The organism is Ferrimonas senticii DSM 18821, from assembly GCF_000422665.1.
GTDB classification, from domain to species: domain Bacteria; phylum Pseudomonadota; class Gammaproteobacteria; order Enterobacterales; family Shewanellaceae; genus Ferrimonas; species Ferrimonas senticii.
This window is the reverse complement of sequence record NZ_AUGM01000007.1, coordinates 114,588-172,258: the sequence shown is the minus strand read 5'-3', so window position 1 is coordinate 172,258 and position 57,671 is coordinate 114,588. Positions and strand designations below refer to the sequence as shown.

Genomic DNA, 57,671 nt, shown 5'->3' with positions numbered 1-57,671 from the left:
TCACCGCCAGCGCTTAGAACTGCTGCGCCAGTTTGTCGATCTGACTCAGCCGCTGCTTAAGGATCTTGGCAAACAGGTGTTTGCGCGGCTGCAGCGGTTGCAACTGGGATTGATGATCACCGGCCTGACCCTAAAAGAGGCCGAGTCGCTGGCGGAAAAACTGCAACGTTTGGCTAATCGACTGCACTTGCCAGATAAAGCCGATCCGGAACACTTACTGGATATTGGCGTGAACTACTTCCGCCGTGGTGAAAACATTGATCAGGTGATTGAAGAGGCGGAATTGGCGCTGCGGGCGGCGCAACTGCAAGGGCATAGCAACTGGTTTATCTATGAAAAAGCGGCCATCGATCAGCAGTTGGAACAAGGTATGGTGCGCTGGCGAAGCATCATCGAATCGGCACTGAGGCAGCAACGGATCCAAGCCACTTACCAAGGGATCTACAACGATCAGCAGCAACTGGTGAAGCGCGAGCAGTTCAACGAGCTGTTGGATGCTCAAGGCAACATTCTGCCGGCGTCGCTGTATCTACCGATGGCGCAGCGCTGCGGTTTGCGGCCGCGGATCGAACGGGATCTATTGGCATTGGCACTAAAGCAGATGCAGCAACAAGGCTGGGATCAGCAGGTGGTGGTTAATGTCTCGGCGGAATCGGTGCTGCATCCTCGGTTTGGGAAATCCGTCGGTATGTTGTTGGCTAACTACCAAGTGCGGCGGGCGCAGTTAGTGGTTGAGGTTAACGAACGGGAACTGGTGCGTGAAGGGGCGGCGATGGCCAAAGTGTTGTCAGAGCTGAAGCGGATCGGGGTGCAGTTGGCGGTCGATGGCGTTGGCTATACCGTTGAGCATACTCAGTACATTGATGAGTTCTCGGTCGATTGGCTGAAGCTGCACCCAAGCTTGGTACGCGATATCCACTTACGGCCGGAAAACCAACTGGTAATCACCAGTTTGCTACAATCAACCAACCATCGGCCGCTGCAACTGATCGCAGAAGGGGTGGAGCAACAGCAAGAGTGGCAAACGCTGCTGGAACTGGGGGTGACGCTGGGCCAAGGCAGTTTTTTCAACCAGCTTAAGGATGATTCTTAAGCGACTTGATCTAGCTCTAGTTAAAATTCCGATGTTGCCGTCATAATATCGACGCTAATCCTAAAAACATTGTCAAATCATTGCTTTGTTATCAGATGGTTGCAATTTAAAGTCAGTTAGGAATCCGTTGTGTTTGGATTATTTCGCAAAAAACTTCCGGCACGGATCTGCGGTGGCTGCTTACATGCCGACAACAAGTTGTGGTTGCTGGATGACAATGGCGGCTTCGAGATCGATGCCCGTGATGACAAACAGTGGCAGCAGGCCGCCGCTAAGCTGGGGCCGGCGCAACTGCAACTGGCCTTAAGCGCCAGCCATTATCAGTTGGTGGCGATCGACCGTCCTGCCGTTGCTGACCACGAACTGCCGCAAGCGCTGCCATTTCTGGTGCGTGACTTGGTCAATGTGCCGGTGCCTCGGATGCAACTCGATTACTTCCAATTAGCCGCCAACCCCGCCGACAAAGATCCATTGCAAGTGGTGGTCAGTGACCGGCAGCCGCTGGCCAAACTGGCCAATAAAGCCAAACAACATGGTTTTGAATTGTCGTTGATAAGCATCGAAGAGCTGCTGTTGCTGGAGTTGCTGGGCAGTGGTGATCGACCGCAGATGCTGTTGTGGTTGTTACCAGAACAGCCGCTGAAAGTGCTGTTGGCTGTGGATGGTAAATTGCTGTTCTCGCGAAATATTCGTGGATTTAATCAACTGGATACACTAACCGCGCTGGAACTGGAGGCGGGCCTGTTCGATGCCTTACAGCTGGAATTGCAACGGTCGATGGATTATCTCGAACGGCAATTGCGACAGCCGCCGGTGGAACAGATCTGGCTGCTGGTACCGTCGCAACATCGACAGCTGTTAGCGGATAAACTGCAGCACGGGCTCGGAGTACCGGCCAAACCCCTGGGGGAAGCCCAGCACAGCGCGGTGCAGATGTTGGCGCACGGCGCGGCCTTAGCGCGGGGGCACCATGAAAACACGAATTAACCTATTCAACGCGCAGTTGCTGCCACCGCAGCCACGGCTGACGTTGCCGCGGCTGTTGGCGGTGGCGGCGCTGCTGCTGATCCTGCTGATTGCGGTGACCGCAGTCAGCCAATGGCGCTTGGATCAGCAGCAACAGCGCCTACAGGCTGAGCAACAGCGGCAACAGCAACTGAGCCAGCAGTTGGCCTTACGCGCCAGCGAACTGGCGGCGCTGCAACCGTCGCTGGCACTGCAAAACCAGATTAAGCAACAGCAACAGCAACTGCAGGGGCTAGAGCAGATCGCGCAGCTGCTGCAGCAGGATAAATTTTTGATTGAGCCTGGGTACGCCAAGCTGATGCAAGACCTATCGGCCAGCGCCGATAAACAGGTGTGGCTGCAACAGTTTGAGTTTGCCAATAACTATTTGCTGATCAGCGGGTTGGCACAGAATGCCGCGGCGGTGCCGACGTGGATCGATCGCTTGGGCTCGCGGCCATCGCTGCAAGGGCGGCCGATCCGCAATCTGCTGATTGAAGGCGATGAACAGGGGCCGGTGCGGTTCACCGCCAGTCATCAGGTGACCGCAGCAGTGTCGGAGGCCAGCCAATGAAGCAGCAATGGCAGCAACTGTGCGCCCGTTTTCAAGCCTTAAGCCAGCGGGAACGGGGGCTGATCGCCAGCTCCGTGCTGGTAGCTCTGCTACTCCTTGGTTTTACCTACGTGGTTGAGCCAAGCCTAAACGCCAGTGCCGACACTGAGCGGCAACGGCAGGCGGTAGCGCAAGATATCACCCAGATGCAGCAACAGCTGCAACTGCTTGATGGTCAGCTGCAACAAGACCCCAACGCCCCATTGCAGCAACAATCGCAGCAACTGGCGCAACAGCTGGCGCAGCTGCAGCAGGGGCTGGATAACCAACTGGTTGATCTGGTGTTGCCAGAGCAGATGGCGGCGTCGCTGGCGCAGTTGCTAGGGCAAGCTCAAGGGGTACGGCTTATTAAGCTGCAGATCAACGACAGTGAATCATTGTCGCCACAGGGCGGCTTGTACCGTCATGGGGTCGAACTCGAGTTAGAGGGGCGTTTCTTTGATCTGCAACGGGCGCTGGTGCGCATGGAGCAGATGCAACGGCAGTTTTACTGGCGTCAATTTAGTTATCGGGTGACCGAATTTCCGCTGGCGCGTTTGCGCTTGCAACTGGATACCCTTGGAACCGAACAGGAGCCGATCCGTGTTGGCTATGACTCGCAACGCGCTGCTACTGCTACTGATTAGTTGCGGCAGCTACGCCAATGGCATTGATCCGACCGAACCGCCTGCATGGGCAGAGCCGGCAGCGGCACCTGCGGCGACGGCGGCCACAGGCCAATTACAATCGATTTTGATCAGCGGTAACAACAAACTGGCAGTGATTGGCGGCAAGCAATACCGTCAAGGGGATCGTTGGGGTGACCAACGGATCCGCCAGATCCGCTCCGATCGAGTGATCTTGAGCAGCGGCCGCGAACTGCGGTTGTTCCCTCAGATCAGTGTCTTGACTCAGGAGTAACCATGGCACGCACTCGCACACAGATTTCAATGGTGGTACTGACGCTGGGATTGGCAGGATGTCAAAACCTGCCGTCGCAACATTTGCAGCCCAACAACAGCTTGGGGGCACTGCAACAAGCTCAGCAGCAAGTGCAGCAACCAAGCGCGCCGCCACCGTTGCCGCTGCCGGTTCAACAGCAACTCAAGCACAGCAACCCGGCGCTTAAGCCAGCGTCGCAACCGCTGATCGATGTCGCCGCCAATGGCATTGATGCACAGCTATTTTTTGCCAGTTTGGCGGAAAATAGCCGCTACAACCTAGCGGTGCATCCAGGAGTTAGCGGCAGCATCTCGCTTAACTTAAAACGCGTCACCCTAACCCAAGTGATGGAAACCGTGCAGGACTTGTACGGCTACGACGTGCGCATCAACGGCAACGTGATTCAGGTCTATCCGATTGGTTTGCGTAGCGAAACCATTCCGGTTAACTACCTGATGATGCAGCGTAATGGCTTAAGTCTGACCTCGGTTAATTCTGGCCGCATCAGCGACGATGAGGACAGCAACTCGAATAACTCTGATAGCGACGATAACGGCAGTGGGGGCGGTTACAGTAACGGCTCTGACAGCAGTAACGGCACCTTTATTGAAACGCGCACTGAAACCGACTTCTGGACCCAGTTACAACTGGTGTTAAGCCAGATGGTTGGCACAGGCCCGGGTCGGCAAGTGATCGTGTTGCCACAGGCGGGTCTGGTCACCGTTAAAGGGGCACCAGCGGAGATCCGTGAAGTTAAGGATTTCCTTGCCCAAGCGGAAACCAACCTAACCCGACAAGTGGTGCTGGAAGCGCGGATCTTGGAGGTACGCCTGTCCGACGGCTATCAGCAAGGGATCAATTGGACCGACGTCAGCGCCAGCGCCGGCAACAGCGGCAACATCGATATTAACGGCAGCTTCTCTGGTAACGCTGGCCTCGGGGATGTGATCACCGGCGCCATTGGCGGTATCACCGGTCTTACTTTCAAAGGCGAAGATTTTGAAGCGGTTATTAATCTGCTGGACACACAAGGGGATGTCGACACTCTGTCGAGCCCACGGGTAACCGCAGTCAACAACCAAAAAGCGGTGATTAAAGTGGGTACCGATGAGTACTTTGTCACTGGCTTTAGCACCACCACTGTCGCATCCGATAACCCAGTAACCACACCGGATGTGGAACTGACGCCGTTCTTCTCTGGCATCGCCTTGGATGTCACCCCACAGATCAGCGCCAACGGTGACGTCCTGCTGCATGTGCATCCATCGGTCAGTGAGATCACCGAACAAGAGAAAGCGGTGTTTGGCGATGATTTTTCATTGCCACTGGCGCAAAGCGAAATTCGTGAATCGGATACCTTGGTTCGTGCCCGCAGCGGTGATGTGGTGGTGATTGGCGGTTTGATGAAGACCAGCACCTCACAGGTGGAATCAAAAGTCCCGCTGCTGGGGGATATCCCGGTGGTCGGCGAACTGTTTACCAATCGTGCCCAAGAAGAGGTTAAGACTGAGCTGGTGATTTTGCTGCGACCAACGGTGGTTGAGCAGGGCACCTGGCAGCAGCAGTTGCAGCAAAGCCAGCAGCTGATTAAGGGCTGGTACTGATACCGGTAATTGTTGATGTATCTGTACCACTATGGCCTGACGCGGTTGCCATTTACCCTCACGCCTAATACCCAGTTCTACTGTCAGTTGCCGCCGCATCAGGAGGCGCTGCAGGTGCTGCATACTGCGCTGGCTGCGGGGGAAGGCTTTATCAAAGTCAGCGGCGAGGTGGGTACCGGCAAGACCATGATCTGCCGCAAGCTGATAAACGATCTGAGCGATCATTATCAGTTTGCTTGGCTGCCAAACCCCTACCTTAATGGCCAAGAGCTGCGACGGGCGTTTGCTGCCGAACTGGGTTTGGGAGGCGATCTGGACCCGCTGCAGTTGACCCAAGCGATCAGCGACAAACTGATGGCCTGCGCCATGGCCAACAAACCGGTGGTGGTGGTGGTCGATGAAGCGCAGGCGCTGCCGGACGACAGCCTTGAAGCGCTGCGGTTGTTCACCAATCTGGAAACCGAGAGTTTTAAGTTGCTGCAGGTGGTGTTGTTGGGACAACCGGAGTTGGATCAGCGCTTGGCTGAGCCGCAACTGCGGCAGTTGCGGCAGCGGATCACCTTTGCCTACAAATTACGGGGATTATCTCAGCAAGAGTGCTTTGATTATCTGCAACATCGATTGCAGGTAGCGGGCTATCGCGGCACGCCGCTGTTTAGCCCAGCGCTGGCAACGCTTATCTGGCGTCGCAGCGGCGGCATTCCACGATTGGTCAACGTGATCGCCCATAAGTGTTTGATGCTTGGCTTCGGCGGCAATGTTGCGCGGCTGAATCGGCAGTTGGTCGAGCGCGCGATTGCCGATACCGAAGCGGTGGAGCCGCAGCGCTGGTGGCGCTATCTGCCAACCAGTGGCATTACCTGGTTGTGCATTTGGGCACTGTTATTAACTGGCTTTTGGCTGCGATTTTTTCCCGAGGTCGGGCTATGAGCGTTATCAACGATGCCCTAAAACAGCTGGAGCGTAGCGGGCGCCACGGCAATATCCCTTACCGTGCTCGGCAACCTTCTTCGACGGTTGTGGCCGCTGCGCGCTTCGATAAGCGTTGGTTGCTGCTGCCGCTATTGCCGCTGCTGTTGTGGTTGTGGTGGCCAACGCTACAGACGCTGTTGCAGACACAGACACAGACACAGACACAGACACAGACACAGACACAGACACAGACACAGACACAGACACAGCCATTGCCGGTTTCGACGCCGTCGCCAGTAGCGCCACAGCCGACTGTGGCTGCAGACGCGCCAGCAACCGTTGAGGCGGCCAAGACGAGCACCGCACCAGTGGTCGCTAAGGTCGTCGTTAGCGAACCGCCAAACGACCAAGCGGTGCCGCAACCGCAACCGAGTTCGGCAACCGCGGCCGTAACCGCGCCATCAGCGCCGCTGGCGCAGGCGAGCAGCGCTGCTGTCGAGGCTGAGGCGCCAAGCCGCCAAGCGTCACCGCAACCAGCCAAGCCAGAACCGACTGTACTAGCACCAACTGCACTAGCACCAACGGCGACGCCGCATAAGACGCCATTGGTTGCTAGCAAAGTGGCCAGTGCTGACGCCGTTAACGCTGACGCCGTTACGGCAACACCAGCCAGTACGGCGCCCCAAAGCGTGGCTGTGGCACCGCAACCCGCACTGCAGGTGGCGCCATCGCCGCTATCGATTGGTGAACAAGCTGCGGCCTTGTGGCAGCAGGCGCAGCAACCGGGCCGCAGCCAAGCTCAGCAGCAGAATCTACTGGAGCAAGCGTTGGCGCTGCAGCCCAGCTTGCACCAGGCGCGGCTGCAGTTGCTGCAACTGCTGCCTGCCGCGCAGGCCGAAACTCTGTTACAGCAGGCGCTGCAGCAGTACCCGCAGCAGATCGACTACGTCCTGATCAGCGCCGAACAAGCGCTTGCCGTTGGCGATAACACGCTGGCGCTGCAGTGGCTTAATCGTAGTCAGCATCTGCTTAGCGAACCTCAGCAGCAACTGCAACGAGCGTTACTCGCGCAGCAACTGAACCAGCATCAACTGGCGGTGGCGGATTGGCGGGCGCTGCTGAATCAACAACCGCAGCAGGCTCATTGGTGGCTCAGTCTCGGTTACAGCTTGGAATTTACCGGTGCGGTTGATCAGGCTAGACAGGCCTACCAACAAGCACTGGCACTGCCGGGACTGGATCCCAGCGGTACTGCCTACAGCCAACAGCGGCTGCAGTTCTTAGGAGTCGGGCAATGAAGCAACAATTAAAACAACGCCTGGGAGATCTGTTGGTCGAACAAGGGGCGATCAGCGAGCAACAACTGCAAGCGGCCTTGGCGGCGCAGCGCAGCAGTGGTCGAAAGCTGGGGCGCACCTTAATCGACATGGGCGCTGTTACCGAAGAGGTGCTGCTGACTATCTTGTCGCAGCAGATGGCGATCCCATTTTTGGATATTAGCCGTCGCCGCATTGCGCCGGCGTTGGTGCAGTTACTGCCAGAGGTTCATGCCCGCCGTTATCGGGCGCTGGTGATTGAAGCCGATGAAGCCACGGTGCTGATCGCCATGAGCGATCCGGCCGATCTGGCGGCGTTGGATACCCTCGAAATGCTGCTGGCGCCACGGCAGATCCAGTTGGCGGTCGCCACCGAAGGGCAGATCTTGGATGCCTTCGATAACCTTTATCGGCACACCGAAAAGATCGCGTCGATCGCCGGTGAACTGTCGGAAGAGTATGGCGAGCAGCAAGACTTTAACCTCAGCGGTTTGCTCAGCGACGAAGAGGATGGCGCTGATGCCACGGTAGTGCGGTTGCTGCAGTCGATCTTCGAGGACGCGCTGCAGGTACGGGCGTCGGACATTCACATTGAGCCGGACGAACAGATACTGCGCATTCGCTATCGGGTTGATGGCCAACTGATGGAACACACCCTGGATGAGTTTCGCATCGCCAGCGCGCTGGTGCTGCGGATCAAGTTGATGTGTGGCATGGATATCTCGGAAAAACGGCTACCGCAGGATGGCCGCTTCCACTTTAAAGTGGGTAGCCATGACATCGATGTGCGGGTATCGACCATGCCGCTGCAGCATGGCGAGGCAGTGGTGATGCGCTTGCTGGATCAATCCGCCGGTTTGCTGGATGTCAGCAAGACTGGGATGCCAGACGAGTTGTTGCGACGGTTGCGGGCGCAAGCCAATCGCCCGCACGGGATGATTTTGGTTACCGGGCCAACCGGTTCGGGTAAAACCACCACTTTGTATGGCTTGCTCAATGAATTAAACCTGCCGAGTCGCAAGATCATCACCGTTGAAGATCCGGTGGAATATCGGCTTGAGCGGATCAACCAAGTGCAGATCAATCCTAAGATCGGCCTGACCTTCTCGCAGGTATTGCGCACCACCTTACGTCAGGATCCTGATGTGATCATGGTTGGTGAGATGCGCGACCAAGAAACCGTCGAGATCGGTCTGCGCGCCTCATTGACCGGTCACCTAGTGCTTTCGACCTTGCACACCAACGATTCGATCAGTTCCGCGCTGCGGTTGATCGACATGGGGGCGGCCCCCTATCTGGTGTCATCGGCACTGCGGGCGATTTTGGCGCAGCGGTTGGTGCGCCGCATCTGTCCCCACTGTCGCAATGAAACCCCGTTGGAGCCACAGGAAAAAGCCTGGTTACAACACATCAACGATCCGCAGCTGTTGGCGCAAAGCTACCATCGTGGCAGCGGTTGCCAACGCTGCAATCAGACCGGCTTCCGTGGCCGCATCGGGGTGTTTGAACTGCTGGAGTTGGATGAACCGATGATCGATGCGCTGCGCGGCAGCGATCCGTTGGCGTTTGCTAAGGCCGCTAAAGCCAATCCGCTGTTCCGACCGCTGGCACTGGCGGCGCTGGATTACGCCGCGCAAGGCCAAACCACCCTGTCAGAAGCGATGCGACTGGCGGAAGACATCAGTGAGCTGAACCAGAGTCTGGCGCAGCGGCTAAGCGAGTAAGCGCATGAGTCAATATCGCTATCAAGGGCGCGATCCCAGTGGCGCGCTGGTGAAAGGCACATTGGAGGCCAACAGCGAAGGGGCGGCGATGGAGCAACTGATGCGCAAAGGGGTGATCCCGCTGCAGCTCGAGCCCTACAACGAACGCCAGCGCCTAAAGTGGCAAGCCTTGCTGCAACCCAAGGTGCCGACGGCGGTGCTGTTATTGGTTACCCGGCAGCTGCAATCGCTAACCAAATCTGGGGTACCGCTGTTGCAGGCGTTGGCGGGGCTGGCCGAGGGTCAAGACAACCAACTGATGAAAGCGACCTTGGTGGATCTGCGCGAACAACTGGTGCAGGGCTTCAGTCTGTCGGCGGCGATGAATAAACACCCGCGGGTGTTTAATCCGCTGTATGTCGCGATGGTTCACGTTGGCGAGAACACCGGTAACCTGGATGAGGCTTTTGGCCGGTTGTATCAACATATCGAGCAGGAGACCGCCACCAAGCGCCAGATCCAAGCGGCGATGCGCTACCCAACCATCGTGGTGACAGTGATCGCCATCGCCATGGTGGTGTTGAATATTTTGGTGATCCCCAAGTTTGCCTCGATGTTTGCCAAATTCGGCGCCGAGTTGCCGCTGCCGACGCGAATTCTGATCGGCACCTCCGATCTGTTCGTCAATTACTGGTGGGCGATGTTGCTGCTGTTGTTTGCCAGTGTGGTCTCGGTGCGCGCTTACCTGACTACCGACACGGGCCGCTATAGATGGGATCGCTACAAACTGCGCCAGCCGATCCTTGGCAGTTTGATCAGCCGCGCCACCTTAAGTCGCTACTGTCGTAGCTTGGCGATGATGTTGCGGGGCGGGGTGCCGATTAACCGAGCTCTGCAACTGGTGTCGGCAGCGGTCGATAATCATTTTTTTGAACAGCGGATCGTGGCCATGCGCCGGGGCATCGAAGGTGGTGAAAGTTTGCTGCGGGTGTCGGGGCAAAGCCAGATGTTTACCTCATTGGTGATGCAGATGATCAGCGTCGGCGAGGCCACCGGGCGGCTGGATGAGCTGCTGGATGACGCCGCCGAATTTTATGACCGCGAAGTGGATCATGAACTGAAAGGGCTGACCGCCAAAATTGAGCCGATCATGTTGGCGGTGGTTGCAGTGATGCTGATGGTGTTGGCGCTTGGGATCTACCTGCCGATGTGGGATATGTTCAGCGCGGTACAAGGCCGTTAATGATGGTGCTGTTGGGGCGTCGCCGCGGCTACCGACCACTGCTGCCGTTGGCGCTGCTGCTGTTGCTATTGATGGTGTTTTACAGCACCACACCGACCATCGATCTGCATGCGCCAGCCAACGGCTTGCTGCAACAACGGCTGCTGATGTCGGTCAATGGCGTGCGCAGTGAATGGCTGTTGCAGGGGCAACCGCTGCAGGTGCGCTGGCGTAACCCAGAGCAGATCACCATGTTGTTGCCGACTACCAACGGCTGGCCGCAGCCGCAGCAAGGTTGCCGCTTGTTGTGGCAACAATTGATGGGGGCGCCGGCGCTGGCGCTGCTAAGCCACAGCCAGTGGCAGCAGGATCACTGCCATTTTCAACTGCAAGTCGAGCGGCAGCTACGTTACTTCCCTGCCACCGGCAGTGTGGTCAGCCAATAAACCTCATGATCAGAGGCTGGCGTGACCTAGCGCAGGGTATCGGGGCTGGATAGATGTAACAATTGTGTCGCCAAATTAAAGATATTTGGCGGCCGGATTGTAAGCGCAAGTGAGGTTAACTTGGACTCAGTAGCAAAACGCAACCAAGGTTTCACTTTTGTTGAACTGGTCGTGGTGGTGGTCGTGCTGGGATTGTTGGCGGCGGTGGCGTTGCCGCGCTTTATTGATGTCGTTGATGAAGCGGAAATTGCCGCCGTCGAAGGCGTCGCTGGCGGCTTTGCCAGTGCCGTGATGCTTTATAAAGGGCAGTGGCTGACAGAGGGAAAACCCAGTGAAATCAATCTTGATGGCGTTACCATCGGGATCAATCGCTACGGCTACCCGAGCGCTGGCCGTAATCAGGACGGCACCAACATCAACAATCGCAGTTGCCAACAAATGCTGAACGAGGTGTTACCCAGTGCACCAAAAGCGGCGATAGCTAATGCCGATGTCCGCGACTTCGACTATTATGCACGCCGTCAAAATGTCGACATCGACGGAAACTCGTCGCGCTCGCAATGCAATTACTTTTGGGTGCCCTCATTAGATGTGCGCCAAGACAATGGCCGAGTGCGCGGGCGCAACCGCTTAACCGACAGCAGCGCTGGGGTGCTCGGCTTCAGTTTCAATGTCGTTACCGGAGAGGTAGCGGTATTTAATCAGCTCAATCAGAGCAACTAAATGGACTTGGACTTTGTGAGAAAAGGGGTATCAACCATGAAAACCAAGCAACAGGGCTTTACCTTTGTAGAGCTGGTCATCGTCGTCGTGGTACTTGGCTTGTTGGCCGCAGTGGCGCTGCCACGATTTATCAATCTGACTGATGAGGCCGAAGTGGCCTCCGCCGAAGGCGTCGCTGGTGGCTTTGCCTCCGCCGTTGGCTTAGTGCGCGGCCAATGGGAAGTGGATGGTCGTCCGGCTGGCGAAGTTGCCATTGATGGCATTACCGTAGATGTGAATGGCAACGGATACCCAGATGGCAACAGTGGTGTAGATGAGCGTCAGCAATGTGCACTTGCTATGACGCAATCGTTGAGTAGCAGCCCCAAGCTGACTACTGCTGATACCTTTGCTGACGGCGATCGCTTCGTAGTCTGGGGTGAGGGTGCTGGCGCAGATCGCTTGTGTACCTACGTGCAGCTGTACTCGTTGGGACTGGAGCAAGGTGATGAGGTTCCTGCAACTGCTGATGCTGTTGAAGCTGGTCGCAGTTATGTCGGTTTTGAATACCGTCCTGAAACCGGTCAAGTGACCACCTTTAGTCGCACTAATTAATCCCTTTTAAGTCGTTTTAAAAAGTAGTTGGAAGTAGTTATGAACAAGCAAAAAGGTTTTACCTTAATCGAACTGGTAGTGGTAATCGTGATCCTCGGCATCCTCGCCGCAGTGGCAGCACCGAAGTTTATCGATATCTCCTCTGATGCGCGGGTGGCGACCCTGAATGGCCTGAAAGGTGCCATCGACAGCGGTAACTCCATCGTTAAGGCCAAGGCAATTATTGATGGCAAAGAGAAAAGTGAGGTTGCCGCTGGCGTAGATGTGGGTGGTGTCTTAACGATTTACGGTGAAGCGCTGGCTAAGGATACTGCGCTGACTGCACTGCTTGATGGTGAAGTTGCTGATTGGGAATTTGTCACAGAGGATGTTGATGCTGGTTCAATTAAGATTAAGCAAAAAGGTGTGGATGCAGAGAAGTGTTACCTGCAATACAATCAAGCCACTTCTGGCGCATCTGCGAGCTTTAATGAACTGACCAACAGCGAAGGTACTGGCACCGCTGACGGTTGCTAATTTGCCCTAAGCGAACAGCGCATGTCGCACCCTAAAACGCGCGGTTTTACCCTGATAGAGCTGGTGGTCACCACGGTGTTGATCGCCATCCTCGCTGTCACGGTAGCACCGCGCTTTTTTGCATCCAGTGAATTTCAGACGCAGCTGAATGCAGATGCGCTGGTGGCGCAGTTGCGGGCGCTGCAACAGTCCCGCTTGGCTGGGCAGCAATGCCAACTGCAAGTCACTGACCAACAATTCAAATTGGCAGGGCAATGCCAGCAGTTGGGTACTCAGCCATGCCTTGACGGCAGTGACCAACATTGTCGCTTCGCTGCTCAACCGCTCGGTGATGCGCCGCTCAAACACGGCAATCGCAGTCAGTTTACCGTTAGCCTTGATGATCTGGGGCGTCCCGCCTTTGATAACTGCCTGCAAGGATGCCGGTTGGTGATCGCTGGAATACCGCCGATTAGCGTGCAGATCGAAGCCGAGGGTTATATCCATGCATTGCCCTAAGCGCGGTGCCGGTTTTACTTTAGTTGAGTTAGTTGTCGGGATCACCGTGTTGGCGATTGCACTGACGCTGTTGGCGACGTTACTGCTGCCGCTGGCCGAACGCAGTGCCGACAGTTTGCACCGAGCCAAAGCGGCGCAACTTGCACAGGCGGTGCTGGGTGAATTGGCCGGTCGGCCATTCGATGAACAAACACCGGTGGGCGGTGGCACCATCCCTTTTAGTGGCGCTCTTTGCTGTGCCGGGGCGCAGTGTGGTGATCCTGCGCAGGTGGGTCATTTTCATGAACTTGATCAGTTCCACGGCTTTGATGGTAATGGCGAGCAACTGCTAGGGGAGCCGCAATACGCTCGCTATTTGGTTACGATAGCTGTCAGTTGCGAGTCGTCATTGACGAACCCAACATGGCGTGGAGGGGCGAAGTTGTTGACGGTTGCGATTACCACTCCCAGCCAAGAGATACTGCAATTTCAGCAATTGCGAGGCAATTTTTGATGTCTCGATTAACGACTCGGCGTCGCTTGAAGTTACTGGCGGGGTTCACGTTAGTCGAACTGGTGCTGGTGATTATGGTGCTGGGGATCCTTGCTGTTGGGATCACCAGTTTTATCGGTTTTGGGGCGCAGATCTACGCCGACAGTACCTCGTGGCAACAGCAGCAGGGAGATGTCCGTTATGCTTCCCAGCGACTGACGTTAGATGTGCAAAATGCCGTGCCTGGCAGCATCAACGTAACTCGTAGTGAAGGTGGCGTTGAAGCGGAGATCTGCTTGTCACTGACCACCTTAGCGGGATCAGAACGTTACCTTGCGGCGCCACTGGCGAGCAATCCCAAGGCGTTGTTGGCTTACCCCCCCAGCTGTTGTGGCAGCACCAATAACTGCCGAGGCTGTGAAGGAAAAACTCTGATATTGATCGAACGTTTTGCTAGCAACGGTCAAGACCAGATTTTCAGTGCGGCGATTGAAAGTGCGCGGTGCTTGCCTACCCAAGCGGATTGTCAGACGGTGCAATTGCAACTTCAACAGGCATTAACTGCAGTCAGTTATGCGGTTGGAGAGCGTTATTTCATCGTTGACGAGAAGATTCGTTGGTGTGCCAATGAGCGCGGCCAATTGAGTCGTAATGGTGTGCTGATGGGACAGGGGCTTGGTAACGATTTAAACGGTTGCGATCTGAATCAAAGCATTGATCGTGAGTGTCCCTTTGTATCGCTACCGCCTACTCTGACGCAAAACAATCTGGTGCGTTGGCAATGGTTGCTGACCGCTGGCGACGACCAGCAGTGGTATCAACAACAGGCGCAGGTGTTCAATGTCCCGTAACGCGCAACAGGGGGCGGCCCTGCTGCTGGCGGTGTTTGTTATCTCAGTGATGGCGCTGCTGGCATTGGTATTGGCGGAGTCGCTTCAGTTGGAAGACAATAATCAAACCTTAGATATTTTGGGCAGTCGCAGCCTAGCGGCGGCCAATAGCGGCGTTGATTGGGGCTTGGCTGAAGTCTTAAATCGCGGTGCCAATAGTGCCGTTGAGAGTTGCCGTGGCGCTAACCGCACTCTTGCTGTTGGCCAAGGCCTTGCCGATGTGATTGGATTTAATAACTGTAATGTGACGGTCAGTTGCCGCCATCAAAGCGTTACCGAAACTCCGATTCAGCAGCGCTTTGTCATAATGGCGAAAGCGACTTGCGGCCCAGATAACCTGGCGGTCAGCCGCACCATAGAGGCACTGGCCTATGATTAAGCGCACGTTGTTTGGCTGGTTGGTTATGTTCTACTGCTGTTATGCCGCGGCTGCAGCGCAATGTGATGCGGTATTTCCAAGCCTATTTCAAAGTCATGCCGCTGGAACTCTAACGGTAGATACTACCGGAGGTTTATTTAATGATCCCGACAAAACCTATGAGTTTGTTGCCTCTGCCTGTAACAAGCCTAGCTGTCAGATTAACAATATCGTCACCGCTAAAATTGCGTTGCCGCCATTGGAAGTTATTGATGATTTTCCAGAATATTCAGGTAATAAAATAGTAACCTGTACTACCAGTGATGAAATTGAACTAGGGGAAGATGATTACACAGGTAATAGTTTTGCCGAAGTAAGCATATCCCATCATTGTGAGCTTGAGTTGTCCGATGACTACCGAACCTATTATTTTGACAAGCTGACACTAAGTAATGGCGCAAAGCTATATTTAGAGGGGCATACCATTTATGTCAAAGAGCTTATAATTGCTACTGATTGGGGCGGTGGCATCTTTGCTAAAGAGGGGAGCAATACCCTCCATGCCAAAAATGTCAATGGTCAATATGATGGCAAAATAATCCAGTCTGGTGGTGAACTAAAATTGGTAGCGTACCAAGATTGGCTGTTTTCTGGCAATTTTGAAGTAGATGCTAAGTTATCTGCTCATCCATTTAATAAGTTACAGATTAAGACTTATCGCAAGTTTAAAGTCGCCGCATATGAATCAGTAATTAATGTAGTTGATTTTAGTGTTGGCCACACAACGGAATTTTTAGCAGAAGGATTAACAACCCTTAATGTTAATAAGTTAGATGTCGATTTAGGAAATTCATCATCGGCATTTATTCAAGAAGCGGGTAGTAATGAGCATGTGGAGATTTATGCCAGGGGCGCAATAAATATTGCAATGCAAAATAAACTTAAAGCAGCAATATATGCGGAAGGCGATCTTACGCTAACCGCCAAAGTCGCCTTTTCCGGGGTTGCCAGTGCTGCCAATGTGTCATTAACCACGTGGAGTTCTGCAACCTATGACAGTTCGGTGATCCCCGCTGGCATGGGGGGCAGTTGTGATGCCCCAGTGTCGCAATTTCAATGCCCAGTGGGGACTGCATTAGATAACGGTTTGCAGTGGTCGGTATATAAAACCAATGGTTTCAAGCCGGACTCTCCGCAAAATGCGGCGGATTTTCAACGGATGGTGGATCGGTATGCCGTACCGAAACGCTTGTTGGGGTCTTCGATACTGGCGCAGATTAATGAGCCACTGAATTTCGAACACCCCCATGGTAAACATCAAGATAACTATCTTGGGCTGATCAACGGCGCTATTTATATCCCCAATGATGGCGTTTATGAGATTGCGATTAATGGTGATGATGCGACCGAACTGTGGTTTGCTGGCAGTTACGCCACGGGTTATTACGGTACCCACTCCCCAGCGTCTGAGCATGAGGTGAATCAGGGCAAGACCAATCCGATCACCCGCACTTTGACCAAAGGCTGGTATCAACTGCAGTTTCGACATCATGAGTTTCGGGGGTGGGCTGCTCAACGGCTTTATTGGCGCTTGAAAGGTGAACCCGAATTTAAGGTGGTGCCGGCGGCCAACCTGAATCACTGCGCCCCTGCTACCAATCATTATCGCATTGAGCATGATGGCGAAGGCATTAGTTGCTTGGCCGAAGCGGTTACTATCAAAGCCTGCGCCAACCAAGATTGTAGTGAGCTACGCAATGATCGAAGCGTGGTTCAATTGAGCCCCGCTGGCGATTGGCAGCAGGGTGATGTCATCAGCTTCACAGGCGCTACCACGGTAAACTTGTGGGGACAGCCAGACAGCCTGACGCAAGTCGCGATTCGGCCAAGTGATGATGCTGAGGTTCGTTGCTACGTCGCGGGAAAATTGGATCCAAACTGTGGAGTGTATTTTGCGCGCAGCGGCCTGCAACTTAGTTCCGCCTCTGCCGTAGGCCTTGGCTGTCAAACTCAGCAAATTGATATTGCAGCGGTTGCCAGCAATAGTGGCGATCCGCGCCGCTGCGATCCACTGTTGGTTGGGGCGCAAACACTGCAATTGACTAGCCGCGCTTTGCGACCGGCCAAGCCGTTGGCCGATGTTGATATTGTGGTGACCGGCGCTGGCGATAGCACGCTCAACTTAGACCCGATAAGTGGTCAAGGTGAACTGACGGTTGAATTTGATCAGTCCGGACGAACCCAGTTGCAATACCTTTACAATGACGTTGGTCAATTTGCATTAGCGGCAAGATTGCAGATTGGAACTCCACAGCGGCCGGTTGAACTCAGTGGTGAGACTGAGATCAGTCTAATTCCGGATCGTATCTTGGTTACTTCCGATCTCGTCTGCCCAGCGGCAGACAGCAGCTGTGAGGCCACTGGTGTGGCTCAAAAAACCTTTGATCTTAGCGTGATTGCGGCGTGTTATCAGCCGCAACACGATAAAGATGGCGATGGTTCGATTGATTACGATGTCGCTACGCCAGACATTCTTGTGACGCGTAATTTTAGCCATGACTCGGTAGTGCTTAAGCCACAGTTGCTTGCTCCTATCGGCGGAGCTATCAGTCCTACCAGTAGCAAGGTGCGCCTGAATCCTGAAAATTTAGGACGTCGCACCGTTGATGCCCGAACCACGGAAGTTGGAGTGTTTCAGTGGTTACCAGACAGTAATCAAGGCTGGACTTTCTTGGGTTACCCGATTGCCGTGGAAAGTCGGCCTATGGGGCGGTTCACGCCGGCCTATCTCAAGGTCGATTGGCAACTCAGCGACCAGGGGAAATTGGCCAGTTACTGCGGGCCAATGAGCTATCGAGGACAGACGATTCCGTTTGCCGTGGCACCGAAATTAGCGTTGCAAGGCTACGGGGCTAGCGATGATCTTACTGAAAATTACATTGATGAATTTTGGCGCATTGGATCAAGCACTGGCGCCACTGAAACCACACCAATGGGCGATTACCTCAGCGGTAGCGATGGCGCTGAACTGGTTCAGCTTAGTGGGTTACGGCTCGACGCCAATCCAGCAGCCCGAACCTTAACTTTGGCGGATCTACTTGTCCGTTATGACCGTGCCGTTACCCCCAAAACGCCATATTCGGCACAGTTGGATTTGACTGTCGAAAGTGCCCCGCTGACCGATCAGGATGGTATCTGTGTGCGTCGCCGTTCCACTGCACCGGAGTGCGAATCGGTGTCGTTGAACGACATTGCCGGGACCCAATGGCGTGATGGTCGATTGGCGCTGCAAGCGGTTTATGGCCACCCAGAGCAATCGTTGTCGGTGCCGGTTCAGGCGCAGTATTACAATGGCAGTTATTACCAACTGAATGGCGACGACAGTTGCAGCGTGATAGATCCTTCGGCGGCAGTTCTATGGCAAGCCAGCAGTGTCGATGAGCCATTGATAGAAGATGCAGTGAGTGGCGGTGGTCAGTTGCAGGGTGGTCAGGGCAGCGTAACCGTGGCAAATGATGGCAAGCGGCAGATGCTAACTCTTGAACCGTGGTTGCAGCGCTCGAACTTATCGCATCTGCAATGGTGGTGGCCACGTGATGATTCTGATCATAGCGAAGTGCTCTGTAATAACGGCAGTCATCTATGTAATCCACAAGCCACCATCACTTTTGGCCGCTACCGTGGCAATGATCGGGTGATCTACCGCCGCGAGCTGCGTTAGTGCCGATTCTGAATGGATCCCGAATTGGGTTAAGGCATTGTTAGAGCTTTTCCGCAAAACCGCCATTTATCGGGGCTTTGTGAGTGATATCTACCTTGTGCCACTTCTGGGGGGTTGGTAAAGTTACCCATCTTTCATCTCTCCCCCAGTTTTCGACTCACGGGTACGGTACATGTTTAAAAAAATTCGTGGTCTGTTTTCCAATGACCTTTCTATCGATTTGGGTACAGCCAACACCCTGATCTATGTAAAAGATCAAGGCATTGTGTTGAATGAACCCTCAGTAGTAGCGATCCGTCAGGAACGCTCCGCAGGCCCGAAAAGCGTGGCCGCGGTAGGTCACGATGCGAAGCAGATGCTCGGCCGTACCCCTGGCAACATCAGCGCCATCCGACCAATGAAAGATGGCGTAATCGCCGATTTCTACGTCACCGAGAAGATGCTGCAGCACTTCATTAAGCAAGTACACGACAACAGCGTTTTCCGCCCAAGCCCACGAGTGCTGGTGTGTATCCCTTGTGGTTCGACCCAAGTAGAGCGTCGTGCTATCAAAGAGTCAGCGATGGGTGCTGGCGCCCGTGAGGTGTACCTGATTGATGAGCCAATGGCAGCGGCCATCGGCGCGGGTTTGCCGGTTTCCGAAGCGACCGGCTCCATGGTGGTTGATATCGGTGGTGGTACCACTGAAGTGGCGATCATCTCCCTGAACGGCATCGTTTACTCCTCTTCGGTACGGATTGGCGGTGATAAGTTTGATGACGCGATCATCAACTACGTTCGCCGTAACTACGGCAGCCTGATTGGCGAAGCGACCGCCGAGCGCATCAAGCACGAAATCGGTTCCGCTTACCCGGGCGACGAAGTGCGTGAAATTGAGGTCCGTGGCCGTAACTTGGCCGAGGGCGTGCCACGCAGCTTTACCCTGAACTCCAACGAGATCCTAGAAGCGCTGCAAGAGCCGCTGTCTGGCATCGTATCGGCGGTAATGACCGCGCTAGAGCAGTCACCACCAGAGTTGGCGTCGGATATCTCCGAGCGCGGCATGGTGCTGACCGGTGGCGGCGCGCTGCTGAAAGATCTCGACCGTCTGCTGCAAGAAGAGACCGGCATTCCAGTAGTGGTAGCCGACGATCCACTGACTTGTGTGGCCCGTGGTGGCGGCAAGGCATTGGAGATGATCGACATGCACGGTGGTGACGTCTTCGCTGACGATTAAGGGAACCACCGGCTATGAAGCCATTCTTCCTTCGTGGCATCGCCCTACAGTACCGCCTCGCTATGGCGGTGCTGTTGTGTCTGGGACTGATGATTTTTAATCAGCAGTTGCAACCGCTGCGCGCGGCGCTGGGCACTCTGTTCAGCCCGCTGCAGTTTGTGGCGGCGATGCCAGCGGCATTGTATGAAGCGGCCAGCGCCAATTTGGCCAGTCGCGACTCGTTATTAAATCAAAACCACGATCTGCAACGACAGCACTTGCTAAACGCCGAGCGCTTGCAGCGGTTGTCGCACCTAGAACAGGAAAACCGACGGCTGCGCGCGCTGTTAGACTCGCCAGTTAGCCTTGATTCCCGCCGAGTGGTCGCCGAGGTGATATCGGTTGACCAAGATCCTCACAAACACCAAGTTCTGATCAACAAAGGCACCCAGAATAACGTCTACGTTGGCCAACCGGTGCTCGACAGTCTCGGTGTTGCTGGGCAGGTGATCGCGGTGACTGAACTGACCGCGACGGTATTGTTGATCAGCGATCTAACCCACGCCATTCCAGTTCGTAACGCCCGTAATGATATTCGCGCCATTGCTCATGGCAGTGGTCGCAGCAATCAGTTGGAACTGCCCAATGTGGCGATGAATACCGACATTCGGGTGGGTGACTTACTGACCTCTTCGGGGCTGGGCGGTCGCTTTCCCGAAGGTTATCCAGTGGCGCAGGTGACCTCGGTGGAACGGGCAGAAGGCGCGACCTTTGCCGAGATCAAGGCCGAACCGACGGCGCAGTTGGCCCGCATCCGTTATCTGCTGCTGTTGTGGCAAACCGAAGGAGCATTGCCATGAACGAACGTGCCCATGGCCGTGGCGTGCTTTGGCTAACGCTGCTGTTGGCGTTGCTGCTGCAGATTATGCCGATGCCAGAGCTGCTGGCCCCGTGGCGGCCAGATTGGCTGCTGCTAACGGTGGTGTATTGGGTGCTGGCATTGCCACACCGCTTTAATATTCTGTCGGCTTGCCTTGCTGGTATCGTCCTTGATGTCCTGCTCGGTGCCACCCTTGGGGTGCGCGGTTTTGCGCTGGCGATCGTCGCCTTTATGGTGGCGGTGCAATATCAAAAATTGCGCCACTTTACCGTCTGGCATCAGCTCTGTTTGGTCGGAATTTTTGCCCTGATATCGCAAGCGGTGATCATTGTTCATGACTACCTCGGTAATGATCTGCAGCAGCTTAATTGGGCTTTGCTAAAGCCGGCCTTACTTACCGCCGCTCTGTGGCCGTGGGCTCACTGGCTGCTGGGACAAGTTCGGCGTCGTTTTAAGATCCGTTAATTAAGGATGAGCATGCGTCACTCTCTCTATCTGGCATCGACCTCGCCGCGTCGGCAGCAACTGTTAGGCCAATTGGGTTATCAGTTCCAGTGCCTAAGTCCGGAACTGGATGAAACGCCGCTGGCGGGCGAATCCGCCGCAGCGCTAGTGCAGCGCTTAGCGCAAGCCAAAGCAGCGGCAGGACTGGCGCAACTTGACCAAGCACCAGCAGCAACGGCGCTGGTGCTTGGTTCGGACACCATCGTTGTGTTGGATGGCGAGATCCTCGGTAAACCTTTGGATAAAGCCGATGCTGTGCGAACTCTGCGTCGGCTTAGTGGTCGCAGTCACCAAGTGATGACCGCGATTGCGGTAGCAAGCCAGCAAGGTTGCCAAGTGCAACTGGTGGTCACCGAGGTGCAGTTCTGCCACTTGACCGACAGTGAAATCGACGCCTATTGGGACACTGGCGAACCGGCGGATAAAGCCGGCAGCTACGGCATTCAGGGGCTGGGTGGCAACTTTGTGGTGGCCATCAACGGCAGCTACTCCGCGGTGGTGGGCTTGCCACTGGTGGAAACCAAACAATTGATCGACGCCAGTGTGGCGGCGATAAGCGGATAAATTTTGATGAACAATCGTAACCACAACGGCATCAGCACGGAGCTGCTGGTTAACGCCTCGCCGACCGAAACTCGGGTCGCGCTGGTGGAACATGGAATGTTGCAAGAGGTGCATATTGAGCGCCGTTCCCGTCGTGGTTTGGTTGGCAATATCTACCGCGGCAAAGTGACCCGGGTGTTACCGGGGATGCAGGCGGCGTTTGTCGATATCGGCCAAGAGCGGGCGGCGTTTTTGCATGCCTCTGACATTGTGCCGCACACCGAGTGCGTCGACGACGCGGATGCCAAGCAGTTTCGCAGCCAAGATATCTCGGCCTTGGTGCGCCAAGGGCAAGAGATTGTGGTGCAGGTGGTCAAAGATCCACTGGGCACCAAAGGCGCGCGGCTGACCACCGATATCACTCTGCCTTCGCGTTATCTGGTGTTTATGCCTGGGGCAGCCCATGTTGGCGTCTCACAGCGGGTGGAAGCGCACGGTGAGCGCGATCGCTTAAAGACGATTGTCGGCCAGTTTGTTGATAGCGATGGCGGTTTCATTATTCGTACCGCCGCCGATGGCGCCAGCGAATTGGAGCTGGCCCATGACGCGGCGTATCTGCGCCGAGTGTGGAAAAAGGTGCAAGAGCGTCGCCAGCGCGCGCCGACCTCAAAAAAGCAGTCAGTGACCTTGCTGTACGAAGAGCCATCGCTGCCGCTGCGGGTGGTGCGGGATCTGGTGGTGTGCTCGCTTGACCGAGTGCAAGTGGACTCGCCAGAAGCCTATGAGCAGCTGAAAGAGTTTGTCTCTGAATTTATGCCAGAGGTCAGCGCTGGGGTAGAACTGTACCGTGGCAAAGCGCCGATCTTCGATCTCTATGACGTTGAAAATGAGATCCAGCGAGCGCTGCAGCGTAAGGTCGAACTGAAATCCGGTGGTTACCTGATCATCGATCAAACCGAAGCGATGACGACCATCGACATCAACACCGGCGCGTTTGTCGGCCATCGCAACTTAGAAGAGACCATCTTCAACACCAACCAAGAAGCGACCCAAGCGATCGCCCGCCAACTGCGACTGCGCAACCTTGGCGGGATCATCATTATCGATTTTATCGACATGATCTCCGAAGAGCATAAGCAACGGGTGCTGCACGGGTTGGAGTTGGCGCTGGCGCAGGATCGGGTCAAAACCAGCATCAGTGGCTTGTCGCAACTTGGTTTGGTGGAGATGACCCGCAAGCGCACCCGCGAAAGCTTGGAGCATGTGCTCTGTGGCGAGTGCCCATCCTGTCGTGGCACTGGTCAGTTGAAAACCCCAGAAACCGTCTGCAACGAGATCTTCCGCGAGATCCTGCGGGTTAACCGCTCCTACGACGTGGATGAGTTCGTGGTGTATCTGGCGCCGCAAGTGGAAAACCTGCTTAGCGGTGACGAAGCTGCCAGTCTGGCGGAACTGGAAGTGTTTCTGGGCAAGCGGGTGCGGTTAAAGCCGGAACCGCTGTACCACCAAGATAAGTTCGATGTGGTGATGATGTGATTCACCTGACGTTCACCTTGCGATTGGCGGTGGGCGCCGTTCAAGGTGAACTGGCGCTGCCGTTATGGCGGTAAAATCGCCGCTGCGGCTAAGCCGCCGCCGTCTGGCGGCGCACTTTAGCCTGCGAGCCAGTCGCTGGTGCTGGAATCTGTTGGCGGCCAGCATCGTCACCTTGGCGTTGCTGGTCACCTTAGTGCGTTTTTTGTTGCCGCAACTCGAGCAGGTGCGCGAGCACCTAAGCCGCGAATTGCTAACCCGCTATGGTATCGAGATGGAGATCGGTCAACTCGGTGCCCAGTGGCAACGCAGTGGCCCACACCTGCTGATCCATCAGCTCAAACTGCCAGAGCAGCAGCAACTGCCATTAGCACTAACCATCGAACAGGTTGATTTAACTATCGATTTTTGGCGTTCGCTGTGGCAGCAAACGGTGGTGTTTGGCGAACTGACCGTCAGCGGAGTCGCCATCGATTTAAGTTTGGATGGCAACGCCGACAGCGATGGCTTTGAACTTGGGCAGCTGCGTCCGTTGCGACCACTGCTGTTAGATCAGCTGGAACAGGTCACCCTGCGGGACATTCGTCTCAACTTACGGCGCGATCAAACGCTGCTGGATACCCTGCATCTCGCCCGCTGGGATTGGCGCAATCAAGGGGCGCGCCACCTCGGCCAAGGGCAACTGTATCTCGATGGCAGCCGTCATCAACATGAATATCTGTCGTTATCGCTGGAGTTACAGCAGTTAGCGGATGAGCGCTTGCACGGTCGTCTCTATCTGGCGGCGGACGCATTGCAGCTGGGGCCGTTATTGGCTCGTCATTGGCCACAGCTAACGCTGGATAGCACCCTTAATCTGCAAGGCTGGCTGAACTTCACCGACAGCGCACTGTTGCAGGCGCAACTGCAGCTCGATGGCAGTGCAATCGTCAATCAGCAGGGCGATAGCTTTGCCATTGACCGTGCCAATCTGCTGTGGTTGCCGACCCAGCAAGGGTGGCAGCTGCGCAGTGACGCTTGGCAGCTTCGCAGCAACGACTATCAGTGGCAGCCACTGGCATTACAGCTTGAGCAGCAAGCAGATAAGCTGACTTTGGCAATCGATCCGCTGCCGTTGGCGGGGCTGTTACCGCTGGCCACGCTGGTGGCGCCACAGTCGTCGCTGGCAGAGGCGCTTGCCAACACCCAAGCGCAGGGGCAGATCGGCCCGTTAGCCGTCACTTATCAAGCGCAGCAACTGCAGGCACAGTTGCCGCTGCAAGGGGTGGGCTGGCGCCAGCACGGGGAACTGCCAGGCCTGAGCCCACTGGATCTGCAGTTGCAGTGGCAAGACAGCGGGCTGCATTTTAGCTTGCCGGAACAACCGCTGACCCTAGATTGGCCGCAACAGTTTGCCGCCTTGGTACAGCTGCAGCAGGTGGCGGCGCAGGGGCGCTGGTATCCACGTCAAAATAGCTTGAATGAGTCGCTCGGCAGCGCCTTACAGTTTGACCAAGTAACGCTGGTTAATGCCGATCTGGAAGCGGCGCTGCAAGGGGTGGTGCAACTGTTACCCTACCGCGCTCCGTGGCTGCAGCTCAGTGGTAACTTTGCCATTAATGACGCCGCGCAAGTGCGCTACTACCTGCCGCAGGTAATGGGCAGTGAATTGGCCAGCTACTTGGGTAATGCGCTGCAAGCGGGCGCCACTGACGACGGTAAGCTGTTGTGGCACGCGCCGCTGGATGGCAGTAACTTCACCGACAGCCGTGGTCGCTTCTTAGCCGACTTCACCATGCAGGCGCTACGGTTTGAATTTCTTGATGATTGGCCGGCGGCGACCGATGCCACCGTGCTGGCGCGCTTTGATAACGCCTTGATGGACTTGGATGCCAAGCGCGGGATGTTGGCGGATCTGCCGCTGCACGATGTCGATATTGTGATCCCCGAGCTTGGCGAAGCAACGGTGCTGGAGATCGACGGTGCAGTCGTGGTGAAGCCATCGATGGCCGACACCATCTTAAAAGAGACCTTTTTAGCCAGCAGCATTACGCCACTGCTGCAGCAGGTACAGCCACAACAACCGTTGCCATTGGTGCTGGATATGCGCTTCCCGCTCGGTGACGCCGTTAGCGCGCAGTTGCCGCAGGTCAATGGCACCATCGCCTTTGACAACGCCGAAGTGTGGTTGGCACCGCTGGCGCTGCCGCTGCGTCAAGTAACCGGCCAGTTGCAGTTTAGTAACGAGCAGGTGATCGTCACCGATCTGCAGGCGCAAGTGCTGCATCAGCCGACCACCATCCAGTTACAAGGTGGCCTGCGCGGTGACGATTACGGCGTTGATATCGATTTTGTCAGTGACTGGCAGTTGGCACGATTGCCGGTTGAGCTGCAAAATCCGATCACCGATCGGTTCAGCGGCGCCAGCAGCGTCATTGGCGAAGTGGATCTGTTGGTGAATGACAGTGGCTTACGCTTTAACGCCGATCTGCACTCGAAACTGAATGGTGTCAGCATCGATCTGCCGCCGCCATTTAATAAAACCGCCGCCAGCGATCGTGCCTTGCAGTTGTGGATCAGCGGCGACGATCGCCAAGCGCAACTGTCGTTCCAATTGGGCCAGCAGTTGGCCTTTAATGCACCGATCGATTACGCCGATGACACTCTGTTTGCTCGCTATCTGATCCAAGTTGAGCCGACTCAACTGCAAAAGCCGACTGAGGCTAATGGCCTGTTGCTGTGGCAGGGCGATACCATCGCGTTGCAGCAGTGGCAGCCACTGGTGGAGGAGCTAGCGCGCTTTAATCGCAGTGACGCCAGCAGCACCAGCAGCGCAGCCGCGCCGCAAAAAACCTTGTTTGCACCGCTGACCGAACTGCAGCTAAGCGGCAACTCGCTGCAACTTTTTGATCTCGATTTTGGTGTTGGCAGTCTGGTTGCGCAGCCAAGCCGTGACGGTTGGCAACTGTCTTTGGATAGCCAACACGCCAAGGCCGAGGTGCAAATTGGCGAGGGTGCCGAACAACTTGGGGTTGCGGTCGAAGCGGAGTTTTTACATCTGCCAAACCTCAGTGCTGAAGCCGCGTTGCCTGCCACTGCCGATGAATTTGTCGCCGCAGCGGCCACTGCCATCGAGCAATTTCCGGCGTTACAGGTAAATATCGCTGATCTTCGCTTTGGTCAGATGCAGCTGGGGCCGTTGTCGTTACTGGCTGTGGGTGATCCGCAGCAGCACAGCTATCGCATCGAACAACTGCAATTGGGATACGCCGATCATCAACTGAATGCGCAAGGACTTTGGTATGCCGACGGCAGTGCCAGCGCCAGCAAGTTTACCGGGGGGATCCGCACTAAGCAGATCGATGCGTTGATGAGCCAATGGGGGCTGGAACCCTCTATCCAGCAAGCCAGTGGCGAGTTGGATTTCAATCTGCAATGGGCGGGGGCGCCGTGGCAATTTACCCTAGATAATCTCAATGGTGACATGAGCTTTGAGCTTAACAGTGGCCATTTGAAACAGGTGGGCGATAAAGGCGCTCGTTTGCTGTCGCTGTTTAGTCTGGAATCGTTGATGCGTAAGTTGGCGCTGGACTTCTCGGATGTGTTTGGCGAGGGAATGCATTTTGATGAGTTCTCCGCTGACGTTAAGTTCAACCAAGGGATCGCCAGCACCAACAATGGCCTACTTGATGGTGGCGCCGGCAAACTGCGAGTCGACGGTTGGACCAACCTGCCAGAGCGTACCTTGGATTACCACCTGCGTTTCTCACCGGCGCTGACCTCCAGTTTGCCGGCGGTGATGTACCTAAGTACGGGGGCACTAACCATGGGCCTAGGGGCGTTGGCGGTAACCACCTTGTTGGAGCCGGTCATTGAGGTGATCACCCAGTTGAATTACCGCCTCAGCGGCAGCTTGGATGATCCTCAGTTGGAAGAAACCGAGCGTCTGAAACGCGAGGTCGAGGTGCGCCAAGGGCAAGACCCAAATAATTAAAGGAATGATTACAGGGAGTAACCATGAGCGACAGCATCAATGTCCACCTACTGCAGATGACCAGCGGCGGCGGTGCCGAGCACAACCTTAGCCGTATTCGCCAGTTTTTGGCGGAACTGGCGGTGGAGCAAGGCGCGGCGTTGGCCAACGCCTTAGTGGTGCTGCCAGAGGCCTGTTTGCACTTTGGCGAGGGCCAGCGTTGGCATCTGAGCGCCGAGCCGTCGCGGACCGGCCACTATCAACAGCAGCTGGCGGCATTGGCCAAGCAGTATCAGTGTTATCTGGTGGCGGGCACGCTGCCGGTGGCTGCCGCTGATGGCCGGGCGTTTGCCAGCAGTTGGCTGTTTGGCCCTGATGGCAACGGCCTTGGCCGCTACGACAAAGTGCATCTGTTTGATGCCGAAGTTGGCGATGGCCACAGTTACCATGAAAGCCGCGATACCCACCCAGGTTCGCGACTGTTGGTGATCGATAGCGCCATTGGTCGGATTGGCATGGCGGTGTGCTACGATGTGCGCTTCCCCTCGATGTGGTCGCAACTGGCCGCAGAGGTGGACCTGATGGTGCTGCCGGCGGCCTTTACCGAGCGCACCGGCGCCGCTCATTGGCAACCGTTGCTGCAGGCGCGCGCCATTGAAAACCAAATTTTTGTACTGGCGGCCAATCAATGGGGGCAACACCCCGATGGTCGCCGTACTTGGGGACAATCGATCGTGGTCGACCCATGGGGAACCATCATCGCTGAGCGTCCCAACGGCGAAGGCTGGGTCAGTGCCCGCCTGAATCGACAGCAGCTTAAGCAGTGTCGGCAGGATATGCCGGTATTGCAGCACCGCCGCGCTGTGGCGGTCGAACGTATACAAGAGGAATCATGAGCTTTTCCACCGTTTCTGCGTCGTTGTTGACGCCAGCCGATCTGAACTGCGACAGCCTAGAACTGGCGCTTAAGCAACTGCATCAACATCAACTGGATTACGCGGATATCTACCTGCAATCCAGCAAGCATGAAACTTGGGTATTGGAAGACGGCATCGTTAAAGAGGGCAGCTTCAATATCGAGCAAGGCTTGGGCGTGCGTGCCATTACCGGTGACAAAACCGGTTTTGCTTACGCCGACGAGATCAGCCCACTGGCGCTGAAGCAATCGGCCATGGCGGCTCGTGGTATTGCTGCTGCCGGTGCCCAGGGCAAGGTTAATGCGCTGAAAGCCGCCGAGCTCAAGGCTCGCTACCAGCCAAGCAACCCGATTGATGCGATGGCCGCCGAAGCCAAGCTCAACCTGCTAAAAGAGATGGACGCCTACGTACGTGGTCTCGATCCTCGCATCACCCAAGTGGTGGTTAGCCTCAGTGGCGTTTACGAAGAGATGCTGGTGGCGGCGTCCGATGGCACTCTGGCAACCGACATTCGCCCGCTGATCCGTTTGAACTGCTCGGTGATCATGACCGAAGGTGAACTGCGTGAGCGCGGCGCCGCTGGCATGGGTGGTCGTTACGGTTACGACCGTCTGCTGCAACTGGACAGCAACGGCAAGATGGCGGCATTCCAACTGTGTCATGAAGCGGTGCGTCAGGCCAGCGTAAACCTCGAAGCGGTTGATGCGCCCGCCGGTGAAATGCCAGTGGTACTGGGCCCAGGCTGGCCAGGGGTACTGCTGCACGAAGCGGTTGGTCACGGCCTGGAAGGCGACTTTAACCGCAAAGGCTCATCGTTGTTCTCTGGCCGCATTGGCGAGCAGGTTTGTTCCGAGCTGTGCACCATCGTCGATGACGGCACCTTAGAAGATCGTCGCGGCAGCATGACCGTGGATGATGAAGGTACGGTCAGTCAGCGTACGGTGCTGATTGAAAACGGCATTCTTAAAGGCTATATGCAGGACAAGATGAACGCCCGTTTGATGGGGGTGGCACCAACCGGTAACGGTCGCCGTGAGTCTTACGCGCACCTGCCGATGCCACGGATGACCAACACCTACATGCTTGGCGGTAAGCACACCCCAGAACAACTGATCGCTTCAGTGGAGCGTGGCATCTACGCGCCAAACTTTGGTGGCGGCCAAGTGGACATCACCAGCGGTAAGTTTGTGTTCTCCGCCTCTGAAGCCTACCTGATTGAAAATGGCGAGATTAAGCAGCCAATTAAGGGCGCAACCTTAATCGGTAACGGCATTGAAGCGATGCAGCAGGTATCGATGGTGGCCAACGATCTGGCGCTGGATAACGGCGTTGGCGTCTGTGGCAAAGATGGCCAAAGCGTACCAGTGGGGGTTGGCCAGCCAAGCCTGAAGCTGGATCGCCTGACTGTTGGCGGTACCGCTTAAGCGATCCCCGCTTGCGGTCAAAGCAGGCGGCGAACAGTTTGATTAGAATTAACAGCGAGCTAAGGCAACTAAGCTCGCTGTTTTGTTTTAGCGTTGTGGTAAGCGAAACAATTTATCGTAACTGGCTAAAGCTGATACAATTTTGAGTAATTGCTCTATATTTCAATAGGCGGGACTTGCCCTTATGCCGTTTCCTTTTCTGCGCCGATTCGTGACGCTGATACTGTTGGCCGCGATGCCACTGGCGGCCAACAGCCAAAGCTTGAGTTTGCGCCAAGCGTGGCAGCAACTGGATGATCACAGCGCCTTGCTGGCGGCGGAACGGCAAAGCCAAAGCCGTGCCGAATTAGCGGTTGCTGCCAGTGACGATCTGCGACTGCCATCGCTGAGTTTAAACAGCACCTACGTGCAGATGGAGAAGCCGCTGCGAGCAGAGCTTGACCTGCCGTTTCAATTACCGATACCAGACTTCCCAAGCAGTATTGCCTTGGATCTTACCGAACGCCACATCTACCGCACCTCATTGATGGGCAGCTTCCCGTTGTATGCGGCAGGGCGGATTGATGCGGCGCAGCAGGTGAAACAGGCGGAATACGACGCCAGTGTGCAGCAACTGCAAATCAAGCGGCGCGAGCAATTTAACCTGCTAGTACAGCGTTACTACGGCTTGGTATTGGCCAAGCAAAACGCGGCGCTGCGTGGCCAACAGTTGGTGGCGCGAGAAACCCATCTGCACCACGCCACCTTGTTGGAAAAGCAGGGGCAGATCGCCGAAGTCGAGCGGTTGAACGCGCAGGTAGCGCGGGATCAGGCCAAGGTCACCGCCGAAAAAGCCGAACACCAAGTGACGTTGGCGCAATTGGGGCTGGACAGTCTGCTGCAGCTCGATGGCGTGCAGCCACAACGTTTTAGTGGCAATTTAACCCTACCGGCGCTGGCGCCACTGCAGCAACAGCTGCGCAGCAGCCATCCGGCACTGCTGCTGTTTGAAGCTAAGCAACGCCAAGCCAAAGGGGCGGTTGCCGCCGAGCAAGGTCGCTACAAGCCGACCGTAGGGCTGTTTGGTAGCTACACCTTGGCCGATGACGACAGCTTATTGGCGCACCTTGAACCGGAGTGGTTTGTCGGCATCCGTTTTAGCATGCCGCTGTTCACCAATGACGGTCGCAGCCATCGTCTGCAAGCCGCCCACAGCGCCGAGAAAGAAGCGCAACTGCGACGGCAGCAGACGCAACAAGATCTGCTGCTGTTGCTGCAATCCGAACATCAAGCCTTAAGCCAAGCGATCAGCGAGTATCAGGCCTACCAAAGCACCATCAGTTTGGCGGCAGAGAACCGACGTTTACGCGAGTTGGCGTTTCAGCAGGGCTTGGCGACTTCGCTGCAACTGGTGGATGCCGATCAAAGCCTGACCGCCGCCAAACTGGGGCAAGCGCAGGCGCAATATCACTACTTGCTGGCGTTAGCTAAGGTGTTAAGCCTTAGTGGCGAGCTAAACACTTTACTTGAGCGGGCTGAGGGAGCCGTTGATGAACGTTCGTAATCTGATTTTCGGATCATTGGCGCTGGCATTGCTGGCCGCCTTAAGCCTGTTGGCCATTCGTCATGCTTATCAGCCGAAACCACTGATATTGCAGGGGCAGATTGAAGCGCGCCAATACCAGATCTCCTCCAAAGCCGGTGGCCGTTTGGAACAGTTGAATGTCCGCCGAGGCGATCAGGTGGTTGCTGGTGATGAGCTGTTCCGCTTGGACAGCCCTGAGCTGGAAGCGCGCTTCCAACAAGCGCAGGCGGGGGTTGAAGCCTCCAATGCGCTTAAGCAAGAAGCCGACAGCGGCGCGCGCAAGCAGCAGATCCAAGCCGCTTACGATGATTGGCAGCGGGCGTTAGCCGCTGAAAAGCTGGCGCAAGCCACCTATCAACGCATCAAAGCGTTGTTTGATGAAGGGGTAATGGCTCAGCAAAAACGCGATGAAGCCTACGCCCAATGGCAAGCGTCACTGCACCAAGCCAGCGCCGCTAAAGCGCTACACGACATGGCACAAGAGGGTGCCCGCAGCGAAACCAAACAGGCCGCCCAAGGCAAAGCCGATGCCGCCAAGGCGCAACTGGCAGAGGTGCAAGCGGTGCTGGCGGATATTCACATTCGCGCGCCGCGCAGTGGCGAGATCAGCGCGGTGATGTTGCATCAGGGGGAATTGGTGCCGCGGGGCTTTCCGGTGCTGACCTTGACCGATATGCAGGACGCTTGGGCGCTGTTTCAAGTGCGCGAAGATCACCTCGATCAATTTGTTGATGGCAGCCAGGTTGAGATCTATCTGCCAGCGTTAAAACAGCGCTACCCATTTACCGTGGCGTACAAAGCGGTGCAGGGGGATTTTGCTACCTGGCGGGCGACCGAAAGCGGCGGCGATTTTGACCTGCGCACCTTTGAGGTAGAACTGCGTCCTGCGGTGACCATCGATGGCCTGCGGGCGGGGATGACTGCGATTATCGAGCCACAAGCATGATCGCGTGGCTGCAGCGTGAGCCATGGCAGCTGTTTCTGCTGCTATTGGCGCCGGTACTGCTGGTGGCGGCGTTGTACAGCGTGTTTGCCCCGCGTAGCCCAACCGAGTTAACGGTGGCGTTTGTCGACCAAGATCACTCGGCGCTTAGCCGTGCACTGGGGCGGGCGCTGCAAGCCACCCCAGCAGCCAAATTACAGAGCATGGCCACCTTAGCGGAGGCGGCTGAGTCGCTGCGCAGCGGTCAAAGCTATGCGCTGGTGATGGTGCCAGCGGATTTTAGCGCCGATCTGCGCCATGGCCTTAACGTCACCATTGAGGTGCGCTACAACGGCAGCTATCTGTTGATGGCGCGGCGTTTACTCACCCCACTGCAACAGGCGATTGCTGCCAGTTTGCAGCAACCGGCGCAGTTGTCGCTGGCAGCCAAAGGGATGCCACTGGTGGCGACCGAGGCGCAGTTACAACCGGTGCAAGTTAGCTTGCTGCCATTGAACAACATCGGCTTGGATTACGCCCAGTTTCTACTGCCGCCACTGGCGTTGGCGGTGTGGCAGTTGTGTGCGCTGTTGGCGATGATCAACCTATTGAATCGTCCCGCCCCGTGGCGCGGGCGCCGGTCGCAGTTAAGCCTGCTGCTGCTGTGGCAAGCGCTGCTGTTGGCGCTGGGGATGGCGTTATTAACGCCGCTGCTGGCGCTGCCGCAGGGCAGTCATTGGTGGCCGCTGTGGTTGGCGGCATTAACTCTGCTGTTGCCATTGTTGGCGTTGGCGCTGCTGTTGTATCGCAGTGGCCGAGAAACCACCCAGCAAGCGTCGGTGGCGGCGGCGCTGCTCAGCCCGGCGTTTGCGTATATGGGAGTCACCATGCCGACCGTTGATATGCCGCTGGGGGCACAGTGGTGGGGGCAACTTATCCCCTCGACCCATTATCTGCCGCTGTTGCAGCAGTTTCGCGCTAGCGCCAGTGCCGATTGGTGGCAACTGTGGCCGCTGCTGTTATTTACTCCTTTGGTACTGTGGTTATGGCGCAAGTTAGCTTAAGGCGCTGGGTAGCGCTGTGGCTGCAATTGGGGGCACAAACCCTAGCAGACAAACCGGTACGGCTGACTTTTGCCGCTGGGTTAATTATGTATGCGCTGCTGTATCCGCTGCCCTACTTGCATCAGGTCGCCACCCTGCAGGCGGTGGTATTGGTTGATCAGGACCACAGCTACGCCAGCCGTCAGTTAACCCGAGCATTGATGGCCAGCCCAGGGGTCAAGCTGGTGGCGCAGATGGGCTCGGACGCGGCCGCGATTGCGGCGGTCAATGCCGGTAAGGCCGCTGGCGTGGTGCTGATCCCCGCCGGTTTTGATGCGGCGCTAAAGCGCGGCCAGAGCGCCACCGTGGTGGTCGCCGCCGATGCCCATTATTTTTTAAGTTATGGGGTGATCGCTGAGACTGTGGTTAAAGCCAGTCGGGTGTTGGGCAGCGAGGTGCAACTGGCACGGCAGCAATTGGCGGGGGCGACCCCAGCCAGTGGCGGGGTGCGACTGAACGTGGCGCCGTCGAGCAACCTCAAGATGGGCTACCTCGATTACATGCTGCCGGGGTTGTTTGTGCTGATCTTGCACCAACTGCTGCTGATCTGTGGTGGTCTGACGACGGTGCGACTACTGCACAGCAACAGTCTGTGGCGGCACAACGGCTCGGTGCTGGTGTTCAGTGTGCTAGCGGCGCTGCTGTTGCCGCCGTTTGTGGTGGCTGGAGCGTGGTACTTAGGACCGGTATTAGCGGTCTACCACGTCACTCTGAACGGCAGTTGGTTGGCGCTGTGGGGCTTGCTGATCCCATTTTGGTTAGCCACCTTCAGCTTAGCGGTGGTGCTCGGTTGTCTATTTCAGCGCCGCGACAGTTTGGTACAGATGCTGATGTTGGTGGCGATGCCACTGTTATTTAGCGCCGGTTTTGTCTGGCCTAGCAGCGATCTGGCGTGGCCATGGTTGGCGCTGTGGGGGCTGATCCCATCGCAACCGATGATCCAAGCGATGATTTTGCTTAATCAGTTGGATGCGCCATTGTCGGCGTTGCAATGGCACCACCTGACTCTGTGGGGGCAAGCGCTGGCGTGGGGGATGTTAGCGCTGGTGTTGTTGCGTAAACGGCGACAACAGATTTTGCGTTAGTGCTGGATGAGTAGCAGTCAGTGATCAGTCGTTAGTTTGATGAGTAGCAGTCAGTGATCAGTTGTTAGTTTTTAGTAAGAGCTTGTGGTTAGCGGAAATTTGGCAACAAGCTGACTAACTGCTAACTGCTAACTGCTAACTGCTAACTGCTAACTGCTAACTGCTAACTGATAACTGCTAACTGCTAACTAAAAACTGACAGCTGAGAACTAAAAACTGTTATTTAAAACAAGAGGGAGCCCGTGGGCTCCCTCTTTACTTTAAGCGTTAATGGCAACGATGGTGTTACTTATCCAGCAGGGTGTAACGCAGTAGCTTAAACAGCTCGCGTGCCGCTTTTGGCGGCTTATTAGCGGCGGCTTCTTTGACCGCTTGGCGGATCAGCTGGCGCAGGCGCTGTAGCTCGCTGTTCAGCGCTGGATGGGTGTTCAGCGCGTGTTGCAGGGCTTCGTTGCTGCCGGTCAGCAGTTGGTCACGCAGTTGCTCCAGCATGTGGAATCGCTGGTTGGCCAAGATGCTTTCGTTTTCAAAGATCTTCAGCGCTTCTTCGATCGGCTCTGGATCGCGGGCGCGCATCAGTTTGCCGATGTATTGGCGCTGACGGCGGTAGGCTTCGTGTTTGCCACGAATGCGGTTGGCCAGTTCTAGGGCGGCCAGCAGATCGTCATCCAGCGGCACTTTGGCCAATTGCCCAGGGGACAAATCGAGCAGTTTTTCACCCAAACGCTGGGTGGATTCCGCTTCGCGCTTAAGCTGAGATTTACTGATCAGCTCGTCGTCAAAGTCTTCGTAGTCGTTCATGATGGCGATCCGAGGGGGCTAAAAGCCGCGAGTTTAGCAAAAAGCCAGCGCCATTGTGATCTGCTGTTGTGACTTTGCTATTCTGTCGCTCTATTTGGTTTTAGAGCATCCGTTGATGAGTGAGCGTTTGGCGCAGCAGCGCGCAGAGTTGGAACAGGCCGTCGGCCGAGCATTGGAAGAAGCGGCTAAGTTGGGGCTGGATGGCGCCGAAGTGGCGGTGCAGAAGCAGCAAGGCTTGTCGGTATCCACCCGCTTGGGCGAAGTTGAAACCGTTGAATTTAATAAAGACGGCGCCTTGGGCATTTCGGTGTACCGCGATGGCTGTAAGGGCAACGCTTCGACCTCTGACTTATCGGCTGATGCCATTCGCGCTGCCGTGCAAGCGGCCGCCACCATCGCCAGTCAAACCAGTGCCGATCAATACAACGGTCTGGCTGAAGCGGCGCAGATGGCCACCGAAATTGGCGATCTGGATCTGTATCACCCCTACGACATCGATCCACAACAGGCGGTTGCGCTGGCGGCCCGCGCCGAACAAGCGGCGATGGCGGCGGATAAGCGTATCGTTAACTCTGATGGTGCCACCCTGAATAGCCACGAAAGCCTGAAAGTCTATGGCAACAGCCATGGCTTTATTGGCAGCGGCTTAAGCTCTCGTCACAGCCTCTCTTGCGTCGCTATTGGCCAAGATGAACAAGGGATGGAGCGCGATTACGACTACACCGTGGCGCGTCGTTTTGAAGATATGCTGACCCCAGAACAGGTTGGCCATCAGGCCGGTCTGGAAACCGCCGCGCGCTTGGGCGCTCGTAAAATCGATACCTGTAATGTGCCAGTGCTGTTCAGCGCGGCGCAGTCGGTTGGCCTTATTAGCCACCTGATTGGCGCCATCAGCGGTGCCAGTCTGTATCGCAACGCCAGCTTTTTAACCGACAGCCTAGAGCAGCAGCTGTTCCCAGAGTGGTTTGCGATTGAAGAGAACCCGCATATCAAAGGCGCGTTGGCATCGGCTTACTTTGATGGTGAAGGGGTGGCCACTCAGCGCCGGCAGATCATTGAGGCGGGGGTACTGAAAACCTACCTGCTGACCGCGTACTCTGCTCGTCGCTTAAAGATGACCAACACCGGCCACGCTGGCGGTATCTATAACTGGCAAGTTAACCGCAACGGCGGCGATCTTAAGGCGATGCTGAAGCAACTGGATCGCGGCTTGTACGTGACCGATCTGATGGGCCATGGCGTTAACGGCGTGACCGGCGATTACTCGCGCGGTGCTGCCGGTTTCTGGGTTGAAAATGGCGAAATCCAGTTCCCAGTGCATGAGATCACCATCGCTGGCAATCTGAAGACCATGTACCGCAACATGGTAGCGATGGGCTCCGATGTCGATCCGCGTCATTCGCTGGCGGCCGGGCCAATCCTGCTGGAATCGATGAAAGTGGCCGGCAACTAAGCGGGCAACTAATCACTAAAAAACGCGCTTTGTTGGCGCGTTTTTTGTTGTCGTTTAAAAGCTGTAAAGCAAGTTAACGGTGGAGATCACATCGGTGTTCTTGGTGCCATCTGGGACGTTATCGGTGTAGCTGATGTCGACCCCAAATTTCAGCGCCAGATCGGCCCAGAAGTGGTTTCTATAGGCCAGTTTCAGATCGGCGACGGTATTGACGTTACCGGACTCCACCGTGGCATCGGCGGTGAAGGTGGTGTATTCGTGCAGTTGGTGTTCAAACTTAGCGGCGGCGCGGAAGATCCCCTCGCTGGTGCTGGGCTCTTCATCCGACCCCTCTTCTAAGTTGGCGCGGTTGTAACGGTAACCGCCACCAAGTTCCAGCGTCAGTTCGGTGCTGCTGGTTTCATACTGAGTCCAGCCGTAACCGCTGGAGAAGGTGTGCTGATCGGTGTAGGAGCCAAAACGATCCCACTTCAGTTCGCTTCGACCAAACACATAGCGATCGTTTTCCAACTTATAGTCGAGCTGATACAGCGCTTGGTATTGCTCGGCCGAGGTGCTTTCGTCATCGGAGGCGAAGTAACCGCGCAGGCCGGTTTCATGGCGAGCATTATCGCCGTCATACACCATCTTCACGCGGCTGTTAAAGCTATTGGAGTCGCTGTTGCCGCTGGTGTATTGCATACCGAATTCGACTTCGGCGGCGAACGGCTCTTCCGGCTCGCTGTAATTGGGCGGGACGATCGCCAATGCGGGAGCGCTAACTAGCAGGGTGGAACACAACAGGGCGCGCATGAGATCTCCGTCAAAAAAGCCACTGCGCGACAGTTTGCCCAACTGCTGCGGGCAAGAAAAGTCTTTCGCGATTGCGGCGACGCTACCAGGCGATTTCGTATGAGTTGTGCTCACCATCCCTTTCCACTACAATGCGCCGGCTAATCGGCCAAAACCCCTTTTGTTCCTTGCTTCATAGGCCCGGCCGAGCCGTTTGAAGCTAACTAACCGTAAGGAGCGATACGATGCGTCATTACGAAATCGTATTTATGGTTCACCCTGATCAGAGTGAGCAAGTACCTGGCATGGTTGAGCGTTACACTGCCACCATCGAAAAGGACGGCGGTAAAATCCACCGTCTGGAAGATTGGGGCCGTCGTCAACTGGCTTACCCTATCGAAAAGCTGCACAAAGCACACTACGTGCTGGTAAACGCTGAAGCTACTGCTGAAGCGGTTGCTGAGCTGGAAACCAACTTCCGTTACAACGACGCAGTAATCCGTTCTATGGTTCTGCGTACCAAGAACGCGGTAACCGAGCCTTCTCCAATGGCTAAGGCCAAGGAAGAGCGTGCAGAGCGTCGTGAGCGTTCTGAGCGTCCAGCTACCCCAGCTGCTGAGTAATAGGAATTAAGTGGATTCCAACCGTCTGGAGCTCAGTGGTCAAGTATCACGAGCACCGAAGACCGTAACTGGGATTAATGGCGTACCCCACAGTTTCTTTCTGTTAGAGCATCGCTCGATGCAGCAAGAGGCGGGTCTGAAAAGGCCGGTGTACTGCAAAATCCAAGTGGTCTTAAGCGGCAAGGAAACCCAATCCTTACTGAGCTATCTAGAGCCGGGGCGCATTATCAAAACCGCAGGATTTCTTGCGTGGCAACAAGGTCGTAATGGCCAGAGCCGTTTGGTATTGCACGCCGACTCGATTGAACCGATTTGCTAGGAGACTGCCCACATGGCACGTTATTTTCGTCGTCGCAAGTTCTGCCGCTTCACTGCTGAGAAAGTTGTAGAAATCGATTACAAAGACATCGCTACTCTGAAGAACTACGTTACTGAGAGTGGTAAAATTGTACCGAGCCGTATTACTGGCACCAGCGCAAAGTACCAGCGTCAGCTGGCACGCGCTATCAAGCGTGCTCGTTACCTGGCTCTGCTGCCTTACACCGATCTGCAAGGTTAATCCTGCGGTCTGTATAAACTTTAAGTAGAGGTAAAGGTAATGGACGTAATTCTGTTGGACAAGGTTGCCAAACTGGGCAACCTGGGTGACAAAGTAACCGTTAAATCTGGTTACGCTCGTAACTTCCTGCTGCCACAAGGCAAAGCAGTTGTAGCTAACGCTGCAAACCTGGAAGTATTTGAAGCTCGTCGCGCTGAGCTGGAAGCCAAACTGGCTGAAACTCTGGCTGCTGCACAAGCTCGTGCTGAGCAGATCGCTGCTCTGGAAAGCGTAGTAATCGCTTCCAAAGCTGGTGACGAAGGTAAACTGTTCGGTTCCATCGGTACCCGTGACATCGCTGATGCACTGACTGCCGCTGGCGTAGCTGTTAACAAAGCGGACGTTCGTCTGCCAGAAGGCGCTCTGCGCAACACTGGCGAATACGAAATCGTTATCGCTTTGCACAGCGACGTAACTGCTACTGCTAAAATCACCGTAGTAGCTGGCGAGTAAGTTCGTCGAACTTCAAGAAAAGCAGCGCCCAAGGGCGCTGCTTTTTTGTTTGTGGCAAACGCCATATGCCTCAGTTATAAGCGCCGCTGCTGTAATGCAGTTCATAGCTGTGGGAATAGATCTCTAAGATATTGCCGAACGGATCTTCCATGTAGATCATCCGGTATGGCTTCTCTCCTGGGTAGTAGTAACGGGGTTTCTCCATCCGTTTTTTACCGCCTGCGGCGACGATGCGCTCGGCGAGGCCCTCCACATCGGGGTCTTGCACGCAGAAGTGGAATACGCCCGTTTTCCAATACTCAAAGTTGTCTTTTGGGTTTTGTTGATTCTTAAACTGGAACAGTTCGACGCCAATGCGATCGCCAGTCGACATGTGGGCGATGTGAAAATAGTCCCAGTTGGGACCAAAGACATCGGTGCACATCTCGCCAATGGCGGAGTTATCTTCGCTGACCTTGGTGGGCGGCATTATCAAATACCAACCTAGCACCTCGGTGTAGAACTTCACTGCGGCTTCAAGATCCGGCACCGAGATGCCGATGTGGGAAAAAGTACGAGGGTAGGTTTGCGCCATTGAGGTGATTGCCTGTAACGGTGATTGACCCCATCCAGCTTAGTTGTAATAGCGACACTGTGCCGTTGTCGGCGCTGCCTAATCGGATTTCTTGGTACTGCGGCTGGCCACAATTTGGCTAGGGGGAGCCGCTGCCAGCGCGCTCTGCCACCGCATTCACTACCGCTTTCAGACCATGTTCACTGGCCATCTGGATTAACCAATTTGGTAAGTTGCCGCCCATATCGGTGCGGATCTGATGCACCACCCGGGTTTGGTCGTCATCAATGCGAATCAATTGCCAACTGCCTTCCACCAACCATAACCGTACCACCTGATCATTGGCCTCTGGGGCGTGCTGATTGGCGCTGTGCCACTGCCGTTGATAGAAACTGCCACTGACTGAGTGCCGATTGGATATCGCCAGCACATAGTCGCGTGGCTTGATAAACGGTGGCTCAATCCGAAAGTACACCAGTTCGCTGTCGCCTTGGCTGCCGAGTCGGCGTACTTGGCGAAAGTGCGGCAGAAATTCAGGGTAGTGTTCAACCTGTTCCAGCACCGCAATGATCTGCGCCATCGACGCATCCATGGTGGTGCTGAGTCGCAGCGCCACCACCCCTTCGGCTTGCTCAGTATGCTGTTCTAGCAGGTGCTGGCTGTCGCTGCTGAGGATTTGCCAAGGCGACGCCAGCCCCGGCAACGACAGGCTGGTTAGGAGGGTGAATAGAGCGACGATGCTCGCCCAACGAGTTAACTTAATAGGATGGTGCCCCATAACAGAACCACGATTGCCATCGCCATGGTGACCGCCGCCGAACTGATATCTTTGGCGCGGCCGGACAGTTCATGGCGTTCTGGACCGATGCGATCCACCACCGCCTCGATGGCGCTGTTAAGCAGCTCCACCAGCATCACCAGAAGCAAGCTGGCAATCATCAAGGCGCGTTCGAGCGCGGTGACATCAAAGGCAAAACTGACGGCGGTCAGCACTATCGCCAACATCAGCTCTTGGCGAAACGCCTCTTCGTTTCGATAAGCGGCTTTGACCCCTTGCCAGGAGTAGATCCCCGCTTGGATAAAGCGCATGGCACCGCGATTTTTCGGGGCTGATTCAGGCATCGTTATCTCGCAAAACGGCTTGTGGTGATGCTCTTATGCTACCCCGAAAATTGGCTTTGTGCGCGCCTACAGCGCGGCCGCCACCTTAGTGCCTTGGGCAATCGCCCGCTTGGCATCCAGCTCGGCGGCGACGTCCGCACCACCAATCAAATGGTGTGGCTTATTCAGGCCATCCACCAATTCTCGTAGTGGCTCTTGGCCGGCGCAGACGATGACATGGTCCACCGGCAGCAACTGCGCTTCGCCATCGATCTCGATGTGTAGCCCGGCGTCATCCACTTTGTGATAACTGACGCCGTTGAGCATGGTGACCCCTTTCATCAGTAGCTCTTTGCGGTGGGCCCAGCCGGTGGTTTTGCCAAGGCCAGCGCCAACCTTGCTGGTTTTGCGCTGCAGCAAGAAGATCTGCCGCGGGCTGGCTGGCATCTGCGGTTTGACGCCTTCGATGCCGCCACGGGCGCTGAAAGTCATGTCGATGCCCCAGTTGGCCATAAACTGCGGAATGTCTTGGCTGGCGGACTCTCGGCCATGTTGGTGTGACAGGTATTCGCTGACATCAAAGCCGATGCCGCCGGCACCAATCACCGCCACTTTGTCGCCAACCGCCACTTTGTGCTTGAGCACATCAAGGTAGCTGAGCACTTTCGGATGGTCGATGCCGTCAATGGCCGGTGTGCGTGGACTGATCCCGGTGGCGATGATCACCTCGTCAAAATCGCTGTTATTCAGGGCCTCAGCATTGATGCTGGCCCCAAGATGCAACTCGACGCCGTGGATCTCACATTGGCGTTTAAAGTAGCGCAGGGTTTCGTAGAACTCCTCTTTGCCGGGGATCTGCTTGGCGATATTAAATTGGCCGCCGATCTCCCACTCCTTGTCGAATAGCGCCACCTTATGGCCGCGACTGGCGGCGGTGGTGGCAGCAGCAAGGCCAGCAGGACCGGCGCCCACCACGGCTATTTTCTTTGGCTGGGTGGTTGGGGTGATAACAAACTCGGTTTCGTGGCAAGCGCGTGGGTTCACCAAGCAACTGGTCATCTGCATATTGAACACATGATCGAGGCAAGCTTGGTTGCAGCCGATGCAGGTGTTGATCTCATCGGCTTTGCCGGCGGCGGCTTTGTTAACGAATTCCGGATCGGCTAAGAACGGCCGCGCCATCGACACCATATCGGCATCGCCACGAGCCAGTACGGTTTCGGCCACATCTGGGGTGTTGATGCGGTTAGAGGTGATCAGCGGCAGGTTCAACGCCTTTTTGAAGTTGGCGGTTACCCAAGTAAAGGCAGCGCGGGGCACCTTGGTGGCGATGGTGGGGATCTGCGCTTCGTGCCAACCGATGCCGGTGTTAATGATGGTGGCGCCGGCTTGTTCGATGGCCAGACCCAACTCGATGATTTCGTCACTGCTAGAGCCTCCTTCGACCAGATCCAGCATCGATAGGCGATAAATAATGATGAAGTTGGCGCCGACCGCTTCGCGGACGCGGCGAACGATGGCGATCGGCAGTCGGATCCGATTTTGATAAGCACCGCCCCAGTCGTCATCCCGTTGATTGGTGCGCTGGGCGATAAACTGGTTAATGAAGTAACCCTCAGAGCCCATGATCTCTACGCCATCGTAGCCGGCGTCTTGAGCACGTTTGGCGGTAAAGACGAAATCTGCGATCTGCTTTTCGATCTCGTCGGCTTCCAGTGCCTTAGGCACAAATGGATTGATCGGCGCTTGGATCGCGGACGGAGCCACCAACTTAGGGTTATAGGCGTAACGGCCGGTGTGCAGGATTTGCAGGCAGATTTTGCCATCGTACTTATGTACTTCATCGGTAATCAGTCGATGGCCGGCGACATCCTCATCGGTGACCAAGCCGTGGGTTTTGGCGTGAGTGGCGCCCTCTTGGTTGGGGCCAATGCCGCCGGTGACAATCAGGCCAACGCCGCCCTTGGCGCGCTCGCCATAGTAGGCTGCCATCCGCTGATGGCCGTTGGGTGCTTCCTCCAATCCGGTGTGCATTGAACCCATCAACACGCGGTTTTTAAGGGTGGTAAACCCCAGATCCAGTGGGGTAAGCAGGTGCGGGTAGGCGTTGGCCATGGCTATCTCTCCGTGATCTTGTGGTCGCTCAAAAGTTAATCTAGACATCGTCAAGTTAGAGGGCTATTTTGACACTGTCAAGATTGCTTGTTACTACTCTGTAAATGAAAAAGACCATAACCCGCACGCCATATCATCATGGTGATCTGCGTCAAACCTTAATCGCCGCCGCCACCGAACTGCTGCTTACTGAGGGCATCGACGGCTTGTCGCTGCGCAAACTGGCAGAGCGGGTCGGGGTCTCTCGAACCGCGCCATATCACCACTTTAAAGACAAAGGGCAGTTATTAAGTGCCATCGCCGCCGAGGGTTTTCGCCAGCGCACCGAACAGGCACAGCGGTTATTTGAGGACGATAGCCTTAGCGCCGAGCTGCGCTTTAGCTTGTTTTTTCGCGATTACATCGCCTTCGCTACTGCATCAGCGCCGATGTATGAATTGATGTTTGGTAGTCCCATCTGGCACAACCAGCAGCAGACCGAAGAGTTGAAACAGGCGGCTTATCCCTGCTTTGCCCAGCAGTTGGAGATGACGAAACAGTGGCAAGCGCAAGGCTTGCTGCCAGCCGAGCAATCGCCACTGCGATTGGCCCAGGTGATCTGGGGCGCAATGCATGGCATTGCGCGCTTGGTTAATGATGGCATTTACGCTGATGCCAGCCACGTCGGTGAGATGATCGATTGTGCGGTGGCGCTGTTTGTCCGGCGTTAGCTTGACCATCTTCATGGCGCAGAAATGGCGGGTGATTGTTATTCAGTAACCAAAGTAATTGGTTGTTAATTTATCACTTTCAGTCACTTGAGGAACCTTGTCACGGCAACTATGGTTGAAATAGTTGGCTGCTAGCAAATAATACAAGGACTAACGATGACAAGGACCTATCGGCTGCCGAAGTGGCAGAGTTTACTTTTGGTTGGAGTGGCAATAGCACTGGTTGGCTGTTCCAACTCGAGCAGCACTGATGACATGGGAGACCCTGATGGAATCTCCGGTGAAGTGCCGCCGCCACCGGCACAAGTATTTGAAAATCCGGTATCGATAACATTTGAAAGCATCGATAGCGGAGTGCTGCAGGGTACTGCGGTTAGCTTTAACTTGAGTGGCGAGCAGGCCGCCAGCTTATTCGTTCAAGGGGCGACTCTGAACGGTGACAGCTATGTGACGGATGATGGCAGTATCGTACTAACCCGTACCGCATCCAGTAGTGCTGATCAGTTCAACGTCGAGCTATTCGCCAGCGTCGATGGTTTTTTCACAACTGGGCAAAGCATCACCGTTCCGAGCAGTAGTGAACAGGCAAATGAGGAGTTTTCGGTAGTGTTTACGCCTTTAGCTCCCGCGTCAGACGATCTTGCCATTGCCGCTGTCGAAGCGCCGGTAGCGGTTGGTGACGATGGTTTGACCGCCGCAGCGGTGGTTATTGAAACCCCAGTGCCGGATGCGGCCGATAGCAATGCCGATGCCGTGGCTGGCGGTGCTGCACAACTTGAGATCGGTGCTGGAGTTGGCTTGATGGATGCCGAAGGAGAGCCGGTGACTGGCAACATTACCGCTAACGTCGTCTATTTCTCAAACGAACCCAATGGTAATGGCAGCAATGAATCGGCGCTGGACGCCTTCCCTGGGGGCTTAGCACCCGATGTTATTTTGGATGAAAGTGGCGAGCCCGATCCCGATCTGGCTGAGGTGGTATTTACCTCGGCTGGCTTTACCGCCATCCAATTGCAAAGCGACAGCGGCCAAGTGGTTTCCGAGTTTTCGGAACCGGTTGATCTGAGTTTTGCGGTATCTGCCGATAGCGTCAATCCTGATACAGGCGAGTTATTGCAGACTGGGGACGAGATCCCACTGTGGTCTTTTGATGAAACGTCGGGGCAATGGAGCGCCGAAGGTCGTGCGACAGTCGGGTCATTGGACGCCGATAGTAATACCTTTAGTGTTGTGACCCAAATTGACCACTTGTCCTACTACAACCTCGATTTTTATGGTCGTCGCTGCAATATTCGTTTGAACTTTGCTGAAACCAACGGTAGCGATTACGCACCAAGAGTCACCTTTACTCGTGCTGGTGGCGGTTGGTCGAAGAGCAAGTACATCTCTGGGATGGGGCAGCATACTTTTTATCGGGTGCCACAGGATGGCATTGGTAATATCAAGGTGTTGTCCCGCAGCGATTTTAGCCAGCAGTTGATCGTCTCTGCTAACCGTGCTGATGGCAGTGCAATTACGGTAAATGGCGACGGCAGCCTTAGTGGCAATTTTTGTCAGCTTAATGACGCGACTATCACCATTGATGCGCCCGATACCTCCGCCTTATCGGTTGCGCTGCAAAGCCGTTGCAGCGATACCGATGAAGTGATCTCGCAACCGGGGGTGGTGCAGGTTTTTGCTCAGCCGCAGAACCGTTTGATGGGAACCATTACGCCGGCCGCAGATGCCGCTGCTACGTTGGCCGTGACCAATGGCAGTTATCAAGTCAAAGGCCTTATCTACAGCGAACAACTGGGCGAACAAACCGTAAGCCAAACCGTCTCGGTTACTGATGACCAAGCTCTAACTTTAGAGTTTCCAGTGGATAATTGTGCGGCCGGCACGCCTACCGGTGGTACTGGTGGTACTGGTGGTACTGGTGCTGGAGGTGATGGCGACGGCGGTAGTTAGGGCTTGTTGACCTTTACCGTATATTTTTGCGCCCGTTATTGGCTACTTTTGAAAGCAAATTGAACTTGGCCGGTTTGTTTTGCTGTTCCGTGGCCATTGAGGGCGCCTTGCAGGGTCGGACTAACAGCTGTCACTCTTCGTCATACGATTTCGACGTAGAGCCCTGATTTTGATTTCAGAAGAGAGGGCCTTCAACCGCAATCCTCGATTGACAGCTGCTATCCTCGACCAAATTCTGAACACCAAACGTCAACAAGCCCTAGGTAGACAATAAAAAATCCGCGCTTCGGCGCGGATTTTTGTTTTTAAGCTTGGCTTGGGTAAACGTTACAAGCCTTTGTACAACTTCGGGTTAAAGGCGTCACGCAGCCAATCGCCGAGCAGGTTGATCACCAGTACCAGTACCACCAACACGATGCCTGGGAAGGCGGAGATCCACCAAGAACCGGAGAAGATGTAGTTAAAGCCGATGGAGATCAGACTGCCCAGTGACGGTTCGGTTACCGGCATCCCCAAGCCTAGGAACGACAGCGCCGCTTCGCTCATGATCGCGTTGGCGATCTGAACGGTGGAGATCACTAGGATCGGGGTCATGGTGTTCGGCAGAATGTGGCGGAACATGATCCGGAACGATTTAAAGCCCATCACCCGCGCCGCATCGACATACTCTTTTTTCTTTTCGGCCAGTACCGAGGCGCGCACGGTACGGGCGTACTGTGGCCATTCGGCGATACCGATGATCAGCACCAGCATGACGATGGCGTACTGACTGTACAGCTCTGAACCCAGCGTCGCTTGAACAATGGCAGAGATGATGATCGCCACCATCAGAGTCGAGAACGACAACTGGATATCAGCGGCGCGCATCAGCAGGTTATCGATACGACCACCGAAGTAACCGGCGGTCAGGCCGACGGCAATACCGATAAACGCTTGCAGCATAACCGCACAGAAACCGATCAGCAGCGATACCCGCGAACCATACAGAATGGTTGACCACACATCGCGGCCTTGGTCATCGGTGCCCAGCAGGAAGCGTTCATCACCCATATCCTCGTCCCAACTTGGTGGCAACTCGGAATCCATGATGTCCAGCGTCGCCAGATCGTATGGGTTTTGTGGGGCGATGTAAGGGGCGGCGAAGGCGGCTACCACCATCACCAGCAACACCGCACTGGCGGCCATTGCTACTTTGTCGCTACGGAATAAGAAAAACAGATCCGATTGGACAACACGCTGCCACCATGACAGCTCGGATGCAGATTTGGTGCTCATTAAGATTGCTTCCCAGTCAGGTTCACGGTTGGGTTGATCAGGCCATACAGCAGGTCAACGATGGTGTTGGTGGCGACGAAGATCAGGCCAACCACAATCACGTAGGCGACGATCAGCGGCGCATCAACGCGGTTGATCGCCTCTAAGAACATCGAGCCCATCCCCGGCCACTGGAACACGGTTTCGGTCAAAATGGTGTATGCCACCATGGTGCCGACCTGAACACCGCCCACGGTCAATACCGGCAGCATGGTGTTTTTAAAGGCGTGCACGTACCACACGCGGCGGATGTTGAGGCCCTTGGCCTTGGCGAACTTGACGTATTCACTTTGCAGCGCTTCCACCATCTCGGCGCGGATCAGACGGATAAACAGCGGCAGCATGATTGACGCCAGCGCTACCGATGGCAACACCAAGTGCAGCAGACCGTCGATGGTGAAGAACCCCGATTCCCAGCCCAGCACGTTGGCGGTCTCGCCGCGGCCGTAGGATGGCAACCAACCCAGTTCAATCGAGAACAGGTACATCAGCAAAATGGCGGTTAGGAATACTGGGACAGAGATCCCCGCAGTGGAGAAGCCCATAATCAATTTGGCGCCGAAGCTGTTTGGCTTAATGGCGCAGTAGATCCCCGCCGGAACCGAGCAGCCAACGATGATAATCAAGGCACCAAACACCAGCTCTAGGGTGGCGACCATCTTGGAGCCAATCACCTCTAGCGCGGGTTTTTTAAAGAAGTAGGAATCACCCAAGTCGCCTTGCACAGCGTTTTTCAAAAAGCGCGAATATTGGGTCAGGAACGGATCGTTCAAGCCCATCTCGTCACGCAGCGCTTGCCGTTCGGCTTCGGATACTGCTTGACCCACCATCTCACGCAGCGGATCGCCCAGATTGTCTTGGATGGAGAATGCGATCATCGAGATGATGAACATTACGACGGTGGCTTGAGCCAACCGACGGATCAGAAAAGTGAACATAAATACGATCCGAAAGGGTAAAACCAAAAAAGGGGATAAGCCCGCTAACTCGACACGAACCTCAAGGTAATAATTCGTTCGATGACTTACCCCCAAAGCATGTTGTCAGCGTTCAGTTCCTTGAGGCTGACAATGGCGGCCATCAGTTAGGCCGCCAGCATTGGGGCTGTTACTTAACCACCAAATCGCCGAAGTACGGCATGTTGATTTGGTTAACGATTGGAGCGATATCCAGTTTGTCGGAAGCGCCCCAAGCCAGGTTTTCATAGTGCAGTGGCACCAGTGCGGCATCGTCGTAGGCTAGCTTTTCAGCCTGCTGCAGCAGTTTCGAGCGAACCGCCTCATCAGTGGCCTTGTTGGCCTCTACCACCAGCTTGTCTAACTCTGGGTTGGAGTAGGAGCAGTTGTATTGACCGAAGCCGGTTTTGGCATCGCGGCTCATCACCAAGTATTCCATGAAGTTGGCGCTGTCTTCGGTATCTGGGTGCCAGCCGATCATCTGCATGTCGGCTTTACACAGATCGTATTCTGGCCAGTACTGCGCCTTTGGCATGGTCTTCACATCAACTTTAACGCCGATTTTCGCCAGCATCGCTGCTACCGCTTGGGCGATGTTTTTATCGTTGGTGTAACGGTTGTTCGGGGCGATCATGGTCATCTTGAATCCGTCAGCGTAGCCAGCTTCCTGCATCAGTTGCTTGGCTTTCTTCAGATCGTAGCGAGTGGTCAAGCTGTCGTTGTAACCGGCGTAGCCTTTCGGGCTCAGCTGGTTAGTCGGGGTAGCAAAGCCACGCATTACCTTCTTCGCAATACCGACGTTGTCGATGGCGTGGATGATCGCTTGGCGAACACGCACGTCCTTCAGCGCTGGGTTGGTGTTTTGGTTCAGCTGGAAGGTGATGGCGCGGGTGCCGCCCATGGTCACCAGATCGATGCCTTTGGTGCTCTTAACGCGCTTGTGATCGGTTGGGGCCACTGGCGAGATCATATCGACGTCGCCAGACAGCAGCGCTGCTACGCGGGTACCGGATTCTTTGATTGGTACCAGAGTCATGTTGTCAACGTTACCGTCAGAGCCTTTGTCCCAGTAGTTCGGGTTACGAACGTACTCGATCTTCACGCCTTGCTCACGGTATTTAACGATGAATGGGCCGGTACCAGACAGGTTGGTAGAAGCGAAAGTGGAACCGTGCTTAACCAAGGCGCCTTTGTCTTGACCGTTAGCGTCAGTGCCACTGTAGAACTGGCTGTCCATTGGGAACAGGTGCGCCAGTGACTGCAGCATCAGCGGGTACGGGATATGGGTTTCCAGTTCAAAGGTGTAATCGTCAACGACGTTGATCTGCTTGAATGGGGCAAAGATCGCTTTGAAGTCTGGGGAAGTCATGATGCGGTTGAAAGTCCACTCGACGTCCTTGGAGGTCAGCTCGTTGCCGCTGTGGAACTTAACGCCCTTGCGCAGATGAAAGCGCATGGTGGTGTCGTTAACGCGCTCCCACTTTTCGGCCAGACGCGCTTCAAAGCCCAGATCTTGGGTAAAGCGAACGATTGGATCGAACGAGATGTGGGCCATCTGCATGGTGCCACCGGACAGCTGCTCGTGCGGATCCAGCGACACTGGATCGGCGTCGAAGGCCACGGTGATGTCGGCCGCTTGGGCACCGAACATCAAACCGGCAGACAATAGAGCAATGCTGAGTTTTGACAGAGCTTTCATTGTTTAACTTCCTATGGTGATGATTTTTATTGTTGTTAATCAAGCAACGTTGGCGGTGTTGCTTTGAAACTGCTTCATCCGTGGCATCAGCCCAATCAGAGAGCGGGTGTACTCGGTTTGTGGGTTTTCAAACAGCTGTTCGGTTGGCGCCACTTCTAACAAAGTGCCGCGCTGCATCACCCCGATGCGGTCGCACATCTGGCGGATCACCGGCAGATCGTGGCTGATAAACAGCATCGATAGGTTCAGCTCATCTTGCAGATCTTTCAGTAGGTTCAAGATCTGCGCTTGCACTGATACGTCCAGTGCCGAGGTTGGCTCGTCGCAGATCAGCAGTCGTGGTCGGGTCGCCAGCGCACGAGCAATGGAGATCCGCTGGCGCTGGCCGCCGGAAAACTCGTGCGGGTAGCGAATGCCAGATTTGGCGCCCAGACCAACGTGATCCAGCAGGTCGGCGACGATCTGCCGTACCTGTTGCTCGTTTTGCGCCAATTTATGGAAGCGAATTGGCTCGGCGATGATGTCCAGCACCTTCATCCGTGGGTTCATTGAGGTGTATGGGTTTTGGAACACCATCTGCATCTGGCGGCGCAGCGGACGACGCTCGCGCTCAGACTTCATGGCGGTCAGATCGATCCCTTCAAACTTGATGACGCCGCCGTCCGGTTGCTGCAAACCGGCGATGATCCGCGCTACGGTCGATTTACCAGAGCCAGATTCACCCACCAGGCCAAAGGTTTCCCCCTCCTGGATCTGGAACGACACATTATTGGTGGCGTGCAGCAGTTCGCGACGGGAAGGGAAGATGCTGTCTTTGATGGTGAAGTACAGATCCAAATTCTGTACATCCAGCAGTGGACCATCGTGCTTGATGAAATCCTGAGATTGTCCCAACCAGTGGTTTTTGACGTCGATCTGCGGGGTGTCTTCCGCCTTTTCGATGTAGTTCACCAGTGGGAAACGATCGAGCTTGATGTCTGGTCGTGGGACCGCACTGATCAGACTTTGGGTGTAGGCGTGCTGTGGGTTACCCAGGATCTGCTCGGTGGTGCCCAGCTCCACCAGATCACCGCGGTACATCACCGCGACGCGGTCACAGACGTTGGCGACTACGCCCATGTCGTGGGTTACCAGCATGCAGCCAACATTGCGTTTTTCACACATCTCGCGGATAAGCTTGAGGATCTGATCTTGCACCGATACGTCAAGCGCGGTGGTCGGTTCGTCGGCGATCAAAAATTCTGGCTCACAGCTCATGGCGATGGCGATCACCACCCGCTGACGCATCCCGCCAGAGAACTGGTGTGGGTACTGCTTGATGCGATGCTCTGGCTCTGGGATACCAACTTGCTTAAGCAGATCCAGCGCTCGTTCAAACGCTTGCTCTTTGCCAAGCCCCATGTTGGTGACGATGGTCTCAACCATTTGCTGTTCAATGGTCAGCAGGCTGTTTAGCGAGGTCATCGGATCTTGGAAGATAAAACCGATGCGGTTGCCGCGGACTTGCTGCATCTGTGCTTGGCTAAGGCCGGAGATCACCGTGCCATTGAGAGTGATTTCACCACCGGCAACTCGGCCCGGTTGGCTAAGCAGATCAATGATGCCGTTGCCCACGGTTGATTTACCGGCACCGGACTCGCCGACCACACCAAGGATCTCACCCGCTTCAACAGTGAAGGAGATGTCATTAACCGCTGTTGCGACGCCATGACGGGAGGGAAACTCGATCCGGAGTTTATTTACCTTGAGCAGAGACATACGACCTCGTTAGATTTTTTATCTTTTTTCTGGTCACTGTTGTGACTCTTTATTGGTCGGTATTGGCGCCGACCAGCCCGGTTCTTGGGGGCATTATTTGCTTAACTTCAAAGCGATGACGCTGTTGCGGTTTTCATCGCTTTGAATGGATATGCAGTTTCACGCTATCGCTGAGGAGGTTGTGACCGCAATCCACAAAAAGCGCTTTTGTGAGTTATATCTCGCAAATGGGCTTGGTAAATCGAGCGGGCTAACGTGAATTTTACATTAATGAAATCAGTGATACGTCGGGCCTTCATTTAAGTTGTTGTTATTGTTGATTTAAGTTTTGATTGTTAGGGTTTTTTATTGAAGTGCTGAATTCACTTTCTTTAACAATGCAGCATTGGTTATCGACATCTATGCCACTGGTTATTAATTGCTGTGATGTTGGTTGGATTTGTTGTGGTTTTTGTGGTGTTGGTGCTGGTTTTGGTGGTGATGTGGCTTGCAAATCAGCGTGATGTTGCGCCGTGAAACTGTCTCGCAGGCGAACAGGAATGCCAAGCGGTGGCAACTTGTGGTGGTCGCTGGGTGAAATTGCGACTTTTTGTATGTTGTTGTTTTTATTGGCTTTTGATTGTTTTTGCTAAGAAGTGACAAAACCGCCATAAGCCGACGGTTTTGAATAAATTATGCATGATCATTCTCAATAGAAAATCTTGTATTTTGGATTAGATTTTCTAATGTTTAGGCGACTTTTCCAGACTGCCGCTGCGGTTTACCAGCAGCGACTTTTGCCAGTGGCTCCACTTTGCGCTGTTTTTCGTACAAGAAGCTCAGAATTGCCGAACGGTATTGGCTATAGGCGGGATCTCGCGCCAGCGCAATGCGATCCCTTGGTCGTGGCAAGTTCACTTGCAACACCTCACCGATGGTGGCTTCGGGGCCGTTGGTCATCATCACTACTTTGTCCGATAGCAATACTGCTTCATCAACATCGTGGGTGATCATAATCACCGTGGTGCCGAGTTCGGCATGGATCGCCATCAATGAATCTTGCAGATGGGCGCGGGTCAGTGCATCCAGAGCGCCGAAGGGCTCATCCAATAACAACACTTGTGGCTGCATCGCTAAGGCGCGGGCAATGCCAACTCGTTGCTTCATGCCGCCGGAAATCTCATCGGGGCGCTTGTGCATCGCATGAGTCATATGCACCAGCTGCAGGTTGTGTTCAATCCACTGTTTTTGCTCTTGTTTGCTTTTGGATTTACCGAACACCTGCCGCACCGCCAGTTCCACGTTTTGGTACGCGGTTAACCATGGCAGCAGACTGTGGTTTTGAAACACTACCGCCCGTTCAGAACCAGGCGCGTTGACCTCTTTGCCATTAAGGATAACCCCGCCCTGGCTGGCTTGTTGTAGTCCCGCCACCACATTGAGAACTGTTGACTTGCCGCAGCCAGAGTGGCCAATCAGGCTGACAAATTCGCCTTTGTTCAGCTGTAAGTGCACATCCTTGACTGCGGTGAATGGCCCTTTGGGGGTGTCGAATACCACGTCGATGTGGCTGATATCCAGATGACTGCTCATGGTGGCTTTCCTTACACTTTAGCGCTGGCTTTATCCCAGCTTAAACAACGTTGCAGCAGCAGCATGGTGCGATCCAATAGGTAGCCGATTAGGCCAATGACCAACACCGCCGTCATGATTCGGCTCAAACTGGCGGAGCTGCCGTTTTGAAACTCATCCCAAACGAATTTTCCCAGTCCCGGGTTTTGCGCCAGCATCTCGGCGGCGATCAACACCATCCACGCCACCCCAAGCGACAACCGCATGCCGGTGAAGATCGCCGGGATCGTCGCCGGTAAGACGATCTGGCGCAGGTGGCTAAACCAAGAAAGCTGCAGCACCTGCGAGACATTGAGCCAGTCTCGGTTGAGATTGCTGACGCCGACGGCGCTGTTGATCACCATCGGCCACAGGCAGCATAGGGTTACGGTCAGCATCGAATTAACAAAGGATTTTGCCAGCATCGGCTCGGGGCTAACGTACAGCGCCGAGACCACCATGGTGATCAGCGGTAACCACGCCAGTGGAGAAACCGGTTTAAAGATCTGAATGATCGGGTTAAACGCCTGATAAAGCAGTGGCTTTAGACCAATCGCCAAGCCTAAGGGGATGGCGATCACGGCCGCCAAGGCGAAGCCGCTAAGGACGGTTTTCAGACTGGTAGCTATCTGATCTAAAAAGGTGGCTTGGCCGGTGTAGGCACGGATCTTGGGTTGGTAGCTGGGATCGTTGGCGATCCGCTCGGCATTGCGCTGCTGCTGGCGCTGATAAAAAGCCGCCTCTTTGGCGCGTTCGGCGCGGTGTTCACTGATCAAATTAACGCTCTGCTGGGCCACTTGCGCCGGCCCCGGAAATTGCCCCAGAGAGGTGTTGATGTTGCCAGCGGTGACCGCCCACAACAGTAAAAAGGCGATGATGCCGATGCTAGGTAACAGCAGCGCTTGCAGCGGCTCGCGCCATTGCAAACGGCGGGGATCCAGTTGTGGGGGGAGCGAGGGTAGCGCCATAGGGCCTCCGGTGATGCGGGAGCCTTAGCCTTGTCGTACAAGGCCGCGGCTCACCGATGAGCCATTACAATTTGTCGCCAGCCTTCAGGCCGATGGCGAATTTCTCGAGGTATTGATTCGGTTGCTGGCCGTCATAAACGATGCCATCGATAAAGTGAGTTTGCGGGCTGCGAAAGCCATCTTCATTGGCAAAGTCGGGGAATTGCTCGGCGCTTGCGAGTTTGTCGGCAATCAGGCTTTCGGCGGCTTTTTGATAGAGATCGGGGCGATAGACCTTTTGTGCCACATCGAAGTACCACTGATCCGGTTGGTCGTCGCTGATCTGGCCCCAGCGGCGCATTTGGGTTAGATACCAGATGGCGTCGGAATAATAGGGATAGGTGGCGTGATGGCGGAAGAACACGTTGAAGTCTGGCACCGCCCGCTTGTCGCCTTTCTCATATTCGAAGGTGCCGGTCATGGAGTTGGCGATCACCTCGTAATCGGCGCCAACGTAGTTTGATTGCGACAGAATTTTAACCGCTTCAGGTCGGTTGGCGTTGTCGTTGGCGTCCAACCACATCGCCGCGCGGATCAGCGCCCGAACCAAGCGGATGGTGGTGTTGGGGTATTGCTCGGTAAAGGCTTTGGTTAGGCCGAACACTTTCTCTGGGTTGTTTTTCCAGATCTCATAATCGGTGACCACCGGTACGCCGATGTTTTTAAACACCGCTTGCTGGTTCCACGGTTCGCCAACGCAGTAACCGTAGATGGTGCCGGCTTCCAAGGTGGCTGGCATTTGTGGTGGCGGGGTGACTGACAGCAGCGCTTGTGCTTGCAGTTGCCCAGAGGTGTCGCCTTTATGCGGTGCGTAGTAACCCGGGTGAATGCCGCCAGCGGCGAGCCAGTAGCGCAGTTCATAGTTGTGGGTTGAGACCGGGAACACCATTCCCATATTGAACGGTTTGCCTTCGGCACGGTACTGCTCGACCACCGGTTTTAGCGCGTCGGCTTTGATCGGGTGCACCGGTTTGCCATCGGCTTGCTTGGGAATATTGGTTTTCATTTTTGCCCAAATCTCGTTGGCAACGGTGATGCCGTTGCCGTTCAGATCCATTGAAAACGGGGTGATGATCTCCGCCTGGGTGCCGTAACCGATGGTGGCGGCGATGGGCTGACCCGCAAGCATGTGCGCGCCATCCAAGCGACCATCAATCACCCCATCCAGCAACACTTTCCAGTTGGCTTGAGCTTCGATGGTGACGTACAGCCCCTCATCTTCGAAGTAGCCCTTTTCGTAGGCGATGGCGATCGGCGCCATATCGGTCAACTTAATAAAGCCGAAGGTTAACTCCTCTTTCTCTGGATAACCCAAGGCCTCGGCGCTGGCGCTGCCGTTGCCTAGCAACAATCCGGCTGCCAGTAGAAATTTACCGAGCCAACGTGATGTGGTGGTGTGTGCAAGCCTAAGCGCCATGATGTTCCTCCTAAAAAAGAAAAGACTCGACGCCCCTTGGGGAGCGCGGTAGCGCCGAGTTGCGAAATCGTGTCGGTGGTTGTTTAGGGCTTTCAGCAAAGTCGATGCCAATGCGTTGGTTGCACTAGTGATATGGGTTTGCGGCGAGGGCTCTGAGCAAACTGCAACTGCGCTGGGCCGTGCTGGTGCAACCGCTGCACCAAAATTTCAGCCGGACGGTATCGGATGATTGCTGTGCCTTATAACCAGTGAATGGACGAGGCGATTGCGGCTATCTGTGAGGGGGGAGATTCCGTCAACTCGGCGTACAATATTGGCATTAGCTGATTGAGGCAGAGGAAAAGATGGCAACAGAGCCACAAGGATTTAGCGTTGCTGGCAAAGTGGCCTTGGTCACCGGCGCCAATCGCGGTATCGGTAAAGCGATTGTCGAGGCATTAGTCAGCCATGGCGCGGCTAAGGTGTATTTGGCGGTGCGTGATGTGCACAGCACTGCCGCATTGGAACAGCGCTTTGGCGTTAAGGTGCAAACGGTGGCGCTGGACTTAGCTTCAGAGTCGGCGCTGGCGCAGTTAGCTTGCCAGTGTCATGACGTTGAGTTGCTGGTCAATAATGCTGGGGTGGCGCAAACCTGTGGGGTGCTGGCAGAGGATATGATTGCCACGTTGCAGCGCCAGATGGAAGTAAACGTCTATGGTTTGATCCGCATGGCACAGGCGTTTGCGCCGCAGCTACAAGCCTGCTCTGGTGCCTTGGTGCAGCTTAACTCGGTGGCGTCACTGCGCAGCAACGATCGCTTTGCCAGTTACTGTGCCTCTAAGGCGGCGTCGTACTCGGTCACCCAAGCGCTGCGCAAACAGTGGTTGGGCAAGGTGCAACTGCTCAGCGTTCACCCAGGGCCGATTGCCACCGATATGGTGGGCGATTTAGGGCTGACTTCGCAGGTTAGTCCAAGCGATGTGGCCGAGCAGATCATCGCGGCGCTGCACACCGGCCAGTTCCATCTGTATCCCGATCCGTTTTCGCAATCGCTAGCGAGCCACTACCACGGATATGCGCAAGCGGTGGTGGAGGCTTAAGGGGTCAGTCCAGTGATATACTGCAGCTATAGCGTCTAGTGCGCCGCAAAGAGGGAATTTTGCAACCGTGTTGCCGCCTGTCGGCAACCCATTTGCAAACTGCGGGCAACCGCATTGAAAGGGTTAACCAACGTGAACCGCAAGAAGAAAGTGAAATCGACGCTGCTCAAGCAAGCGAAGCGTCAACGCGCCAAAAACGCGCCGAAAAAAGGCGACGCCTACGTTTCAAAAGCGGAGCGTGCCCGTTTGGCAGAGGAAACTGCTGCGACCGCCAGTGCCGAGAGCGCGCCGACCGCAGTGCAACCAAGCGCCGAATGAGCTAAAAACAACGAAAGCCCGCCAATTGGCGGGCTTTGTGTATATCCAGGTTTGGCAATCGACCTATTTTGCCGCAGCCAAGCCTTGGTTGATCATCTCCAGATCGGCATCGTTCAGGGTGCCAGCGGCTTGTTTCAGCGCCAGTACCGCATTGATGTAACCGTAGCGCGCGCTGGATAGATTTTGCTTAGCGCTAAACAGTTGCTGGGTCGAGTTCAGCACATCAACGATGGTACGAGTACCCACTTCAAAGCCCGCTTCAGTAGCCTTCAATGCGCTTTCAGCGGAGATCACTGATTGCTCGAAGGCGCGAATCGAGCTCAGTGAGGCATTAACGTTGTTGAGGTTAGCGCGAGTGCTGCGCACGACGCTACGGTGATTCTCTTCCAAGCTTTGCTGGGCGGTGACGAAGTTGGCTTTCGCTTCATTCACTGCACCGGTAACACGGAAACCAGAGAACAGTGGTACCGAAGCGGTGATGCCGATATTGGCGTCGTTGCCCTCTTGGGTGGTTGAACCGGCAAAAGTGTCGTTATAACCGGCGTTAAAACTGATGGATGGCAGATGGCCGGTGCGTGCCAGATCGATCTGCTGTTTGGCGATATCCACACTCAGTTTCTCTACCAGTAGGGTGATTGAGGATTGCTCCGCCAACGCTTGCCACTGTTCATGAGTTGCTGGCACTGGTTTGGATGGGCTAAAGCGATTGGTATCCAGTGTGCTCAGTTGTTGGTGCGCCATGCCGGTGATCTCCCGCAACGCCTCCAGATTGTTCTCAACGGTATTCTGCGCGGTGATCTCATTGGCGGTCGCCAAATCATATTGTGCCTGAGCTTCATGCACGTCAGTGATGGCGGTTAGGCCGACCGCAAAACGTTGTTTGGTCTGCTCTAGCTGACGCTCGATAGCGCGCTTATTGGCTTGTTGAAACTCTAACTGGTCTTGTGCCGACAACACATCAAAGTAGGCATTGGCAACGCGAACAATCAGTCCTTGTTTGGCTTGTTCAAAACGCAGTTCAGCTTGTGCAGCAGATTGCTTAACGATATCCAGATTCAGGTAGTTGCTGTGATCGTAGATCGACTGACTTAACGTAATGCCTGCGGTAGCGGAATCGGTTTCTGGACGGATTTCGCTGTCAATCACATTGCTGTAACCGATACTGGCATTAACCTG

General features: G+C 55.3%; 54 protein-coding genes (2 of these 54 cut by a window edge). 40 read left to right on the top strand and 14 right to left on the bottom strand.

Annotation, left to right across the window (positions count from 1 at the left end):
* From G506_RS0106220 to G506_RS19000, 31 genes are all read left to right on the top strand, one after another.
* Positions 1–1,093, top strand: partial view of an EAL domain-containing protein gene (locus G506_RS0106220; protein ID WP_028116107.1) — the 3' portion only. It extends 800 nt beyond the left edge of the window; the window shows 1,093 of its 1,893 coding nt (coding positions 801–1,893); its start codon lies beyond the left edge, outside the window; it ends in the stop codon at positions 1,091–1,093.
* Positions 1,094–1,222: 129 nt separating this feature from the next.
* Complete coding sequence (locus G506_RS20380; RefSeq protein WP_051201952.1) at positions 1,223–2,080, top strand: hypothetical protein; 858 nt, start codon at positions 1,223–1,225, stop codon at positions 2,078–2,080.
* Complete coding sequence (locus G506_RS0106210; RefSeq protein ID WP_028116106.1) at positions 2,064–2,672, top strand: PilN domain-containing protein; 609 nt, start codon at positions 2,064–2,066, stop codon at positions 2,670–2,672. The genes G506_RS20380 and G506_RS0106210 overlap by 17 nt, the downstream gene beginning before the upstream one ends.
* Positions 2,669–3,337 (top strand): type II secretion system protein GspM, encoded by a 669-nt coding sequence (gene gspM, locus G506_RS0106205; protein WP_028116105.1) that lies wholly within the window; start codon positions 2,669–2,671, stop codon positions 3,335–3,337. Before G506_RS0106210 ends, gspM begins: the two co-directional genes overlap by 4 nt.
* Complete coding sequence (locus G506_RS0106200) at positions 3,294–3,611, top strand: hypothetical protein (RefSeq protein ID WP_028116104.1); 318 nt, start codon at positions 3,294–3,296, stop codon at positions 3,609–3,611. Before gspM ends, G506_RS0106200 begins: the two co-directional genes overlap by 44 nt.
* A gap of 2 nt (positions 3,612–3,613) precedes the next feature.
* On the top strand, positions 3,614–5,236 hold the full coding sequence (gene mshL, locus G506_RS0106195) for a pilus (MSHA type) biogenesis protein MshL (RefSeq protein ID WP_028116103.1): 1,623 nt from the start codon (positions 3,614–3,616) through the stop codon (positions 5,234–5,236).
* Between the two features lie 15 nt (positions 5,237–5,251).
* On the top strand, positions 5,252–6,166 hold the full coding sequence (locus tag G506_RS0106190; protein ID WP_028116102.1) for an ExeA family protein: 915 nt from the start codon (positions 5,252–5,254) through the stop codon (positions 6,164–6,166).
* Positions 6,163–7,446, top strand: a complete 1,284-nt coding sequence (locus tag G506_RS20885; RefSeq protein ID WP_051201951.1) for a tetratricopeptide repeat protein — start codon at positions 6,163–6,165, stop codon at positions 7,444–7,446. The genes G506_RS0106190 and G506_RS20885 overlap by 4 nt, the downstream gene beginning before the upstream one ends.
* Positions 7,443–9,188, top strand: coding sequence for a GspE/PulE family protein (locus G506_RS0106175; protein ID WP_028116101.1), 1,746 nt, complete (start codon positions 7,443–7,445; stop codon positions 9,186–9,188). Before G506_RS20885 ends, G506_RS0106175 begins: the two co-directional genes overlap by 4 nt.
* Positions 9,189–9,192: 4 nt before the next feature.
* Positions 9,193–10,410, top strand: a complete 1,218-nt coding sequence (locus G506_RS0106170; RefSeq protein WP_028116100.1) for a type II secretion system F family protein — start codon at positions 9,193–9,195, stop codon at positions 10,408–10,410.
* Positions 10,410–10,835, top strand: coding sequence for a hypothetical protein (locus G506_RS0106165; RefSeq protein WP_028116099.1), 426 nt, complete (start codon positions 10,410–10,412; stop codon positions 10,833–10,835). The genes G506_RS0106170 and G506_RS0106165 overlap by 1 nt, the downstream gene beginning before the upstream one ends.
* Before the next feature lie 120 nt (positions 10,836–10,955).
* Positions 10,956–11,558 carry a prepilin-type N-terminal cleavage/methylation domain-containing protein gene (locus tag G506_RS0106160; RefSeq protein WP_028116098.1) on the top strand — a complete coding sequence of 201 codons (603 nt, stop codon included), beginning with the start codon at positions 10,956–10,958 and terminating at the stop codon, positions 11,556–11,558.
* 36 nt (positions 11,559–11,594) lie between these two features.
* Entirely contained in the window at positions 11,595–12,152 is a 558-nt protein-coding gene (locus G506_RS0106155) for a prepilin-type N-terminal cleavage/methylation domain-containing protein (protein ID WP_028116097.1), read from the top strand.
* Positions 12,153–12,191: 39 nt separating this feature from the next.
* A complete protein-coding gene (locus G506_RS21235; RefSeq protein WP_028116096.1) occupies positions 12,192–12,668 on the top strand; it encodes a type II secretion system protein in 477 nt (158 codons plus the stop codon).
* Between the two features lie 21 nt (positions 12,669–12,689).
* Positions 12,690–13,166 (top strand): type II secretion system protein, encoded by a 477-nt coding sequence (locus G506_RS20630; protein WP_084631204.1) that lies wholly within the window; start codon positions 12,690–12,692, stop codon positions 13,164–13,166.
* Positions 13,153–13,659 carry a type IV pilus modification PilV family protein gene (locus G506_RS0106140; RefSeq protein WP_051201950.1) on the top strand — a complete coding sequence of 169 codons (507 nt, stop codon included), beginning with the start codon at positions 13,153–13,155 and terminating at the stop codon, positions 13,657–13,659. The genes G506_RS20630 and G506_RS0106140 overlap by 14 nt, the downstream gene beginning before the upstream one ends.
* Positions 13,659–14,489 (top strand): type II secretion system protein, encoded by an 831-nt coding sequence (locus G506_RS20370; protein ID WP_028116093.1) that lies wholly within the window; start codon positions 13,659–13,661, stop codon positions 14,487–14,489. Before G506_RS0106140 ends, G506_RS20370 begins: the two co-directional genes overlap by 1 nt.
* A complete protein-coding gene (locus G506_RS20365; protein ID WP_051201949.1) occupies positions 14,479–14,907 on the top strand; it encodes a hypothetical protein in 429 nt (142 codons plus the stop codon). Before G506_RS20370 ends, G506_RS20365 begins: the two co-directional genes overlap by 11 nt.
* A 7-nt stretch (positions 14,908–14,914) precedes the next feature.
* Entirely contained in the window at positions 14,915–18,607 is a 3,693-nt protein-coding gene (locus tag G506_RS0106125; RefSeq protein WP_169628077.1) for a DUF6701 domain-containing protein, read from the top strand.
* Positions 18,608–18,779: 172 nt separating this feature from the next.
* Positions 18,780–19,823 (top strand): rod shape-determining protein, encoded by a 1,044-nt coding sequence (locus G506_RS0106120; RefSeq protein ID WP_028116091.1) that lies wholly within the window; start codon positions 18,780–18,782, stop codon positions 19,821–19,823.
* Positions 19,824–19,837: 14 nt separating this feature from the next.
* Positions 19,838–20,662, top strand: a complete 825-nt coding sequence (mreC, locus tag G506_RS19010; RefSeq protein WP_035387082.1) for a rod shape-determining protein MreC — start codon at positions 19,838–19,840, stop codon at positions 20,660–20,662.
* Positions 20,659–21,147 carry a rod shape-determining protein MreD gene (gene mreD / locus G506_RS0106110; RefSeq protein WP_028116090.1) on the top strand — a complete coding sequence of 163 codons (489 nt, stop codon included), beginning with the start codon at positions 20,659–20,661 and terminating at the stop codon, positions 21,145–21,147. The genes mreC and mreD overlap by 4 nt, the downstream gene beginning before the upstream one ends.
* Before the next feature lie 12 nt (positions 21,148–21,159).
* Positions 21,160–21,750, top strand: coding sequence for a Maf family protein (locus tag G506_RS0106105; RefSeq protein ID WP_028116089.1), 591 nt, complete (start codon positions 21,160–21,162; stop codon positions 21,748–21,750).
* 6 nt (positions 21,751–21,756) lie between these two features.
* Positions 21,757–23,265, top strand: a complete 1,509-nt coding sequence (gene rng / locus G506_RS0106100; RefSeq protein ID WP_156904815.1) for a ribonuclease G — start codon at positions 21,757–21,759, stop codon at positions 23,263–23,265.
* A gap of 64 nt (positions 23,266–23,329) precedes the next feature.
* Positions 23,330–27,235: a YhdP family protein gene (locus G506_RS0106095; RefSeq protein WP_028116087.1), complete on the top strand. Its 3,906-nt coding sequence runs from the start codon at positions 23,330–23,332 to the stop codon at positions 27,233–27,235.
* 23 nt (positions 27,236–27,258) lie between these two features.
* Positions 27,259–28,110 (top strand): carbon-nitrogen hydrolase family protein, encoded by an 852-nt coding sequence (locus tag G506_RS0106090; protein ID WP_084631202.1) that lies wholly within the window; start codon positions 27,259–27,261, stop codon positions 28,108–28,110.
* On the top strand, positions 28,107–29,555 hold the full coding sequence (gene tldD / locus G506_RS0106085) for a metalloprotease TldD (RefSeq protein ID WP_035387081.1): 1,449 nt from the start codon (positions 28,107–28,109) through the stop codon (positions 29,553–29,555). The genes G506_RS0106090 and tldD overlap by 4 nt, the downstream gene beginning before the upstream one ends.
* A 184-nt stretch (positions 29,556–29,739) precedes the next feature.
* Positions 29,740–31,098, top strand: coding sequence for a TolC family protein (locus G506_RS19005; protein ID WP_051201948.1), 1,359 nt, complete (start codon positions 29,740–29,742; stop codon positions 31,096–31,098).
* Positions 31,085–32,065, top strand: a complete 981-nt coding sequence (locus G506_RS0106075) for an HlyD family secretion protein (RefSeq protein WP_035387080.1) — start codon at positions 31,085–31,087, stop codon at positions 32,063–32,065. Before G506_RS19005 ends, G506_RS0106075 begins: the two co-directional genes overlap by 14 nt.
* A complete protein-coding gene (locus tag G506_RS0106070; RefSeq protein ID WP_028116083.1) occupies positions 32,062–33,105 on the top strand; it encodes an ABC transporter permease in 1,044 nt (347 codons plus the stop codon). The genes G506_RS0106075 and G506_RS0106070 overlap by 4 nt, the downstream gene beginning before the upstream one ends.
* Entirely contained in the window at positions 33,087–34,229 is a 1,143-nt protein-coding gene (locus G506_RS19000; RefSeq protein WP_051201947.1) for an ABC transporter permease, read from the top strand. Before G506_RS0106070 ends, G506_RS19000 begins: the two co-directional genes overlap by 19 nt.
* Positions 34,230–34,514: 285 nt before the next feature.
* Here G506_RS19000 and yjgA read toward each other — a convergent pair whose 3' ends face one another.
* Complete coding sequence (yjgA, locus tag G506_RS0106060; protein WP_051201946.1) at positions 34,515–35,030, bottom strand: ribosome biogenesis factor YjgA; 516 nt, start codon at positions 35,028–35,030, stop codon at positions 34,515–34,517.
* Positions 35,031–35,142: 112 nt separating this feature from the next.
* Here yjgA and pmbA point away from each other — a divergent pair, with 112 nt between their 5' ends.
* On the top strand, positions 35,143–36,483 hold the full coding sequence (pmbA, locus tag G506_RS0106055; protein WP_420806070.1) for a metalloprotease PmbA: 1,341 nt from the start codon (positions 35,143–35,145) through the stop codon (positions 36,481–36,483).
* 54 nt (positions 36,484–36,537) lie between these two features.
* Here pmbA and G506_RS0106050 read toward each other — a convergent pair whose 3' ends face one another.
* On the bottom strand, positions 36,538–37,275 hold the full coding sequence (locus G506_RS0106050) for a DUF481 domain-containing protein (protein ID WP_051201967.1): 738 nt from the start codon (positions 37,273–37,275) through the stop codon (positions 36,538–36,540).
* 224 nt (positions 37,276–37,499) lie between these two features.
* On the opposite strand from G506_RS0106050, the gene rpsF reads away from it, so the two are divergent.
* Genes rpsF through rplI form a run of 4 tightly spaced genes read left to right on the top strand, consistent with a single transcriptional unit; the run spans position 37,500 to position 38,928 of the window.
* Positions 37,500–37,877: a 30S ribosomal protein S6 gene (gene rpsF / locus G506_RS0106045; RefSeq protein WP_028116079.1), complete on the top strand. Its 378-nt coding sequence runs from the start codon at positions 37,500–37,502 to the stop codon at positions 37,875–37,877.
* A 10-nt stretch (positions 37,878–37,887) separates the two neighbouring features.
* Entirely contained in the window at positions 37,888–38,196 is a 309-nt protein-coding gene (gene priB / locus G506_RS0106040) for a primosomal replication protein N (RefSeq protein ID WP_051201945.1), read from the top strand.
* Between the two features lie 12 nt (positions 38,197–38,208).
* Positions 38,209–38,436, top strand: a complete 228-nt coding sequence (rpsR, locus tag G506_RS0106035; RefSeq protein ID WP_028116077.1) for a 30S ribosomal protein S18 — start codon at positions 38,209–38,211, stop codon at positions 38,434–38,436.
* A gap of 39 nt (positions 38,437–38,475) precedes the next feature.
* On the top strand, positions 38,476–38,928 hold the full coding sequence (gene rplI / locus G506_RS0106030) for a 50S ribosomal protein L9 (RefSeq protein WP_028116076.1): 453 nt from the start codon (positions 38,476–38,478) through the stop codon (positions 38,926–38,928).
* Positions 38,929–38,998: 70 nt separating this feature from the next.
* Here the strand turns inward: rplI and G506_RS0106025 are convergent, their stop codons facing one another.
* The 4 genes from G506_RS0106025 to G506_RS0106010 all read right to left on the bottom strand — a co-directional run bounded on the left by G506_RS0106025 (position 38,999) and on the right by G506_RS0106010 (position 42,697).
* Positions 38,999–39,502, bottom strand: a complete 504-nt coding sequence (locus G506_RS0106025) for a lactoylglutathione lyase family protein (RefSeq protein ID WP_028116075.1) — start codon at positions 39,500–39,502, stop codon at positions 38,999–39,001.
* A 118-nt stretch (positions 39,503–39,620) separates the two neighbouring features.
* On the bottom strand, positions 39,621–40,259 hold the full coding sequence (locus G506_RS0106020) for an SRPBCC family protein (RefSeq protein ID WP_084631200.1): 639 nt from the start codon (positions 40,257–40,259) through the stop codon (positions 39,621–39,623).
* Positions 40,235–40,603, bottom strand: a complete 369-nt coding sequence (locus G506_RS0106015) for a diacylglycerol kinase (protein ID WP_240473393.1) — start codon at positions 40,601–40,603, stop codon at positions 40,235–40,237. Before G506_RS0106015 ends, G506_RS0106020 begins: the two co-directional genes overlap by 25 nt.
* 66 nt (positions 40,604–40,669) lie before the next feature.
* Positions 40,670–42,697, bottom strand: a complete 2,028-nt coding sequence (locus G506_RS0106010) for an NADPH-dependent 2,4-dienoyl-CoA reductase (RefSeq protein WP_035387079.1) — start codon at positions 42,695–42,697, stop codon at positions 40,670–40,672.
* Between the two features lie 104 nt (positions 42,698–42,801).
* Between G506_RS0106010 and G506_RS0106005 the strand changes: the two genes are divergently transcribed.
* Positions 42,802–43,407: a TetR/AcrR family transcriptional regulator gene (locus G506_RS0106005; RefSeq protein ID WP_028116071.1), complete on the top strand. Its 606-nt coding sequence runs from the start codon at positions 42,802–42,804 to the stop codon at positions 43,405–43,407.
* Between the two features lie 255 nt (positions 43,408–43,662).
* Positions 43,663–45,357 (top strand): hypothetical protein, encoded by a 1,695-nt coding sequence (locus G506_RS0106000; RefSeq protein ID WP_028116070.1) that lies wholly within the window; start codon positions 43,663–43,665, stop codon positions 45,355–45,357.
* 327 nt (positions 45,358–45,684) lie between these two features.
* On the opposite strand, the gene G506_RS0105995 is transcribed toward G506_RS0106000, so the two are convergent.
* From G506_RS0105995 to G506_RS0105950, 7 genes are all read right to left on the bottom strand, one after another.
* Positions 45,685–46,632: an ABC transporter permease gene (locus G506_RS0105995; protein WP_028116069.1), complete on the bottom strand. Its 948-nt coding sequence runs from the start codon at positions 46,630–46,632 to the stop codon at positions 45,685–45,687.
* Entirely contained in the window at positions 46,632–47,609 is a 978-nt protein-coding gene (locus G506_RS0105990; protein WP_028116068.1) for an ABC transporter permease, read from the bottom strand. The genes G506_RS0105995 and G506_RS0105990 overlap by 1 nt, the downstream gene beginning before the upstream one ends.
* Before the next feature lie 169 nt (positions 47,610–47,778).
* Positions 47,779–49,326, bottom strand: coding sequence for an ABC transporter substrate-binding protein (locus tag G506_RS0105985; protein WP_028116067.1), 1,548 nt, complete (start codon positions 49,324–49,326; stop codon positions 47,779–47,781).
* A 39-nt stretch (positions 49,327–49,365) separates the two neighbouring features.
* Positions 49,366–51,084 (bottom strand): ABC transporter ATP-binding protein, encoded by a 1,719-nt coding sequence (locus G506_RS0105980; protein ID WP_028116066.1) that lies wholly within the window; start codon positions 51,082–51,084, stop codon positions 49,366–49,368.
* Between the two features lie 729 nt (positions 51,085–51,813).
* On the bottom strand, positions 51,814–52,656 hold the full coding sequence (locus G506_RS0105960) for an ABC transporter ATP-binding protein (protein ID WP_028116065.1): 843 nt from the start codon (positions 52,654–52,656) through the stop codon (positions 51,814–51,816).
* 11 nt (positions 52,657–52,667) lie between these two features.
* Positions 52,668–53,642, bottom strand: coding sequence for an ABC transporter permease (locus G506_RS0105955; protein WP_035387078.1), 975 nt, complete (start codon positions 53,640–53,642; stop codon positions 52,668–52,670).
* A gap of 64 nt (positions 53,643–53,706) precedes the next feature.
* Positions 53,707–55,098 (bottom strand): CmpA/NrtA family ABC transporter substrate-binding protein, encoded by a 1,392-nt coding sequence (locus G506_RS0105950; protein WP_035387077.1) that lies wholly within the window; start codon positions 55,096–55,098, stop codon positions 53,707–53,709.
* A gap of 344 nt (positions 55,099–55,442) precedes the next feature.
* On the opposite strand from G506_RS0105950, the gene G506_RS0105945 reads away from it, so the two are divergent.
* Both G506_RS0105945 and G506_RS0105940 read left to right on the top strand, forming a co-directional pair.
* Positions 55,443–56,177 (top strand): SDR family oxidoreductase, encoded by a 735-nt coding sequence (locus tag G506_RS0105945; RefSeq protein WP_028116062.1) that lies wholly within the window; start codon positions 55,443–55,445, stop codon positions 56,175–56,177.
* 132 nt (positions 56,178–56,309) lie between these two features.
* On the top strand, positions 56,310–56,495 hold the full coding sequence (locus tag G506_RS0105940) for a DUF2986 domain-containing protein (protein WP_028116061.1): 186 nt from the start codon (positions 56,310–56,312) through the stop codon (positions 56,493–56,495).
* Between the two features lie 63 nt (positions 56,496–56,558).
* Here the strand turns inward: G506_RS0105940 and tolC are convergent, their stop codons facing one another.
* Positions 56,559–57,671, bottom strand: partial view of an outer membrane channel protein TolC gene (gene tolC, locus G506_RS0105935; protein ID WP_028116060.1) — the 3' portion only. It continues 186 nt past the right edge of the window; 1,113 of the gene's 1,299 nt are visible here — the last part of the coding sequence; the start codon falls outside the window, past its right edge — the gene reads right to left on this strand; its stop codon occupies positions 56,559–56,561.

Bases quoted from the DNA above. Each gene is read 5' to 3' on its own strand.
- G506_RS0106210 (WP_028116106.1), top strand. From the start codon at position 2,064: ATGAAAACACGAATTAACCTATTCAACGCGCAGTTGCTGCCACCGCAG.
- gspM (WP_028116105.1), top strand. From the start codon at position 2,669: ATGAAGCAGCAATGGCAGCAACTGTGCGCCCGTTTTCAAGCCTTAAGC.
- mshL (WP_028116103.1), top strand. From the start codon at position 3,614: ATGGCACGCACTCGCACACAGATTTCAATGGTGGTACTGACGCTGGGA.
- G506_RS0106190 (WP_028116102.1), top strand. From the start codon at position 5,252: ATGTATCTGTACCACTATGGCCTGACGCGGTTGCCATTTACCCTCACG.
- G506_RS20885 (WP_051201951.1), top strand. From the start codon at position 6,163: ATGAGCGTTATCAACGATGCCCTAAAACAGCTGGAGCGTAGCGGGCGC.
- G506_RS0106175 (WP_028116101.1), top strand. From the start codon at position 7,443: ATGAAGCAACAATTAAAACAACGCCTGGGAGATCTGTTGGTCGAACAA.
- G506_RS0106170 (WP_028116100.1), top strand. From the start codon at position 9,193: ATGAGTCAATATCGCTATCAAGGGCGCGATCCCAGTGGCGCGCTGGTG.
- G506_RS0106165 (WP_028116099.1), top strand. From the start codon at position 10,410: ATGATGGTGCTGTTGGGGCGTCGCCGCGGCTACCGACCACTGCTGCCG.
- G506_RS0106155 (WP_028116097.1), top strand. From the start codon at position 11,595: ATGAAAACCAAGCAACAGGGCTTTACCTTTGTAGAGCTGGTCATCGTC.
- G506_RS21235 (WP_028116096.1), top strand. From the start codon at position 12,192: ATGAACAAGCAAAAAGGTTTTACCTTAATCGAACTGGTAGTGGTAATC.
- G506_RS20630 (WP_084631204.1), top strand. From the start codon at position 12,690: ATGTCGCACCCTAAAACGCGCGGTTTTACCCTGATAGAGCTGGTGGTC.
- G506_RS0106140 (WP_051201950.1), top strand. From the start codon at position 13,153: ATGCATTGCCCTAAGCGCGGTGCCGGTTTTACTTTAGTTGAGTTAGTT.
- G506_RS20370 (WP_028116093.1), top strand. From the start codon at position 13,659: ATGTCTCGATTAACGACTCGGCGTCGCTTGAAGTTACTGGCGGGGTTC.
- G506_RS20365 (WP_051201949.1), top strand. From the start codon at position 14,479: ATGTCCCGTAACGCGCAACAGGGGGCGGCCCTGCTGCTGGCGGTGTTT.
- G506_RS0106120 (WP_028116091.1), top strand. From the start codon at position 18,780: ATGTTTAAAAAAATTCGTGGTCTGTTTTCCAATGACCTTTCTATCGAT.
- mreC (WP_035387082.1), top strand. From the start codon at position 19,838: ATGAAGCCATTCTTCCTTCGTGGCATCGCCCTACAGTACCGCCTCGCT.
- mreD (WP_028116090.1), top strand. From the start codon at position 20,659: ATGAACGAACGTGCCCATGGCCGTGGCGTGCTTTGGCTAACGCTGCTG.
- G506_RS0106105 (WP_028116089.1), top strand. From the start codon at position 21,160: ATGCGTCACTCTCTCTATCTGGCATCGACCTCGCCGCGTCGGCAGCAA.
- rng (WP_156904815.1), top strand. From the start codon at position 21,757: ATGAACAATCGTAACCACAACGGCATCAGCACGGAGCTGCTGGTTAAC.
- G506_RS0106095 (WP_028116087.1), top strand. From the start codon at position 23,330: ATGGCGGTAAAATCGCCGCTGCGGCTAAGCCGCCGCCGTCTGGCGGCG.
- G506_RS0106090 (WP_084631202.1), top strand. From the start codon at position 27,259: ATGAGCGACAGCATCAATGTCCACCTACTGCAGATGACCAGCGGCGGC.
- tldD (WP_035387081.1), top strand. From the start codon at position 28,107: ATGAGCTTTTCCACCGTTTCTGCGTCGTTGTTGACGCCAGCCGATCTG.
- G506_RS19005 (WP_051201948.1), top strand. From the start codon at position 29,740: ATGCCGTTTCCTTTTCTGCGCCGATTCGTGACGCTGATACTGTTGGCC.
- G506_RS0106075 (WP_035387080.1), top strand. From the start codon at position 31,085: ATGAACGTTCGTAATCTGATTTTCGGATCATTGGCGCTGGCATTGCTG.
- G506_RS0106070 (WP_028116083.1), top strand. From the start codon at position 32,062: ATGATCGCGTGGCTGCAGCGTGAGCCATGGCAGCTGTTTCTGCTGCTA.
- G506_RS19000 (WP_051201947.1), top strand. From the start codon at position 33,087: ATGGCGCAAGTTAGCTTAAGGCGCTGGGTAGCGCTGTGGCTGCAATTG.
- yjgA (WP_051201946.1), bottom strand. From the start codon at position 35,030: ATGAACGACTACGAAGACTTTGACGACGAGCTGATCAGTAAATCTCAG.
- G506_RS0106050 (WP_051201967.1), bottom strand. From the start codon at position 37,275: ATGCGCGCCCTGTTGTGTTCCACCCTGCTAGTTAGCGCTCCCGCATTG.
- rpsF (WP_028116079.1), top strand. From the start codon at position 37,500: ATGCGTCATTACGAAATCGTATTTATGGTTCACCCTGATCAGAGTGAG.
- rpsR (WP_028116077.1), top strand. From the start codon at position 38,209: ATGGCACGTTATTTTCGTCGTCGCAAGTTCTGCCGCTTCACTGCTGAG.
- rplI (WP_028116076.1), top strand. From the start codon at position 38,476: ATGGACGTAATTCTGTTGGACAAGGTTGCCAAACTGGGCAACCTGGGT.
- G506_RS0106025 (WP_028116075.1), bottom strand. From the start codon at position 39,502: ATGGCGCAAACCTACCCTCGTACTTTTTCCCACATCGGCATCTCGGTG.
- G506_RS0106020 (WP_084631200.1), bottom strand. From the start codon at position 40,259: ATGGGGCACCATCCTATTAAGTTAACTCGTTGGGCGAGCATCGTCGCT.
- G506_RS0106015 (WP_240473393.1), bottom strand. From the start codon at position 40,603: ATGCCTGAATCAGCCCCGAAAAATCGCGGTGCCATGCGCTTTATCCAA.
- G506_RS0106010 (WP_035387079.1), bottom strand. From the start codon at position 42,697: ATGGCCAACGCCTACCCGCACCTGCTTACCCCACTGGATCTGGGGTTT.
- G506_RS0106005 (WP_028116071.1), top strand. From the start codon at position 42,802: ATGAAAAAGACCATAACCCGCACGCCATATCATCATGGTGATCTGCGT.
- G506_RS0106000 (WP_028116070.1), top strand. From the start codon at position 43,663: ATGGGAGACCCTGATGGAATCTCCGGTGAAGTGCCGCCGCCACCGGCA.
- G506_RS0105995 (WP_028116069.1), bottom strand. From the start codon at position 46,632: ATGAGCACCAAATCTGCATCCGAGCTGTCATGGTGGCAGCGTGTTGTC.
- G506_RS0105990 (WP_028116068.1), bottom strand. From the start codon at position 47,609: ATGTTCACTTTTCTGATCCGTCGGTTGGCTCAAGCCACCGTCGTAATG.
- G506_RS0105985 (WP_028116067.1), bottom strand. From the start codon at position 49,326: ATGAAAGCTCTGTCAAAACTCAGCATTGCTCTATTGTCTGCCGGTTTG.
- G506_RS0105980 (WP_028116066.1), bottom strand. From the start codon at position 51,084: ATGTCTCTGCTCAAGGTAAATAAACTCCGGATCGAGTTTCCCTCCCGT.
- G506_RS0105960 (WP_028116065.1), bottom strand. From the start codon at position 52,656: ATGAGCAGTCATCTGGATATCAGCCACATCGACGTGGTATTCGACACC.
- G506_RS0105955 (WP_035387078.1), bottom strand. From the start codon at position 53,642: ATGGCGCTACCCTCGCTCCCCCCACAACTGGATCCCCGCCGTTTGCAA.
- G506_RS0105950 (WP_035387077.1), bottom strand. From the start codon at position 55,098: ATGGCGCTTAGGCTTGCACACACCACCACATCACGTTGGCTCGGTAAA.
- G506_RS0105945 (WP_028116062.1), top strand. From the start codon at position 55,443: ATGGCAACAGAGCCACAAGGATTTAGCGTTGCTGGCAAAGTGGCCTTG.